Genomic DNA, 57,671 nt, shown 5'->3' on the forward strand with positions numbered 1-57,671 from the left:
AGGTTCCTGCCAGAGCGAATACAAATGCCACAAGCATTTTGATAAGCGGTCCGCTTGTCGTGAAGACAAGCATGGCTACCAATATCCCCAGTCTGGCAGAGTCCATCGTACCTGCCGTGGTGGGCGATACGAACTTATTGCGGCTGAGCTGCTGCATGATCAATCCGCAGATGCTCATGCTGACACCCGCCAATATGAGACTGACAAGCCTAGGAATCCGGCTGACAAGCATAATATGCTGTTGTTGTTCTGTCATCGAGAACAATTGCAGTGGCGAGATATCCTTAACTCCAATAAATAATGAGATTATCGAGAGTACCACAACGGCTGCAAATAAGTATCTAATCTTCATGGCTCTTCCTTCTATGCGTATGTCTCTAAATACCCGGGATCATGCAATTTCCGTCACCATTCTCATTGAGATTGATTATCAATCGCGTTCTGATATGCATTATATCATCCTCATTCTGGCTCGACAAGTATAATTGAGAATCAAAATCAATTAAATTGTTCATACAAGTATATTTTGTTCATGAATTGTTCATAATATGAAGTTAGGTGGAGACATAGCTTTTATCCTCAGGACAGAATCACACTTTGGTTAAGTCTCCCTTTAATGCAGCTTCTGCAATAATGAGACTTCTCTAAAAACGACTGTTTCAATTCTTATTAAATGGATAAGAAAAATTATATAAATTCGTTGACAATTCCTCTAAGTTATATTAATATCCTAACAGAATTATTATTTCTAACTAAACGTAAGTTAATGTGGAATAATAATTGGTTTTATGGCTAATAACGAAAAATGCATATTTGCTTGTAGTAAGGGACATCTTCTAATCAGGCGTATGCAAATTCGATTACACCAGGAGGTTTTTTTCAATGTCTAAAGATTTTTCAGCTGCACTCAAAAATCGCCGTTCTTATTACGGGATTAGCAAAGAATCCGTTATCTCGGACGAGCGTATTCAGGAGATCGTAAACGAAGCGGTTAAATATACTCCGTCTTCTTTCAACTCCCAAAGTGCACGCGTCGTTGTATTGCTTGGCGAACAGCACGATAAACTGTGGAACATCACGGAAGGCATCCTGAAGGAAGTTGTTGGCGATGAAGAAGCATTCAAATCCACTGCCGACAAAATGGCTTCATTCCGCGCTGGTTACGGTACGGTACTGTTCTTCGAGGACAATAACGTCATTGCCGGGCTGCAACAAAGCTTTGCCGCTTATGCCGACAATTTCCCGGTTTGGTCCAACCAATCCAACGGCATGCTGCAATTTGTAGTATGGACATCCCTTGAAGCAGAAGGTCTGGGCGCATCCCTGCAGCACTACAACCCGCTGATCGACGAAAAAGTAAAAGCCGAATGGAACGTCCCGGAAAGCTGGAAGCTGATTGCTCAAATGCCTTTCGGTAAGCCGGTTGCTGAACCAGGCGAAAAAGAATTTGCACCGCTTGAAGATCGCGTGAAAGTATATAACTAATCAAACAGATGAAAAAAGCCGCCTCCCTAAGTTCCTGCAAATGGGACAGGCGGTTTTTTTTATAATGGGCAAAGATTGAAAAACCGATGGCAAAACGATACAATTACACAGGTAAGAACCCTCGAACTTCTACGATAACATGAAGCTCCGGGGCAAATCTTGCGGTAACCAACTACATAAGATGTTGGCTGTACTAGGGGTGCCATGTGCTGAGAGACGGCGGGCTGCCGTTAACCCTTATCACCCGATCTAGGTCATACTAGCGTGGGGAAGTGTAGCATTTATGTTTATTTCTTTTCGTAGGCATAACTGCACCTTCTTCATGGGGTGCGGTTTTTTTGCGTGGACTTATATAATGGGGAGGAAATGAAAATGAATGAGCTTGTTTGCGGAACCAGCCGGATCGTCGGATGCCGGTTCTCGGTATTTCCCATGACAGACCGGTTTGTGGAGGTCATCCTGGGCGCGCTGCAATCTGTGGATGCGGGAAAGGTGTGGATTCAGACAGACGATGTGAGCACTTGTATTCGTGGACGTGCAGAGCATGTCTTTGATGTTACAAGAGCGATATTCGCCCATGCTGCGGCGAGTGGCGTGCACACTGTTTTTAATGGCACTTATTCCATTGGCTGCCCCGGAGATACGGACGCCGATGTATATATGACTGAGGATTCAACCCGCTTGAACAACGACATCGGAGAACATGCCGATATGGAGACTGCCTGCCAATTCGCTCTTTACCCCATGGGTACGGACAACTACATGGATGTCATCTACGGTGAAGTAAATCGTGCGAAGGCAGCCGGTACGTTCGCCGGAAGCGTTCATTACGCCAGCCGGTTGGACGGTTCCTTATCCCGGGTGTTCGGGTCTCTTGAAGAGGCGTTTTTGCATGCGATCCAATCCGACAGCAGCCATCTGGTCATGACTGCAGTGGTGTCCGCTCACAGCCCCTCGGTTAAAGCCGCATCGAATTGAGTTCGATTGAGGCAGACAAAAGCCCGGCATGCGCCGGGCTTTTCTGTCACTACTGCCAAGAATCTTGACGGTTTAAACCCAAGCACTCAAGATGATTACGAGCAGGATAAAGAGAACCAAAATAATTCCTACTGAATTGCCATATTCACCGCCGCCATATACTCCGCTCATGAAGATCCCCTCCTGGATTTAAAGTATGCCGTGATGTAATCACACTATTATAGTATTTACCGCGCCTTGCTAGCGTCACGGCTAATGTACCTCTCTTTATCTATTGGCATCGATATTTTATTCCTCATAACCGATGAGAAGTTTCCCTCCGTACGGACGGAGCATTTCCTCGGTAAATGCCATTAGAACAGAAGGATCATCTTGGCGATACATCGCCGCGAGCGCTGTTTCCAATCGCTCTCCTAAAATTGTGTCAAAGCGGTTAAACAGGCGGAACAGCGTTTTCCCTTCACCCGTCCACTCCCGGTTCACCCTAAGTACAAAATCACAGAGAATCGCGGCTATTTTGTGCACCGTAAACCATTTTTCACCATCGCTTCGGGGACTCTTCAAGTCCAGCATGTACTCGGTTAGCACATAACGGTAGTCGTTAATATCGGTTATCGTCAAGGGCAGAGGTCCGTAATCCAAATCGCTTTGGGCTTCCGTCCGCACCTCTTCCCCCTCGGGCATAAGGCGCAGCACCGTCCCTTCTGCGATCATCCGCTGAAATGACGGATTCGCCGCGATCACTCCCTCGTCAAAATATTCGCGATAGGAGGATAAAGACAATATAAAGATTTCCGCGATCCATCCATGCGCCTCTATCGTCCTCCTGCTGAAATCATGACCCTCTCGTTCAAGGACCATAATGTCCAAATCGGATTGTTCATTATATTCGCCTCTGCTCGCGCTGCCGCCAAGCACGGCAAGCAAACAGTCGGGATAATCGTGTTGAATGACGCGTTCCGCTGCCTCTACCGGTTCCATCCTCATGACGTTTCCTCCATTATGACTCTGATCCTCCCGAAAAAAGGGCTCAAAATATCTAATTCAGCTAAAACCCTAAACGTACCTGAATCATATGGTAAATAAACGATTACCCTCATGTTGATGACAAGGGAAGAAGGGATAGATGAGATGAACTACATTCATATGCTCTCTAAATTAGGCATGGGCAGTGCCCACCCGGGAGGATTCGAGGCAACCCTCAGAATGCTGAAGAATTATCCCATTCAACCGGGCAGCCGCATTCTGGAGGTGGGGTGCGGAACTGGCAGAACCGCATGCCATCTTTCAGAGATGGGGTATCAAGTGACAGCTATTGATCTGAACGAAAATATGATCAAAAAAGCACGAGCACGAGCCGAAGCGATGGAAATCGACGTGCAGTTCCATCAAGCCGATGTATGCGCATTGCCTTTCGAGGACAATCAATTTGATCTGATCATGGCCGAGTCTGTTACCGTATTTACGGATACTTCGAAGTCGCTGCCCCAATATTACCGCGTTCTGGATCGCGGAGGCGTCCTGCTGGACAGAGAATTACTGCTAGATAAGCCCATGCCGGAAGCAAAGCTTCAGGAACTGCTCGAATTCTTCGGAATACCTAATCTGATGATGAGAGAAGAATGGGAGGAATCCCTCTTGGCTTGCGGGTTTAAACAGGAAGAAATTCTGGAGTACAATCACTTCAATGAGCAGTTAAAGGAAGAGCAGACACGTCATCTGGATACATTTGAACAGCGCGATAAAGGACTCCTGTTCGATGTTGCGCTCTGGGAAACGCTGTTCAAGCATGATCGCATGATTCTGGATAATACCGATTATCTCGCTTCCGCCTTATTCCGGGCAGTAAAATAGAACCTTTTCACATCTATGCATCAAGTGGGGATTCGCATATTTGCTACGTATCCCCTCTCTTTCCTCATTTTCAGTTCTTTCGACCTAATCCAACACTTTTTGTCAATTCGTTCTATCTAGTTTTGCCCGTCGATGCTATAATCATGGTAAATATATCCTATGTTGTTGAGGAGGACTCATTCTTATGGCATGGTTCAACAGACTCCCTATTTCACGAAAAATTACTGCAGCCTGTTTTCTCATTGCCACTTTGTTTGCGGTTCCAATGCTGCTTGCGTTTATTCTAATGGGTAAAGCAATCATTGGCGTGGTCATCGTGGTGGTACTAACAGGTCTTACTTTTCCTCTTTCTCGTCTTATTGAGAAAACGCTTACTAACTCCTTTGCGGAAATCTCCAGCGTTTCTGCCAAAATCGCTAAAGGCGACTTCACCTTCCAGGTAGAAGAGGTTGGGGGCATGAACGATCTAAGCAGAACATTCAACAGCATGGTGGACAAGCTTCGTAAAATACTGCAGGAAACCTCGGATATTACGCGTCAGGTCATGACCTCAAGCTCCAATATCTCGATTAAAAACCAGGAGCTCATTCAAGTGATGAATCAAGTCTCCTTATCTTCCAATGAGCTGGCCATCGGGGCTAACGAAATTTCGGAAGACGTAGCCGAAATGACACATTCCATTGGCGAGATCGAGGAGAAGGTCAGCAACTATACGCATTCAACCCAGGAAATGAATACCCGTTCGATCGAAACGCTGGGACTGGTAGAGCAAGGAAGGGACTCCGTCGCCAAGCAGTCCGCAGGAATGCAGCGTAATATTGACGCAACGGCCAAAGTCGCGGAGTCCATTGATGCACTGGCCCGGAGTGCCAGAGGAATTACCCAGATCACGGAGACGATCTCGGAACTTGCCGATCAGACCAACTTGTTATCCTTGAACGCATCCATTGAAGCGGCAAGAGCAGGCGAGCACGGCGCCGGCTTTGCCGTTGTCGCCCAAGAGGTGCGTAAATTGGCCGAAGAATCCACGTCATCAACACGGGAAGTATTCAATCTCGTACGGAGCATCGAATCGGACGTGAAACATGCCACCCAGAACATTAAAATTAATGAAGAGGTCGTCAGGCAGCAAACCGAAATGATCCGTGAAGCTGAGCTGGTGTTCATGGAGATTGTAAACAGTGTGCAGTATATTTCGGAACAGATCGCCGCTTTCTCCAAGGAGAGCGAATCCATGCTCGAAAGTGCGAAGAGCATTTCTTCCGCGATTCAGAATATATCGGCAATCACGCAGCAATCCGCCGCGGGAACGGAGCAGGTGTCGGCATCCATGAATGAAGGCATCTCATCGATCCAGAAGATGGCCGAGGAAGCGGAAGCAATGAATAATGCCGTTTTCCGGCTGCAAAAAACGATCAACATTTTCAAATTTTAAGTAAGGTACACGCTACATAATGTATACGCGCTTTCGAAGCGGCAACGAGCCGAAATGCAAAAAATGGCTGTGCTAGGATAACATCCTGAGCACAGCCATTCTTCATTGGACACATTTTCGAGTATGACGAACCGTCCGTCAAGTGAGCAAACCGTCGTAGGGGGCAGCCCCCTTTTATATCATGCAGCGTACTCCAGCCCTATGGCTCGTTCCATAACCGCCCGATATTCACGAGCCGCCCTTCCTCAAACTCGGCTCGGTAAATATCCGGCAGCGTCGTACCTAGCCAGAAATGATAATCGAATCGTTGATCATAATGCTGCAGCATGAGTGTCATAATGTCGCCGTGGGTGCCAATCACGACAGACTTTCCGATATGTTTATTCAGGATTTCCTTTAGCACCTGGACTGCTCGGCTTTGCGCGCTTTTGCTGGATTCCCCTCCGGGGAAGGAGATAGTTGGATCCTGAAAAAGAATCTTCTTGGCATCGAGGAAGGAATGCCCCTGAAAATCCCCGACCTTCCGTTCCCTTAAGTCCTCTTGCTCCGTAATCGGCAATCCCAAAGCGTCCGCCAATGGTTGAACCGTATCCTTGGCTCGCTTGTAAGGGCTTGATATGATAGCGTCAATCCCTTCTCCCAGGAGCACATCCTTGACTCGAACCGCAGCGAGGGAGCCCTCGGTGGATAATCCCCGCGACCTTTCCTTCCCCTCGAGAAATGGAGAGTCCGCATGCCGCACAAAATAGAATGTCGTCATCCTTCAACCTCTGCTTCTTTCGAAGTCTCACCCTTTAATACAGGCTCCATCATCATCTCTACAAACGGTGTTAACGGTAACAAGCCCAATGACTCCAGGGGAATCCATTTTGCTCCTAATGAGTCTTGACCGTCTCCGTCCGTTTTGATTACGGCTTTATCATTCAGCAGCTCGACATCATACATGATACCGATGTGATGCAGCTCTTCTATCTGATTCGCTTCATACTGGTATACGATCGTATAGGAGATAGCCGTCCGTATACTGCCCTTTATTGGAGAAAGCCCGGTTTCCTCTATAAATTCGCGCTGCAGCGTATGCTCCGGCTCTTCTCCGAACTCAATGGAGCCGCCCGGTAAATCCCACTTCCCCTTGTGCGGCCCTCTCGCTTTCTGGATCAACAGGATATGATCATGCTGAATTAATACTCCATAAACGCCGAGATGCGTATGTTTCACCACAGTTAACACACTCCTTTTCTTGCAGTGAAGGTGATCCATTGACTTCGAAAAAGTACGTCTCTCCCACCCTTCACTTCTTGAATATCCTGCTGCACCTGACGCCTCGTTAAGATCTCCCAATCCGAATACAGCTCATCGAGGATGGAAAAGGCTCTGTCCGCGGACAGATTCAGCTCGATTAAACCTTCCTCCTCCAGGCCCGTTTCCTGATCGATTTCCTTCACCTCTGTGCTCATCATGATGCAGTGTATGCCCTGGTGCACGGTTCCTGCCTGCATCTGTTCGATCTTGGACACGAAGGCATCCTCGGAGCTCATATGCTCCAGGCATGAGCATGCAATGACGTAATGATAAATATCCATGGCAATGTCATAGTGCTCTACGTCTGCCACAATGGCCTCAAGGTTTGAGCTTACGCCATGTAGTACCGCATACTGCCGCAGCTTCTCGACTGCCGATGGCAGCAGATCTACGCAGACGACCTGCCCGTTCGCCGCTTGGATCCGCTGCGCAACCGGGATACTGTTACGCCCGACGCCACAGGCCAGATCCAATACCCGCGTCTCATGAAACGACAATAATTCCAGATGATCCAGGACCGTCTGCACGGGCTTGGCTAACCAGCTCCCAGGCTGAAACAATACGGTTTCTTCGTACAGAGTCTCGTGATACAATATTTCCTTTTGACGTGCGCGGTTGAATATGTCCATTCGATAGCCCCTTGTTCCGGCCGTTATAAGGCCTACCTATAATTTCAACACGGACAGCCGATTTCCTTGCTCACCGCAGCTCCTGCTAGGATATAGGGTATCCTTATCTAATCATCGCTTATCGTTAGCTGCGGCCACTGATCCTTCCATTGCTTCTTCGCCACCCGATCCAAATAATAGCTCCGCTTATGAAAGTTAGGACTTCTGCGAACCCGAAGCGCAAATAAATCCTCCAATCCGTAAGGACAGCAGAGCTCAAGCGCTCCTTCGATGTTCAACCTTGCTCCGACCGCGGTCGCCGTCTCCGGCCAATAGGTTAACGCTGCATGGGTCGAGTTATAAGGCTCATCTCCATTCTTCACATGCATTCTGGCTTGATTCTTGACTGACCATTTCGGGTTCGCCGTTGTTGTTCTAAGAAGCTCTTCCAATCGAATATCCCGCGCTTCAGACACATCTTCCGGATCGAAATACACCACATCAATATCCGTATGTCGATCCGTCCCTTCTAACCCATGAAGCAGGTCCCACACATAATTTCGAATGTAGCCCGCTGCAATATAGCATTGCGGCAGTCCTAAGTCGCGAACGCTGCCCAAATCCGTCATCAATTGCTTATGCCGGCTTATGTATTCCTTTAACCGCTCCTCTAACATCCATCCACCTCCAGTAACCTGATGTTATTCGCCGCCCACTTGTCATTCATTTTCCATAGGTTGTTACATTGGCTAGCCGCAACTTGAATATGAGCGTAACCCTATAATCCTGTATCCGTGAAAAAAAGCATAGACCGCTTCACGAGGAATACGGTCTATGCACGCTCTTTGGTAAAACTATTATATTCCACATAATCCCTGAACGGCAAGACAGGCAGGGATTATAGCCGCAGCGGGTGCCACCCGAGCTGCATGCCGGGCAGAAACCTGAGCATGCACACTAACAGCTGCCACTTGAGCCGGTTTGATTGCGGTATGTTCCTGTAAGGGAGCTTAAGAAACCGTATTTCGAGTTATGCGCGAGATTTACAAGATTATCCCATCGTTCGTGCAATCAAGGCCGCTGTTGTGACAACTACACAGCCGCGTCAACCCGCTCCTGCGAAGCGCCGTCACAGCGCTTGCACACTTTCAGGGCAGTCCCGTCCGATTTGGTCCGGGGATACAACAGTTTAGTCCGGGTACTCTTGCACACCGGGCATGTACCGCGGGCGCGAGTTGGTAGGTTCCACAAGGATTTGCCTCTTTTTTGTTTTGCCATGAAGATACCCCATTTCATAGATTCATTATCATCACTCTTACATATATGAAAGGGTTCGGCAGAACATGTCGGGCAGCTCCATTTAGATCTCACATGACATGGTTCACAATCACCGCAGCCTCATCAGGTCCGGAATGAATGGCGGATCGTCGTCATCGTACGCCTATCGCGCATATTTGAAATGCGAGGGGGAATATAACAAAAGCGAGAAGGCAACCAAGACGCCCTCTCGCTTTTTGCAACGAATTATTTATTTATAAAAGCCATAATCTCTTCCTTGGACGGTATAGAGGCTTGTGCGCCTGGCCGGGTTACCGTCAGTGCAGCCGCTGCAGTTGCAAACTGAAGGGCCTCTTCCGTCTCCTGTCCCTCCGTGCAAGCCGCCGCATAAGCACCGATGAAGGTATCTCCTGCCGCCGTGGTATCCACGGGTGTGACACGGAAAGCCGGAACGGTGAAACGCTCACCTTTGGCATTCCCATAGAAGCAGCCCTGCTCACCAAGGGTGATAATCACGTTGGAGGTGCCTCTGCCGATGATCGACGCTGCCGCTGCATCCGCTGTAGCAGCGTCCTCCACCTTCAGGCCGCTCACCACTTCCGCTTCGTTCTCGTTCACAATTAATGTATCGATCAGCGGCAGCACGTCATGAGGGACCTCTCGCGCAGGCGCCGGATTCAGCCAGACGCGAACGCCTGCCTTGTTGGCCGATTGGATAACGTACTGCGTCGTCTGCCACGGAATTTCATTCTGCAGCAGCACGGCATATACTCCATCCCATTTCACCACTGCCGCTACGTCTTCTTCAGTCAACTGCCCATTTGCTCCTTCCGACAGCACAATATAATTCTCGCCTTCCTCGTTGACCGTGATGATCGCCATCCCCGAGGTGCCTGTCTTGGAGAGGACGGAAGTAACGCCAACGCCTCGTTCCTCCAAAGAAGCAACCAGGGTCTTCCCAAATGGATCAAGACCAACCGCGCCGACCATGGCACAATCCGCACCTGCCGAGGCTGCCGCCACCGCCTGATTCGCCCCTTTCCCCCCAGGAAAAAAAGAGGTGCCTCTGCTATGAATCGTTTCCCCGGGCCGGGGGAACTGCCCTACAGTACTCACAACATCCATATTAATGCTGCCAATGACAACCAGCTTGCGCAAAGATAATCCGCTCCCTTCTCTCTTATACCGACTTCGGCTCTGATGTACGAACACGAACATCCTTGATCTCATTCTCGCCGTCATCCAAGCAGCCAAAGCCGAACATGCCATGTCCATAAGCGGTTTCCTTGCATTCCAGCACATTCTCTCCATTAATATACAAGATGAACCGATCCTTCTCGGACACCAGCTTCAGGCGGTATTCTTGACCCAATGCCCAATCGTATCTTGCAGTAATCAGACGCTTGATCCCGAAATCCTGTTTGATAAACGATACGGAATTGGGCCCGTCGAACCCGGCCAGATAATGACGCATGACGCCCTGCGCTCTTGTAATCAGACAATGGCTGGTGCCGGATATCGGTTTGATGGTCGCTTCAATCTCCATATCTTCAGCATAGTAATTGCCGGAATAGGACGAGGTATCTCCTTGCGATGTACAATGCATCGTTCCATCACGCAGCTCCCATGTTCCTCGATGATGCGAGAATGGCGTGATCGAAGCGAATTCTTTGGCTTGCTTGGCAAAATCGATCGTATAATCCGCAGCTCCCGTGATGCGGAATTGCCCGACGAACAAACTTCCGATGGCACGATTCAATAGCGGCGACGTGCTCTCGAGTATCCAGCCGATCTCATCAATCATGGCACCTTCCGTATCCGGAATGACGAATTGAACAGCGTTCCACTCTCCGCACACGGGAGTAAACGCAGCCATACGCACGTCCTCCTGCGTATAGGTATTGCGTACATACGGAGTCAAGGTAATTGGTTCGCCTTCCCACTGATCCACATAAATGTGGGCGGATACGGTCTGCCCGCTGTAGGCCAGAGGGGCAAAGGTCGGCTTATATTTCTCATCGTTAAACTCCGCCCGGCGATAGAACGGTTTATAGTAGATCTTGCTGCTGTCCCCTTCCACCAGTCTGTCAAAAACCACTTCCAGCGATCCTCTGCTATCATAAACATGTTTCGTCGAATGGCGAACGACCGGCGTTTTGAAGGCATGGCTCGTCCGGAATCCATGCGTAGACCCCGGCAGGTCGAAATCGAAATACACCTCGCCCTGCCTCACCCGACGTGCCAGCTCTTCAGGTGCTTTCTCTCCGTTGAGGCGATAGCCAAGCAGTGCAAGCTCTTTGGCGAATGTCGGAAAATCCACCAAATTCAAATAGCCAGACACGCTGGAAGCCACGATGAAGTCATTGATCGGCTTGCGGTAATGTTCGGGAATACCCGCCAGACCTCTGTAAACACCGAGGATCGTTCCCACATTGCCTGCATTGCAATCGGTGTCCCAGCCGCACATCGACGCGATCTCAACCGTGCGCGCATAATCTCCCTCGCCATACAGAAGGGCAAGCACGCACACACCCGCATTCGGGATAATATGGCATACGCCCGTATATTTATCGTATCCCCAATGGTCCTCCAAGTACTGGCGGCAAGCGCGGAAATCCGAGGGCTGCTCCAGGTGGAAGTCCATGACGGTGTGGACCACGCGCGCATAGGTGGAATCATCCGGAATCATGCGCAGGCCTTCCGCAATAATCTCATCCATGGACGAAGCATCAAAGGCTTTGGCGATGCAAGCAGCCATGAAGCGGGCACCATACAGCCCGTTGCCGTCGTGGGAGACGCTGGCCGCTTTTTCCGCGTAATCCGCTGCTTTCTCCGCCTGACCCGGGAAAAGCAGGCCCCAGGAATCGATGAAGATCTGGCCGCCGATCTGCTCCGCCATCTCCGTGCCGTTGACCTCGATCGAGCCTGAACGAGGAGCCGGAATGCCTTTGCGCAAATTCACATAGGCGCGGTGCTCGGTGCTGATATCCTCACCGCCCCACCAGAACATGCCGATCCCTTCCCTTGCGTAATTAAGCCATGCTTTGCCCACATCCTCCGGCTCAAGCTCACGATCTGTCGCATCGTCATAGAGCGCGCGGATAAAGAAAACCGGACCGTTGGCGTCATCGTCGGCGGCAAAGGTTGTATACGGCTTCACGTAATCCCGTATATCGCCGTAGACGTCCCGAATGCGTTCATACGTCCAAGCCACCGGTTCGATGGGAGCACCGAGCCTTATGCCAATGTTCATACCGATGAATCCCGCATATACCGTCTCTACATAATGTCTAGGTATCATTTGCTCTCCCTCCTATTTTAAGCATTTTCTCTATCCGTTGTGGTTCTTATTGCTGTTAAAGCTAACGACTCACTATGGCCTTCCGAGACTCATTGATGCGAATATCCTCCTCAATGATCTTCAAGGCTATGCCGCTGAACCGGTCGGCGATAGCGCACAGGTCCAAGCGGTTCACCTTATTCAACTGCTTAATATCTTCCTTGCGGATAACCTCGCTGCCATACATGGCGCCCAGGATCACCCCAGCCATGACGCCGATCGAGTCGGTGTCACGTCCGGAGTTAACCCCGTCCAGAATCGAACGATAGTAATCACCGTCATTGAGAACGATAAACGCCAGTGCCATCGGCAGCTCTTCAATTGACCATAGGCGGCTGGGCGTATAATGGTTGCTCGGGATGCCAACCTTGTCGATGTGGCGGCTCACGTCATCGCCCATCGGCGAATATTTAAGCATGATCGCTTGAAACACTTCGATCACTTTGTCCATGTCATCCCGCTGATGCCGCATTTCGCGGGCAGCTTGCGTCATTTCCACAATGGCGGCTTTCGTGCCGTCTTTCGCCAGGCTGATGGCAGTGCGGACAATATCGTCCACACTCACCCCCGGCTCAAACGCCTTCGCCACGCAAGCGGCCAGAACGCCCGCGGCTTCCAGGCCGTAACTGCTCTGGTGACCCATCGCAAACAGGATGGCTTCATCATAAGCCGCCTTTGGATTGCCCGCATTGACGATCCCGATCGGGGCGATGTACATCGCCGCCCCGCAGTTCACCATATTCCCGATGCCGCCTTCTCTCGGATCGCAGTTGGCCAGCACATGGCGCATGAAGATATATTTTTCCGGATAGAACAACCGGTCAATGATCAACGTTTCCTCATTCAGCTCAGGGACAAACGTCTTGCGGAACGCGATCTCCTTCACGAATTCATTGCCCATATCATAGGCATCCAGATGCCTGCCCTCGGTAAGATACACGTTCATGAGCGCAATGGTCATCAGCGTATCGTCCGTGACAATGCCATCGCCTCTTACACGGCCAAGCCGAGCGTCGGGGGGCAGATCCATCTTATGCCATCTTGTCATGAGGGATTCCACGCGTCCGTACTTGGACATGATCTCCCCGTACGTCAATTTCTCGATTGGAGCTCCCATTGCGTCTCCGAGCGCGGTGGATATCACCACGCCCCTCACCCGGTCACGAAATGAAGTCATAGTTATAGGCTCCTTACTTGATGTTTTCGTTGGCGTATTTCGTTATCTCTGCCCCGCCTGCAGCATTCCAGGCTTCAACGAATTGGTCGAATTGGGACAAGTCCTTCTTGCCTGTAATAAAATCCGTCGAATATTCCTTGTACAGATTGTTCATCGCGTCCCAGTTCGAAATGAATTGCTCAGGGATGATGAAATTATTGTCTTCCGTGTAGAATTCGCCAGCCATTTTCAACGATTCGGTTCCAGGCTCACCCAATAGCGGCGTTTTCAAAGGCGTTTCGGATTGGATCTCGGTCGGTTCCCAGAAACGCGCATACCATTCGCTGTAGTATTTCTCGTTCAGCTCGATTTCGCCGTCAACCACCTTGTAATGCTCCTCTTCGAAACCGAGGCGGTCCAGCATTTGCCCCTTCGGACTTGCAAGGTAATCGAATACCTTGAACGCTACGTCTTTATGCGGAGATTGCGAGGAGATCGCAAGTCCTCTGGATTCCTTCGTAACATCGGTGGCCCCGAAGCCTTGAGCCTCGCCTTTAGCAGGCGGGAGCACGATCAGATTGGCGTCATCTCCGCCGAGTTCCTGCATTCTTCCGTCATACAAATCGATGATTTTGCCGGCTGTGCCCGTAATAATGGCAGCCTCACCTTTATAGAAGGCGTCTTCCTTCGTATCCCACTGCTTCGTAATGAATTGCGGGTCCAGCAGCCCTTCCTTGTAGAGCTTGTTGTAGAACGTCAGCTTTTCTTTCTCCTTCTGGGAAACCTTGGAGTACTCATACGTTCCGTCTTCCTTCTTAAGCCAAGTCGTATCTAAACCGAAAGCCGTATTGAAAATAAAGTTAATCTCAGCAATATCGCCTGCTGCCGTCAGCGCATAACTCGGCTTGCCTTCACCCGGCTTCTTCTCCACCAGTTCCTTGAAGAAGGCATAATAATTGTCGACGGTCGGGTTCTCCATCAGGGCCTTGGAGCTATCCATGGCATTAAACCAGTCGGCCCGGATGACCGGGGTCTTCGGGGCGAGCGGTTTGATCCACAGCAGATACGGATAGCTTGCCATCCGCGTTTGGTTATGCGGCTCGATGATATCTTTAATGTAAGTGGATTTTTCAATGTAAGGCGTCAGATCCTCCAGCAGGCCTTGTTCGGCAATTTGCTGGTCGCCGCCCTGGAAGTAGATGATATCCGGAATGGTTCCGCCTAACAACAGCAGATTCAGGTTCTCGGCATAACTGCCCTGTGCCAGATCAACAAGTTCGAATTTCACGTTCAATCCTTCGTCTTCGGCCAGGGATTTCTCCAAGGTCTCGAAGAATTTAACCGAAACAGGGTTCGCCGTTCCTTCATCCTTATACACGATCTTCAATGTAACGGGATCACCGCTCCCATCCGGCTGGGTAGTCCCGGGTTCAGTTTGGCTCGCTCCCGGCGTGTTTGATTTCGATGTGCATGCCGACATGACCATAACCAGCATGGCAACGACGAGTAAAAGGCTTAATTTTTTCATGTTCATCTTTCTCCCCTTTTTATGAATTTGAACATTTATGCCTTATAAATAAGCTGACTTCGCCTTCCCGCTTAATCCTTCACTCCGCCCTCCAGTTCGCCTTTGGCGTAATATTTCAAAATGAACGGATATAGGAATAACAGCGGCACAATCGCAATCATGATCGTACCTGCCTGCAGGGAAGCAAAATCAAAGTTGATCGAGCTGTCGAACATGTTCTGGTTGCCGATCAGGGACGTATTGTCCTTGCGGACAACGAATTGTCTAAGCACGACCTGCAGCGGCCATTTGGTCGGGTCCGAAATGTAGAGCGTCGCTCTGAAATATTCATTCCAATGGTACACTCCGTAAAACAAGCCCAAGGTCGCCAGCCCCGGTTTGGACAGCGGCAGTATGATTCGGCTGTATAAGCGGAAATGACCTGCGCCATCGATTCGGGATGCCTCCAGAATCTCCTCCGGTATGTCCTGGATGAACCGCATGAGAATAAAGAGATAGTACACGTTGATCGCTTTGTACAGGATCAGTGATGTTAGCGTATTCATCAGTCCGAGGTCCTTTACCAGCAGGTATTCTGGGATCATGCCCGGCTCAAACACCATAATGACGATCAGAAAAAACAACACGACCTTTTTACCGATAAATTCGGTTCTGGCCAGCACGTACGCCGCCATGGAGGTTAGCAGCAGATTCAGGAATGTGCCTGCTACGGTAATCCATACGGAATTCAGAATACTGCCTGTAATCAAGGGATTGGACATTAACAGTTGGTAATTGATTGTTGAGAATCCCTTCGGAAAGATGTCCAGTCCACCCATTAGATGGGCTTTGCCGGGATCGGTTAAGGACAGCGCCAGCAGATTCAGGAGAGGAACCAATACCATGAGCGTAAACACGAACAACATGAGATAAATGACGATTTTGGATATTTCCAGCCGTCTCACCTTTAAATCCCTCCTTTACCAGACGCCCTTGCCCGAGAAGCGCTTCGATATGAAATGCGTGCCCAGGATGAGGATGATACCGATCACGCCCTTGAACAGACTCGCTGCAGTTGCGTAGGCAAACTGTCCGTTCCCGATACCGATTCGGTACACATATGTGTCCAGAATATCCACCACACTGATGATGGAATCGTTCATAAAGTTAAACACCTGATCAAAACCAGCATTCATGAAGAAGCCCAGATTCAGAATGAAGACGGTTACAACTGTACTGTATAAATGAGGAAGCGTAATGAACCTCATCTGCTGCAGCCGGGTCGCCCCGTCCATCTTGGCTGCTTCATACAATCCTGGGCTGATCTTCATGATGGCTGCCAGATAAATGATCGAATCCCAGCCGGCGCTTCTCCAAATTTCGGAGAATACGAGCACCCAACGGATATGCTCCTTGCTGGTCATATAATCCACGGATGGCAGTTGAAAGAAATTCGCTATCAGATTGACTCCGCCTTCGGCAGGGTTCAAGAGACTGATCCAGATTCCGGCAATGACGACCCAGGACAGGAAATGTGGCAGATAGACCACGGATTGCACATATTTGCGGTATTTCGTGCTCCGAACTTCATTAATCAGAAGCGACAGCATGATCGGAATCGGGAACACGAATACGATTTTCATCAAGCTGATGATAATGGTATTCTGCAGCACGCTTGTGAAGGCGGGCGAGCTGAACAGCGTTTTGAAGTGCTTCCACCCGACCCAGACATGATCCCCGAGAATCCGGTAATCCTGAAAGGCGAGTTTCATGCCGTACAGCGGAATGATGTGAAAGATAAAAAAGTAGAGCAGAGGCAGCGACAGCATCGCGTACAGTACCCAATCCTGCCTTAATCGCCTTAATACCTTCATGGCTTACCCCTCCTCCAGATGTTCAATGGATAGTTTCATGAGGGGAGCATGCTGCTGGGCACCGTACACGTCGCGATCGCCGACACTGCCCGACGATATGTCCCGCGACATCGTGATTTTGAAACCCAGCGCCTGGTCGAAAAATACCAAATGATGAATCTGCTCCTCCCGTATCTGATACAGCTCGCATATCGTCCGTTTCGTAATGACGCCGGACTGTTTCACTCTGTCATACTGCTCCTTGGAATCAAACAACACGTCTAATGTAATTTCGAAGGGTCCCGAGTTTTTGCTTCGCAGCACTTTCGCTAAATCGCCGAGTTCTGTCATGGTTTGATCCTCCTTATCGATGCTCTATACGAAAAGCATTATTTTTCATTTCCATCAGGTGATAGACGGAGAACTCATACACAGGACCGAACTCGATATCGCTTGGCGCGAATGGAAATGCCAGATTGCCTGCTGTTGATTTCCGGCCTTCATAGCCATAATGCAGGAAGGTGGAGCGCACCGTCGCGCAGATGCTGTTCGCCAATTCCTGCGTCTTGGCCACCACTTCGAACATGACGCCGACCTCATGTCCGGCAAAAGACTCAGGCTCCTTGCTTCCGAGAACACCATTCTTGCCGTAGTTGTAAAATTGGATCCGATAATCCGATTCCGGAATTTCCCGGTAATATTCGCGCGCCTGGTTGCGCACATATTCCTCAACCTCTTCCAGCTTCCCGATCAAGAGCGGATCCCGGATCCCGGCCACCACGAAGGTCCGATACGCTACGCGTCTTGCTCCTTCCAGCTTGATGAAATATTTCTCCGCCGGAAGGAAACGGCTGCCCGTCACGCGAACGATGCCTTTCTCCACTTCCTCGAAGCGGCAGTTCTCCAAATCGAGGGTAAAGCCGGGGCCGTGCAGAATAAACGGATGTTCCTTCTCATAAAAGGTATGGGCCGCAACACTGGTCGGGCTGCACGTCCGGCTCGGGTTAAGCGATTGAACGGTAAACGAATGGTCGCTGATCGTGCCAAGAATGCTGTCTTTGGTGGTTCCCGGTTCCGCGCACAATGCGCCGCATTCCAATATTTTGCCCAGATGATAGGACAGCCCCGGGTCCTTGCCGTGATAGATCCCGATCGCCGCGAAAGGCGAAGGATCATACGCCCGGCCGCAGACGATGATGTCCACACCTTGTTGAAGCGCTTCCACAATAGGCTCGTGTCCCATCTGGGCAACGATGCTGTTGGTGGAGTCAATCAACTCACTGGTGAGCGGCGGAATATTCGGACTTAGTGCCTTAATCCGCCCTTCTTCCTTCGCCTGATGGATTTCCTCCCGGGTGAAGTCGGCCCATATGACGGACACCTTGGCCTGAAGCCCCCGCTCATCCAAAATCTCATCAATGATATCCAGCGTCCAGTTCACATGGGTCCGTGCCCCCGAGCCCCCGGCCGAGCCGATGATGATCGGAATTTTCCGGGGCAAACCGTTTGTGAGCATAATGTCCAGATCCTTCTTGACCGCCCGCTTGCTGACGATCGATACGCCGGCGCCCAGCTTGTGCGGTCCCCCATCCGTGGAGCCCGCATCAACGACGATGCCGTGCAGCTCGAACTCCAGTCCGTTCCGAAAGGATTGTTCAGGAAATCCATATCCCAGCATGCCGCAGGGTGATAGAATTCGAATGTCTGTATTCATCTGCAGTCCCTCTCTACCAACATATTCACCCATGACCATTGGATAATTGGATTATCCAATTTGTGCTAAAAGGGGTGCCTTTCTCCCCTCTTAAACATGAATGTAGTTTTTCTGTATGTTTTCTTTAACCCTTCTGAGATGGTTCAGCAAAGCCAGCTTCGCTTTTACCGGGTCACGTTCCTTAATGGCTTGCAAAATAAGTAAATGTTCTTCGTAGACCTCGCTCTTGCGACCCGGAATCTGAGCGGTTTTGCTCAGTGTCCGCTGCAGCAAATCCATATGCAATTCAATCATATTGACGAGGACAACGTTATGCGTGGCTTTCGCAATCGACAAGTGGAATGCTTGATCCGGCTTCGATCGATCCTCCGCGTTCTGATCGATCTCCCCCCAAGTCGCGAAGGCTGCCTCAATCTCGGCGATATCCTCATCGGTTGCGCGCTTTGCCGCCAGCTCCACAATTCCGGTCTCAAACAATTCGCGCGCCTCTAACAACTCAATGATGGTTGCGCGTTCGATATTATCCAGAATACGGCTGCGATCCTCGGCAACATCCAGTGCCTTGCTCAGGAAACGCCCGCCTCCGGGTCTGGCTTCTATCAGTCCTTCGCGCTCCAGAATGCGGAAAGCTTCCCGCAACGTCCCGCGGCTAATGCCAAACGATTGGGCCAGCTCCCGCTCTGTCGGAAGAACGTCACCCGGGGTCAGATTTCCTTCCAGAATCAAATTCTTGATCTGTTCGATGACATCCTCGTACACCCGATGATATTTAATCTTCTTAATGGTCATTTGACTACCCTCTCTATCCCTACTTGCGCAAACGATAATTGGGTGACCCAATTAACCGCATGTTTAGCATAAACGCATCCGAAAAGGCTGTCAAGCATAAAAACAGCGCTTACATAGCCGTTTTAAGGGTCTGTCAGCATCTAATATACAGATACACCGGATAATTGGGTGACCCAATCAACTTCTTCTTGTTCTCTTTCTCCACACCTTTTATTATGGATTACTTCCGATATGCGTAAGGTCTATAATCCAACATCGACTATATAGTTCAAAACAAATAACCCTGGCTTGGATAGGAATCCATGACAGGGTTTATGCTCACCTAGAAAATCCAACGTTAGGATTGCGGTCTTCGTTTTGCCAACATCCATCTAACACTTCCATATAAGCAACCTAATCCAATAAAGCCTCCAATTGCGGATATGATAAACCATTCGCTAGTCCGCTCGATTACTCCAAAAGCTACCTGAGTCTGGAGGGATTCCGATTGTTCATATTGCCTGGTCAAATCCAGATCCCGCACATATCTCTGTGTTAGCACCATGCCTTGCAGCACCATAAATACAAAATAGCCGATATATATCGCTGCAGCAAACATCACGGATTCCATCACTACACGTTTACGCGTCATAACGATTCTTCCTCTCTCCTTCTGGTGTTCATGCAACAATCACAGTCCTTATATCCACTTCACAATCTCGCTGATTACATAAGCGGCTGGAATGATCACGAGCTGTGCCAGCATGGTCCCAAAAAACCTTGAAACCATCAGCATCGTATATACTTTGCCAAGCTGATCCCTCGCTTCCTCGTTCCGAGTCGCCTTATCGGTAATCAAACCAAGCTGGGGATCAATAAATATCGTTAAAATAATGGTCGCGATTCCGTTGATTAACCCGGATGCCTGAGATGCTGTGGTGCTGTACTGAGGAATGAGGTGAGCTGCATACAGGGATGACAGGACACCTACGGTGTAAAAAGCCGTAACCACAATATTCAGGATAATAAACCGTTTAGGTACTCCTAAGTAACGAAACTGACTCCATTTCAAGTTGGGTTTTCTTATGTAATGCCTTGTGTTCTTAAGCTGTCCAATGGTCACACTGGATACCAGCTTCGGAATCGATCCGGCGACCTCCAGCTTGCTGATGACTCTGCTGAACAGATTGACAAAGGTGGGAAACAATGCGATTGCAACAATGGTTCCGATCGAGGCGGCTAACAGAATCGCCCTGAAATAAGAGAGCACATCAAATGAAGGATCCAACTTGGCATAATCAACAAACTTGGCTGTCAGCGGAGCTTGAACTAAGTTGGACGTTCGGGAAACCAGCACAATAATCCCCGTCAACGATAATGCAACAGCGATCTTGTTTAGCTTCACTCCGGCATACCTTGCGGAGTACGACAAGGTTTCGGCCGTATGAATAATCATCGTCAGCACAAACACAACGATCAAGCTCTGTAGCATAGAGGGTTCCTCCCCACCTGATGTTCAGGTCAAACACCGTACCCAATATTGTGGCAATGGGTCTGCAAGCTCTCTGCCCACTCTTTATATCTATCCGATTTACTACCGGATTAGTACGTGCCCTCCCTGCTCTTCCAGCATCAAAGCCGTCCGGCTATAAATCTGGTGCAGCTGCTGGCGGGTTATGAGACTGGCTTTATGTTCAAACGTTACATGAAACTGTGAATTGCGATCTGCAAGATACCGCATATAAGCGTGGGCATCTCCGTAATTCACATCATGATCATGCTCCGGCAGGACAGGCAGGTGATGCGTGAACTTGTCCTCATCATAAAATACGTTGCTGTAATGGACCAAATATACCCGGGATGCCATCCGATCCAGAAAATGATACGGGTCAAACCCGCGAAAGGCCCTGCGGGTAATATCAAGTCTGGCTGTATCCAGCACAAACCCGATGTCAGGATAATCGTGAAAGCTATCTACAAACACATCCTCGTAATCACCAAAAAAATCATGCTCCAGTACAATGCGCTGCCCGTAGCGGAGCTGCAGCTCACAAAGAAACTCAAATAACCGCTTGGAAATGTCCCGGAATTTTGTTTTGCTCAATTGGTTGTAACTATAACGATGTGCGGAATCGGGAAGTCTCGGATACGGAGTAAAGGGCTTTACCTTCCTATTACCCATTTCGAATCATGGATCCATAATCAACGCTGACTCGGCTGTGTGTAACGGACGAAAGACGAATCGCATCCAGAACAGCTTGTACCTTGTGGCCATCCTCAAAATTCGGCATATTCAGCAATAATCGGTTTGCAGTTATGCTCTGATATATGCCGTCTATCATCTGATAGAAACCGTTATAATAGAGCACTGCCGGGGCTTCCAGGTTAGCCGGCGGGTCAAACGGATCCATCGGGATAGATTCATACGCCCCGCCGAAGCTGCATTCGAGGGTATGATCATTTCGCATCACCAGCGTCCCCTTCGTCCCGTAGATCTCTAACGTCCAGCCCGCTCCGCGGATTCCCGGAAAAAATACATCCGCAAGGAAAGAAGCTCCGCCCTTAAAACACCCTGTGAAGGTAAAGGCATCCTCAGCATCCCTAAGCTCAAGCCCTGCATCTCCGTTATAGGCCGGAACCTGGGTTCTCAGGTCGCCGTACACTTCCGTAATTTCTTCGTCCATCCACCACAAGAGGGAATCTACCATATGCGAACCGATCGCAAACAGGAATCCACCACCATCCTCGCTGCGCGCTTCCCATCCCCGGTAAGAATTAGACAGTACGGAGTGGCCGGAAAAGCTCCCTGTATATTTGATATGCTGTATGTCTCCGAGTTCTTTACCTTGCAGCATGTGCTTGATTCGTTGCCGAATCGGTGTCCATCTCCATTGAAAATTAACGAAAGCTTGTCGATCCACCTGTTCTGACGCTCTCCACATCTGTAACGTTTGCTCCGTATTCATGCCCAGAGGCTTCTCCGTCAGGACATGATAGCCGGACTGGAGGGCGAGCATCGTCATTTCATAATGATGGACGGGCGCCGATACAATCGATACCAGATCTAACGGTTCACTCTCCAGCATGTCACGCCAGTTCCTGTAATACGGAATTCCATTCCACGAGCGGTCCTCCGTGCGCTGTCGATGCACACTGGCAATGGATTTCACCTCCATCCCCGGGTGCAGTTGAAGAATGGGAGCATGAACAGTACCGCCAAATCCGGTCCCTATGATCCCTACCGACAATGTCTTCATCTTATGGTAACCTCCCAACGTACATCGAGCTACCTGCCTGATGCTATTTTAACATTATTTCCCTCCCGCGTATCCAGTGTCTTTGGTCAAGCCAATCTTTCCAATAATCCTTAGTTCGACTCCTGCGTAGTCGTCGAGTATTAAGTTTAAACGGTTGTTGCTTAGATAATAATGGCATTATAGAGACTTACGCTTAAATGGCGCTAATGCTGTCATAACAGGGGGATTAACATGTGGAGAATGGTGCTTTCCTACCTTCCGGATTGGAAGGTCTTTATGCAGGGTTTTATCGCATTTATGGTTCCATATATAATCTCAAGGTTTTTTAAATGGGTTCATAACTCAAAGGAAGACTGAAGAAATGGCGGGGTTCAACCATGAAACAACATGACCATGACAACAACAAAACATTGGATCCTGCTGAAACCTCAACAAACCGTTTTTCGGGGAACTTCGCCTTGGATCTTGAACTGGTAAGAACTAAGATCGGCCATAACTCGGATGTGCAATTTAGGGAGTTTTACATTGGAGGCACAGGCATTGGTGCGGCCATCATTTACGTAGACGGACTGTCGGATAAAGAGCTCATCGACCAGCACATTATGAAATCGCTTATGGTGAGCTTCTCCGAAAAAAACAATCAGGATCCATCTCTTGTGCAAGGGGTCCTCTCTAAAGAGTTGATTAAAAATCAAGTTCTTACCATTAGTGAAGTAACAGAAACACAACATGTTAATGACTTAACGTCCAAGATATTGACAGGTTCGACTGCACTGTTAGTGGATGGATTGCAGCATGTGCTCATTCTTGGTACGACCAAAGGGAAATCGCGCAGTATTGAAGAACCGTCTTCTGAACCATTGGTTAGAGGCCCACGGGTAGGTTTCACAGAATCGTTACGTGATAATACCGCTCTTTTACGACAGCATGGTGACAACAACAACTTATCCATCATTAAGTTTCAAGTAGGGCAAAGTTCAAAAAAAGAACTTGTCATCGCTTATATCACAGATATGGCTGATCCTGCTTTGGTGGAAGAGGTCCAGAAAAGAATCCAAAAAATAAATATAGATGATGTACCGGAATCAGGCTATGTAGAACAGCTGATCGAGGATAATTACCTTAGTCCTTTTACCCAAGTACAGAATACGGAGCGTCCCGACCGCGTTTACAGTGCCTTGATGGAAGGACGAGTAGCGATCTTGTTAGATGGGACGCCTTTCGCTTTGATCGTTCCAATTTCATTTAGTATGATGCTGCACTCACCAGAGGATTATTATGATCGTTGGTTACCTACATTTCTCATCCGCCTGTTGCGTTATTTTGCGGCTTTTATATCGCTATTTGGACCCTCATTGTATATTTCGTTTGTATCATTTCACCAAGGATTGATCCCAACCAAACTGGCCTTGTCGATCATGGGCACGAGGGAAGGCGTACCGTTTCCCGCACTCATCGAAGCACTGATCATGGAAGTAGCAATCGAAATTTTGCGGGAAGGTGGGCTGCGATTACCTAAACCCATTGGTCCGGCCATGGGGATCGTTGGTGGTCTGGTGATAGGAGAAGCAGCCGTACAAGCGGGAATTGTGAGTCCAATTATGGTGATCGTGGTGGCGTTAACCGCCATTTCTTCCTTTGCCATCCCTCAATACAGCGCTGGAATTACGTTTCGTATGCTTCGTTTTATAGCCATGTTTTTCGCTGCAGTGTTTGGATTATACGGGGTCGTTCTGTTTTTCCTTTTCTTTTGCAGCCATTTAGTAAGGTTGGAGAGTTTTGGTGTTCCCTTTGTCACCCCTATCGTTCCATATCGAGTAAGTGATTGGAAAGACTTTATGATTCGTATGCCACTCGTGAAGATGAAACGCCGTCGGGAGGCGATACACCGGAAAGACTCCATCCGTAAAGGCTAGCTCTCTAAGAAAGGAAATAACCCAACATGATAGGTAGTTCAAAAGAACAAATTACGAATTCGCAAGCAGCGGTGATCCTCGTCAACTATATTCTTGCTGCCGGGATTCTAACCCTACCGCGAACATCTGTGGAGAAAGTGAAAACACCGGATGTTTGGATTACTGTGATTTTGGGCGGGATGATCGCGATGATCGTAGCGTTGATCATCGTGAAATTAAACCAGCGATTCCCCGGAAAAACCTTTTATCAATATAACCAGGAAATTGTAGGTAAATGGATGGGCGGGTTCCTCAGTTTACTTGTTATCGGCTACTTTTTTACCATTTCTGCCTATGAAGTCAGAACAATGGCAGAAGTAACCGGCCTTTTTTTGCTGGAAGGCACCCCCACCTGGGCCATCATTCTGCCTTTCATGTGGATAGGTCTCTATCTGATCATTGGCGGAATCAATACGCTCGCCCGTCTGTTTGAAATCATATTCCCTATTACGATCGTCATTTTTCTACTGGTTGCCTTTTTGAGCTTAGGCATATTTGAGATCGATAATCTCCGTCCTGTATTAGGATTGGGAATTGGCCCCATGCTAAAAGGAATAAAGACAACCGTTCTCGCATTTTTAGGTTCTGAAGTTATGCTGCTTCTTGTTGCGTTTATGCAAAAGCCGGACAAAGCCGTAAAAGTTGTTCTAATCGGTGTTTCCATCCCTCTGCTCTTTTACGTCATCACCGTTGTCATGGTTATCGGAGCCCTGTCGATCGATGGGGTGGTCACGAGTACATGGCCTACCCTTGAGCTTATGCGAAGTTTTGAAATCCCCGGATTGATCTTTGAACGATTTGAATCTTTGCTGCTTGTGATATGGATTATGCAAATATTCACCACATTCACCATTACCTACTATGCAGCTGCTTTAGGAATGGCGCAGCTCTTCAAAAAGAAGATTCATCCCTTTATTTATGGCTTGATTCCGATTATTTACATCATTGCGATGATTCCAAAAAATATCAATGACCTCTTTAAACTTGGGGATATCATCGGCAATATCGCATTAATATTATTTGCTGTACTGCCATTAATCTTACTTGTAGTATCAAGACTGAGAGGTGGAAAAGCTTGAAGCACATCACGATACGGATCCTCTTGAGTGCACTGTTGGTTTTTATACTCCTGCCCCTTACAGGATGTTGGAGCAATAAAGAAATTGAAGATTTAGCCCTCATTGTAGGCACTTCAATGGATTTGGAAAAACAGGAAGGTGCTCAGGAAGAGTCAGCGGGACAACCAGGCGGTCAGCCTCACCGGAATCGAATTACGATAACCAATCAATTTGTTACCTCAGAGACTACAGGAAAAGGAACAAAAACAGGATCATCACCACAAAAAGCTTACAATAACGTTTCTGAAACAGGAGATGCGATCCTGCCGACTTTGCGTAATATGGTATTAAGAATCGACAAGCGCGCCTTTGCCGAGCATTCAAAAGTGATTATCATTGGAGAGGATCTTGCACGTACCCTGGATATGCAAAAGATTTTGGATTTTTATATTAGGGAACAGGAGATGAGACCAAGCGGACTCCTTCTTATCGCTCAAAACCGTGCGAGTCAAACGCTAGAATCGAACAAGCCAATGGATATTCCAGCGTTTCAACTCGTTGAAATGACACACGGTCACGGAAGAACAACCAAAATTCTGCCTCCTACTACAATTACCAAGATAGAGGGGAAGCTGCATGCGGGGGCCAGCTTTCTTTTGCAAAATATCGTGTCGACGAAAGGAGAAATAAAATTCGCCGGAGCTGCCGTCATTGAAGGGAAAACTAAAAAACTGCGCGGCTTTTTGAATGAAAAGGACTTGGAAGGCTTAACGTGGATATTCGGAAATGGGAAAGGCGGTTTGGTAAAAAGCGTTGATAGGAAGACGGGGCAGCCAATTATATACGAAGTGTTATCCTTGAAAAGTAAAATTAAACCTCATGTTAATGGGAATAACATCTCGTTTGATATAAAAATCGAGTCTGAAGGAAGAATCGCCGAGCATTGGGTGGTTTCAGAGAATTCCATTGAAACTGAATTTTTGAAAAGAACGGAAAAAGCTATTGAAGAAGAGGTGGAGCGTTTAGTTGACAACGTACTCAATAAACTTCAACATGAATACAAAACGGACGTTGCCGGCTTCGGAAACCAATTGAGAATTAAATATCCTCGTATATGGAAAACAACCAAAAAAGATTGGGATCAAATATTTAGTGAGGTTCCGATTAAGTCTGAGGTGAAAATAACGATCAAAGATTACGGAACGTCCGATGAATGAGTTCGCTGTATATCCTTCTTCATCCCAATGGTAAATCGCTGAAAACCCAGCTTCTCATAATATGGTTCCAGCCCTTCTTCACACATCAGTTGCGGGAAGACCCGGGACTTCTCGCAATGTTCAACCAATCGATGGAGGATCTGTCGGCCTATCCCCTTGGACTGATAATCCGGATGTACGCCTAGTCCGCATATAACGCCGGTGATCACCCCATCGGAAATCACCCGCCCCATACCCACCAGTGTTTGTCCTTCATATGCATAGTTGGCATACCAGCTCTGCAAACACATGGTTTTCAATTCGGTGACGGATAGACGAATAGAGTTCCAGTCAAGCGAAGCATACAATGCTTCCAGTTGACGAAAATCCTCAGGCGGCTCTGAGGTATATATGATATCCCCTACCATTCAATCACCTTCCTTAGGATCGGGTTACCGGATACGCCATGACACTCATCAACGCATTCTCGGGCTGAGTCGAATCGAGACGGCTGTATTGAACAAATACGGGTGCACTGCTCGTAACTTCCATGGCATAAGGAATACCTGAAGGAATACCTTCCCCGCCGTCCGTTTGAAGCGTGCTCGTTCGTATATGTTTGGTTCTTCTAGCTGGTACGATGGTTTCCATTCCCAGCAACGGATCACGATCCTCGAAGTAAGCATGAATCGTAACCACAACGTCCTGCTCGGATAAGTTCAAGACACAGACGGATTCATGACTGGTTAGTTCTCCGCTGCTTTCAGGAGGGATATACCCATCCGGAATAATCCAATGTTTTTCACCTTTTGACATGTGTTTCACTCCTCACAACTCATAATTTAAGAAATTTGAATAGATACTAGATTCGCGATCAACGCAGAAAGTTCCTTTAATCCACGTTCCGACTCATCATGCTAGCGTAGAAACAGTGACAACGGCTGGAGTCCAAGTGCCTTCAAGCCGTCAACCACCATACCGGCCAATCGGGCCGCACCGCGCTCTTGAAAATGAGTGTTGTCCTTAACGCCCTGTGGAAACAGAAGAAATTCCCCTGGCCTCCCCCACATAAACACGGATTTGGTCCCTTCGGGACCCAGCTGGTTAAAATACTCCAAACTCAGCGCCGCCAAATCGACCAAGGGAATATGCTCCTCCTGCGCCAGTTCGCGCACCGCCGTGATATAATCGCCATGCGTGTCCTCCAATAGCCCCTTACTATCAAAATAGCGACGATGAACGGGCGTTACCAGGATCGGCGTCGCCAGTTTCTCCCGGCAAACATCCACGTATTTCTTTAAAAATTCCTTGTATGTCGAAAAAGGCTCCGTATGCCTCTCCTCATCCCGCTTTTGGTCGTTATGGCCAAACTGAATCAGCATATAATCATGAGGCTTCATCTTCTCACGTATTTGCTCCAATAATCCCTCCGTAATAAAGCTCTTGGAGCTTCGGCCGGAACGAGCATAATTGCTCACAACCGCATCCGCTTTAATATAAGCGGGCAGCATTTGCCCCCACCCAGCATAGGGATAACCGTCCGCAGGCTGGTTCGTTACGGTTGAATCCCCTGCCAAAAACAAGTTGCAAGCATGTGGCGCAGGTGCCACTTCCATTGCATTAATCCGGGGAGCCCGGCCCGAGAAGGTCAGTACGATTTTACCTTGGACGGCCGGCACCGTGATGCTAAATCGTTCAAAGTGGCCTGCCGGTATACGTTTCCCGTCCAGCAGCCTCTGACCTTCCGTTCCATGAATCGAGGTTTCGGTATCAAACCAGGCATCACCGATCAGCAGATGCAGGGTGTACAGACCATCGATCACATCGACTTGAAACGCAGCATTCAGCGGTATGATAAAATCTCCCGTTAATGCCTCTTCCCCCGCCCGCTTCAAGGCAGAGACGTTGGATAAGGAAAGGAATCCGTAGCCAATGTCAGGATTATATAAGGTTTCAGCGTTTATTTTGATATGTTCTTGGCCCGGCGTTCCCGTGCCAAAATCGAATTTATACATCCATTGCAACGTACTTCACCTCTTCCGGTTGAATTTCATCTAAATCCATTATGAATTGCGAGCCTCCGAACATAAATTCAAATAACCGTTCTCCTTGTTCAAATAACCGACTACATAAGCAAAGCCTCTTTAATTATTCCAGGCGCTGGAATAACAGCGCTTGTATTGACAGCGTTTACAGCCCGGTACATAATGTGTACACAACATTTTGGGACCAGCGCAAGGAGACGTTGCCGTGCAAAAATGGATAACGATTTATAAAAATATGAAAATCAAAAATAAGCTTTCCCTTCTTATCAGCTTAATTGTTGCAATGGCATTCACGTTCGCCGTCATCGTCCAGCAGTATGCCTTCTCCATCTACGACGAGCAGCTGTACCTCAAATCATCCCAGGTCCTTCACCTGTCTTCCTCCGCGATTGAGGCAGAGCTCGAGCGGATCGAACAGTTATCTTTTAATATCATTACCGATACCCAGATCCAGAATATATTACGTTCCATCGCCGGAAGCGAATCCGACTATGACAGGCTCATCCTCCGGCAGCATTTGGTGGACCGCCTCCTGAATTACGTAGGCTCCGAGCCCATGCTCTACTCCATTCACCTGATCGATTCGTATGATCAGCAGCAGGACGTCGGCAGCGTTGTCCCGATTGATCCTACTAAAAGGGAGTTGATTCTTCAGCTTGCCGGGGACGCGGATGGGGGAGAGCGCTGGATATACCCTGACGATACGGATTCTGCCCTTCTACTTTCCCGGGAAATAAGATCCTATTCCGGCACTTTGTTCGATCTTAACTATTTGGGTACCATCATCATTCGCATCAACATGGACAAAATCGTCCGGAAGTCCGCCGGCGGGGAAAGCGACCTGATCGTAACTTCCGGTACCGATGTCATATATCCCGCAACGCCGCACTTCGATCCGGTCGTCATTCAATCCTCCCTGTCGTCCGGGAACGGGTACCTAACTCGGGAAATCGATGGCCACACCTACTTTATCGCACATAATCGATCTGGCAACACGGGCTGGACGTATATGAATGTTACACCCTTTAACCAAACCTTCAAGCAAATCATTTTCATTAAAGAGCTTGTCATCATCGTGTTCACCGTTATTTTCGCGGTTGCGATTCTGCTCGGCATCCGGTTCAGCCGGGGTCTGACACGTCCTATCGAAAGTCTCATCACCCGGATGAAGCTCGCGGAAAAAGGAAACTTTGCGGAAGCCAACGTGCTCCCGCAGGACGCAGCCCCTGTCGCCATGAACGAGCTGGGCCTGCTGCATCGCACATTCCGTCTCATGATCGAAAGAATCAATGCCCTCATCACCGAGAATTATTCAAACCGGTTGTTGATCAAAGAGACCGAGTTCAAAGCGCTGCAAGCGCAAATCAACCCCCACTTTTTGTATAACACGCTGGAATCCGTGAACTGGCTGGCAAAGATGAACAAGCAAACCCAAATCTCGGACATGGTGCAAGCGTTAGCCTTCCTTCTCCGTAACTCCGTCAGTCTGAAGGAGCCTATTCTGACACTGGGTGAAGAACTGGAGATTGTCCGAAACTATGTCCTCATACAGAAGTTCCGATTTGAAGACCGACTAGAGTTTACGCTGGATGTTAAAGAGCAGGATCTGCACCGCAAAATCCCCAAGCTGTCTCTCCAGCCTCTGCTCGAAAATGCAATTCATTATGCGCTGGAGCCGTCCGTTGACCCTTGCCGAATTTCGTTGTTCTGCAAGGAGACACCTTCCGCGTTCTGCGTCATCGTGGAGGATGACGGTCCCGGCATGGCACCAGATACCTTGACGCAATTGCGAAATGGCGATTTGGCCACCAGCGGTAACGGGATCGGACTGTTAAATATCGATGAACGAATCAAGCTGGCTTTTGGCGACCACTACGGTTTGTCCATTGACAGCGGATCGGGTCTAGGGACCCGTGTAATTCTGTATTTACCCAAATAACGGAGGGATTCGGATGTACAAAGTTCTGCTTGTGGACGATGAACGGATTATACTGGATGGCATATCTCAGATGGTGGACTGGCGATCATACCGAACCGAGCTGGCGGGTACGGCCCAGAACGGAATTCAAGCATATGAAAAAATCGTCAGGGAGAGCCCGGATATCGTCGTTTGCGACATTCGCATGCCCGGGCTCGACGGTCTGGAGCTCGTTGCCAAGACCCACGCCTCCCATCCTCATATCAAATTCGTGCTGCTGTCCGGCTTCGGCGAATTCGAGTATGCCAATCGCGCCATGCAATACGGCGTGAAGCATTATCTGCTGAAGCCGACCGACGAGGTCAAGATCGGAGGAGCGCTGAAAGAGGTCATCAACGAGTTGACCCAGGACCGGAACAAGGAAACGTTTGTCCAGGAGATGAAGAACCGGCTCCGGAAGGTACTGCCCCATGTCAAAGAACAGGTGCTCAAAGAGTTTGTCACCAACAAGACCTATGGGCGCCATGATCTGGAGGAGTACCGAAGCCTGTTCGAATACGATTTCGATCAGCCCGTACGGCTGCTATTGTTCCAGCTGGAGGGCACCGTCGAATACGAGCATCAATTTGCCGTGAAGAACATTGCGGAGGATCTGTTGGACACAACGCTGCTGAGTACGACGATCGGACAGCATGTACTGGTGCTAATCGAGAACCAACATGATCAGCAGCGGCTCCATGAGCAGCTGCAGGATATCCGGTGTACTTTTAAACAGTATTACAAGATGGACGTCACAATCGCGATCAGCGATCCCGGACCTGTTATCCTGGCGCGGAAGCTGTACCGGGATACGCTGCAATGCTTGAACTACCGTTTCTATCTGGATGAGAGCGGGATGATCACGACGGAAGATACGCTGCACGCCGGCGGCCTGGAAGGAACGTTTGTCCTCGACGAGGAACGCCTGTGCATGCCGGTCCGATCCGGCCACCGCAACGAAGCGGAGCTTGCCTTGGCCGAATGTGTTCAGGAGCTGAAGCATGCGCAGCTTAGTATCGACATGACCAAATCCTATGTCATTCAGCAATATGTATCCCTCATCCGTCTAACCGGCCCGGATCGGATGCAAGAACACTATGCACGGATTCCGGAAATCGCCGAGATGAGTACGCTTCAAGCCATTCAATCTTTCTTGGAGAAAACGGTACGGGAAATCACGCTGCGAAACTTCGAGCAGAACAAAGTCAAATATAATGCCATCGTCCGCAAGGTGGTTGAGATTATCGAGGAGCAGCTGGGGAACTCGGAGCTTACCCTCAATCTGGTGGCAAACGACATGCTGTATATGAACGCCGACTATCTCGGCAAGCTGTTCAAGAAGGAGACCGGCGAGAAGTTCTCCAATTACGTGATGAAGCTTCGGATGAAGCGCGCAACCGAAATGATGGCAAGCGATCCCGATATCAAAATTTTTGAAATGGCGGAACGGCTCGGTTTCGGCGATAATCCTCAATATTTTAGCCAAGTGTTCAAGAAACAGATTGGCTGTACACCCTCTGAATATATGAAAAAGAGTGATTAACTTGTACGTACATCTCTGCTTTTTAAACAAATTGCACGGTTTTTTTCCTTACTCTTTCCCCGCAAACACTAGATAATTGGGAATGTAAGCACTAACATTTGGAGCGACATGAAATGGTTGATTAACAAAGGGGAGGAAATGGAATGAAAAAAGTGTTAAACGCGGTTCTGATGTTTTCCCTGATCGGAAGTTTGATCGGCTGTTCGGGCGGCGGCGCCGCAGAACCACCGGCAAACGGCGGAACCGGAACGGAAACGCCGCCGGCGGCTGCAAGCGATAGCAAGGATCCGGTCAAGCTCCGCATTGCGTGGTGGGGCGGTCAGTCCCGGCATGATTATACCTTGAAGGTTATCGAGATGTATGAGTCCCAGAATCCGCATGTCACCATTGAGCCGGAGTATGCTCCATTCGATGACTATTGGAAGAAGCTTGCTCCCCAAGCGGTGGCCGGCGGACTTCCGGACATTATCCAGATGGACATCTCCTACCTGAATCAATATGCAGGCCGGAATCAACTGGCGGATTTGAAGCCGTTTACCGAGCGCGGCGAGCTTGATGTCGCCGATGTCAGCGAGAATGCGCTGAGCGGCGGTGAGGTCAGCGGCAAGCTGGTTGCCATGAACCTCGGCGTGAACGCACTCCAGACTACATTCGACGTGGAGACGATGAAGAAGAACGGCATCGATATTCCGTCCAAGGAATGGACCTGGGACGACATGGACAAGATGGGGGCACAAGCCAAAGAAAAAGGCCTGCAAATCGGAGGCTTTGCTTACCGGCATGACGTCTTCTTCCCTTACTACCTAAGAACCATCGGGCAGAAAATGTACAGCGCTGACGGCAAAACCATCGGATACAGCGACGACCAGCCTTTTATCGATTACTTCACCCGCTACCAGAAATGGTACGACAACGGATATATCCTGTCCCTGGACAAGGAAGCCCAGAAGAAAGGCGTAGCCGAAGAGGATGAAATTGTCCTGGGCAACTCTATATCAGGCACCGGCTGGTCCAACCAATTCCTCGCCGTGGCCAATCTGGTAACCGATCGTCCATTGGAGCTGAATCCGATGCCGGGACCCGGAACAAAAGAAGGACTCTTCCTGAAACCATCGATGTATTTCTCGGTCACCGAAACCTCCAAGCATAAAGAAGAAGCCGCCAAATTCATCAGCTTCTTCATCAACGACATTGAGGCCAACAAGCTGATCAAGGGCGAACGCGGCGTTCCCGTATCCGCCAAGGTGAAGGAAGCGCTCAAGCCGCTCCTCTCCGAGAACGAAGCCAAGATTTTCGACTATGTTACTTGGGCTGAGGCCAACAGCACGCCAGGCGATCCGCCTAACCCGATCGGCGCGGTAGAGATCGAGAAGCTGCTGCGAGATCTCAGCGAACGCATCCTGTTCAAGAAAATCTCGATCGAAGATGCCGCGGCCGAGTTCCGCAAGGAAGCGAATGCCATCTTGGCCAGATCTCAGCAATAACCAGGACACGGCTAGACAAGGCATCTCCGGCACGTCTTTCCCGTGCAAGAGATGCCTTTTTACATCAGTGACCCCTGCACGGGGCGCAACCAAATCTGAATCGTAGGGGTTGAAATCTATGAAGAGGCTCCGTGAGAACGAGCACATCACCGGTTACGTGTTTTCAGCGCCGTTCGTTCTTGGTTTTCTCATCTTTACCTTATATCCAATTCTGTCGTCCCTGTATTATTCGTTCACCAATTACAATCTGATGGAAGCGCCAAGATGGCTGGGCTTGGGGAATTATGAACGGTTGTTCCTGGAGGACGACAAGATCGGCAAATCGTTCCAGGTCACGTTCACCTATGTATTTGCCAGTGTCCCCCTCCGCCTTATCTTCGCCCTCTTTGTTGCCATGATCCTGAATACCGCAACCAAGGCGGTGGGGCTGTACCGCTCTGCCTTCTACCTGCCCTCTCTCATTGGCGGAAGCGTGGCCGTGGCTATCATGTGGCAGCAGATCTTTGGCGACAAGGGACTCGTGAACTCTGCCCTTTCCCTCTTCGGGATCCATTCCACGACCTCTTGGATCGGAAATCCGAGCACGGCGCTATGGACACTAATCGCCTTGTCTATCTGGCAGTTCGGCTCCTCGATGATCATTTTTCTGGCTGGTTTGAAAAATATCCCGAAGGATTACTATGAGGCTGCCAGCGTGGACGGTGCCAATGCGGTCCATCGCTTTTTCAAGATTACGCTGCCTATGCTCAGCCCCATTATTTTGTTTAATTTGACGCTCCAGACGATTTCGGCGTTCCTGACCTTCACTCCGGCCTACATTATTTCGCGCGGAGAAGGCGGGCCCCTGGACCAGACGCTGCTCTATTCGCTCTATTTGTACCGCAAGGCGTTCTCGCATTTTGAGATGGGATACGCGTCGGCGCTTGCCTGGATCATGCTCATTATCGTTGGTGTCCTGACCCTGCTCATCTTCAGATCATCTACCCGCTGGGTTCATTACGAGTCGAAAGGAGATTGACGGTTATGACCAAATCCAGACGTGTTCTCTACCATACCCTGGTCGGATTGTTCGCCCTCTGCATGACTTATCCGATTCTGTGGCTGGTCGCCAGCTCGCTGAAGCCCAATCATGAAATATTCACGACGGCTTACAGCCTGATTCCGAGTCGGCTGGAATTCTCGAATTATGCTACAGGCTGGAAGGGTTTTGCCGGGACTACCTTCGGTACCTTCTTTAAAAATTCTTTTATCATTGTCATCATATCCACCATCGGTGCCGTCGCTTCCTCTGCGCTTGTCGCCTTCGGCCTGGCTCGGACCAAGTTCTTCGGTCAGCAATTCTGGTTCGCCTGCATGATGATTACGATGATGCTGCCTCATGATGTCGTGATCGTTCCGCAGTATGTGATGTTCGCCAAATTCGGCTGGCTGTCTTCCTTCAAACCATTAATTGTTCCCCAATTCTTCGGCATTCCGTTCTTCATCTTCCTGATCATGCAATTTATCCGCACCATTCCGAAGGAACTGGATGAAGCCGCCAAGATTGACGGATGCAGCAAATACGGGATATTTTTCCGGATCGTTGTGCCATTGATCGTACCCGCTCTCATTACGTGTTCCATATTCTCCTTCTACTGGAGATGGGATGATTTCATCAATCCGCTCATTTACTTGAACAATCCGGAGAAATACCCGGTGTCACTTGCCTTGAAGCTCTTCCTTGACGGGGAGTCGCTTAATAACTGGGGCGGCATGTTTGCTATGGCTACCTTATCGCTGCTGCCGGTCGTCATCGTCTTCTTTATCTTCCAGAAATATATCGTGGAAGGAATCAGCACGACGGGATTGAAAGGGTAATTCATACAGATAGAAGCAAATAGAATATGAAGGGAGTTTCTCATCATGCCTGCACTTGTATTTGATGATCAACAGATTGAGTTTGTCATAGACCGCGTGGTCGACCGGACCTTTCGCATGGATTTCAGCTGGGACTGGCCGGGCGGGGTCGCCTTTTACGGAGTATGCGAAGCCTATAAGGCCACCGGCAAACAGGAGTATCTGGAACAGCTGAAAGCCTGGGTCGATGAAAATATGGAGGATGGGCTGCCCAAGCTGTCCGTCAACGGCGTCTCCATCGGTCATTCCCTGCTGACCTTATACGAGGTTTATGAAGATGAGCGGTATATTGAAACGGCCAAGGAAATGGCCGAGTTTCTCACGCATGATGCGCTGCGTTTCGGCAACGGCATCTTTCAGCATACGGTGAACTCCGAAACGTATAACTTTCCGGAGCAGGCGTGGGTTGATACGATGTTCATGGCAGGCTACTTCCTGCTTCGGATCGGCGTGATGCTGGACCGGGAGGATTACTTCGAGGATGGCCTGAAGCAGTATCATGGCCATGAAGATTGCCTGCAGGACCCTGTTACGAATCTCTATTACCACGGCTGGGACAATATTGCCGGCAACCATATGTCGGGCGTGTTCTGGTGCCGGGGCAATGCCTGGGCCGCCATCACGATGGCTCGTGCACTGGAGCTCGTGCCGGTTACGCATCCTTCCTTCATGATCATCGAAGGATCGCTGCGCGACCAGCTCAGCGCCCTGGTCCGGCTGCAGCATGAATCCGGCCTGTGGCATACGATTACAAGCGATCCGCAATCCCCGCTGGAAACGTCCGGCTCGGCCGGCATCGCCGCCGCCCTGCTGACCAAGGGACGCATCTATAATAAATACACGCAGAAATCGATTGACGGTATTTTGTCCAAGATTACTGAGGATGGCACCGTAACCGGCGTATCCGCGGGAACGGCCGTCATGAAAGACGCCGCAGGTTACAGAGGCGTGCCCGATAAGCGAATCCAGGGCTGGGGTCAAGGCTTGGCTCTGACCTTTCTCGCGGAAGTGCTGAAGAACAAGGACAATCCTTATTGATGAAATGAGTTACAAAAAAAGGCAGGATTGGAGAGGATCAAGTGCGCCTCTACAACCTGCCTATTGTTATATGCGTTTCCACAAGCGATATTTTAATGAAAAATAACCGGTTAACAGGACAGTTATAACAAGGATAATTACATTCAAAATCATTGCTTTATCGCCCCTTTTCCCATCGCTAATCTTCACGATTCTACGTCTACGCTGTTTATTCATTGTCCCCTGTCTCGTCTTGAGTGCTGTCCTTCTGCTCATCTGTCTTCTTCGGATGCGGTGTTCCATCAAGTCCATAGACTTCGTCATAAGCATCGAATATTTTCCTCGCAATCGGCGCAGCGCTTTGCGAGCCGAAGCCGCCCTCCGGCACAACCACGGCAACTGCCAGCTTCGGATTATCTCGCGGAGCAAAGGCGATGAAGACGCCGTTATCAATCTTTTGCCATCTTCCATTCACCTTAGCTTCCTGCTCGGAGGTTCCCGTTTTGCGGGCAAAATCATATTTAAAATCATCGAATGCTGCCAACCCCTGGGTATTCATCCCCCGCTTAATGGTCTGCCAATACGCTTTGGGGAACTCGACCTCGTTCAGAACCTCGCGACCGAATTCCTTGACCACCTTGCCATCCTGATCCGTGATTTTGCTAACCAGCTGCGGCTTGACCCGCTTGCCTTCATTCGCCAGCATGACGGTGTATTGGGCAAGCTGCAGCGGGGTGTATTTTCCCATCTGTCCGAAAGAAGCATAGGCTAACGCAGCGAGATTACTTCCGGCTGCCTCCGTATTGGTATACTCCCCACGACCCTTAAATTCTCCAGGCAAGCCACTTCCCGTTGTAACGCCAAGACCAAACTGCATCATATACTTTTCCCAGACGGTAACACCCTTCTCCCCACCATACTTATTGACAAGCCTTTTGCCAATCATATCAATCATAAAGGCGTTCGATGATTGCTGGATTGCTTGCTGTGGCTTTATGGGCCCATTTCGATGTCCGCCCGAGTTGGAGATAGACTTTTCATATCCTTCCCGGCCAATTAAAGCGTACCCTTTATCGGGATATGTTTCGTTCAAGCCAAATAACCCCTCATTCAGCCCAATCAACACGGTCAGCGGTTTAATGACGGAACCGAGATAGATCGTGGATTCAAAGCCGTTTCCCGAGCGACCTGATCCATAGATCGTAATCGTGCCGTTTCCCGACGAATCCACGATATCCGGCGTAATCTTGCCACCATTTACCCGCACATTCGAGTCGTAATCCGGCATGCTCGCCATCGCGACTACATTACCGGTATCCACCTCCATGGCGACCGCGTATCCAGTTAAGGCTTCCTTATGAAGCTTTCCCGATACCGGATGGGTATGAAGATATTGAAGCTGATCCATAATGGCCTGCTCCGTGGCAAGCTGAATGTCTTTATGAATCGTGGTGTGGATATTGTGACCTTTTTCGGGAGCGACCATCGTCGGAACGCCATCTACCATATTCTGGGGATTAATCGGGATGTTTAAATATCCGCTCTTGCCGCGCAGTTCTTCCTGAAACATCTGCTCCAATCCGTCATAGCCAATCCACTCTTCTTCCGTGTAGATCAAGCCGGGATTTTTCTGATCCTTGTTGCTCTGATCAATAGCCTCATAAACCTTAAGGTCTTTGGAGCCTCTGAACTTCTTTAAGTACCCGATCGTTTGAACGGCCACCGTATCCGGGTCATAGTGTCTAACATTCTCCTCCACAATCTGGATGCCGGGGAACTTGGCACGATTCTCCATAAAATAAGCGATCTCTTCCTTCGTCAAATCCGTCTTGATGCGTCTGGGTTCATAACCATGCTGCTTGTTATATTCCAAATCCAGGTCGTCCATCACTTTCTTCACTGTAATCGGTTCTGCCTCGGGGTCCCCATACTTGTTAAACGCTTGGACAATTCGTTTTGCCATTTCCTCCGCTTCCGGCCTGTTCGCTTTGCCCTTGTCCGTCTTTTTGCTGTAATCCTTCATGAGCGTAATATATAAAGAGTTTGAAGCCGTGGAATAAGCAAGCTTGGTGCCGGATGCATCGATGATGGACCCCCGGATCGGCTGCAGCGGGAAATGCTTCTGCTCTCCTCCGGTTTCCTGACTCGCAAGCTCAGGTCCCTCAACGAACTGCAAAATGGCCATTCGAACGATAATGACGCAAAAGATTAAAAATGCGCTGAAAAAGAAAATGTTGATCCGCCCATGAAATCTACGCCTGATTTCTGATTCATCCGGTACGTCTTTATAAGGTTTAAAGCCTATCACATTGTCTACGCTCCTTTGTTATATGTTTTAATCCAGCCAAGTCGGCAAATGCGGGTTGTTCTCGAATTCGAATATTCTCTTCAGCTGTTCCTTGGTATTCCGTTCTTCGGACAACGGCGGCAGTTCGTCCTGAGGGAAAAAACCGACCGCGGACGTTTCGGTCCCCACACCTGCAGCTCCGCCCGTAATGTCGCACTGAATAAACATTTTGTACACGTGGAAGGCCGAAGGCGGATGGTTATGAAATTTCTTGTCCAATACGGCCAGCAGCCTCCCTGCACGCACGTCGTAACCGGCCTCTTCCTTCACTTCCTTCACCACGACCTCCGCAGGGGATAAGCCGATGTCCGCCCATCCTCCCGGCAGCGCCCAGGCCCCGTCGGCCTTTTCCTTCACCAGCAGCAGCTTTCCGTCTTGAAAAATAACGCCGCGGACATCCACCTTCGGCGTTTGGTATCCGGTTTCACTCGCAAACAGCGTACGGATCTTCTCTTCGCCCGCCTCGGTATACTCCTGCATGATCTGGATGCTGAGCTCCCTCAGCTGCTCAAACCGTTCCTTGTCATAAACGTCCCTCGTATACTCCAGTCCGGCCTGGCTGATGGCCTGCATCTCCTTGGCCCACGCTAACCATTTTATTGTCATAGGTTTCATCCTCTTCAAAGAATCTCATAATATATAACGCCTGCTATCCGTGATTGGTTTATAATGGAAGTGCTGATTTCAAAATTATAACATATTTTCTAGCAAGTTATGAGACAAAGGATATAAAAGGGGGGACAGCTGGACATGAAAAAAATGCGGCCGGTGTTATACAGTGTTCTTCTAATCATGGTGTTCGGTACCGGGTACTACATCGGATCCAGGTCTGAGAACGTAACGCCGATCTCGAAGGAAAATGCCCGCAAAGCCGTTCAGACCCTGTGGGTGAAAGCCGCCGAACCTCCGCTGCCCAAGGTAAGCATTGACGGCACCGAGATCAAGCTGCAACGTGGCGGTTATTCGTGGTGCAACGGGGATAACTGCGCGACGACGGATGCGGCCCGTCCCAGGCTTGAGGATATGACGCCGGTTGCGGTCCAAGCCGGTGCCGACATTCAATCGAAGCCACCCGAAGGAATACAAGGCTTCACCATTCTCAACTTGACGGATTCAGGTAACGATGGATATACCGTACCAGCGAAAGCCGGCTCGTACCTGTACGAAATTCACTGCACATGGCCCCTGGATCAAGGAGAAGCCAGCTTTTATTTCGCGGTGACAGTTGAATAGACCTGCTGTGGATTGATTTACCAAGCATCTCGCATCCGTCTTTCCATAAGAAAAGAAACAGCCCCGGCGCCAGGGCTGTTTCTTCGTTTTCATTATGAATTCGTTGTTTACTTCTCATCCCTTTGATTCGTTCGGATTAAGGCATACGCCAATTGTCCGGCCATCCCCAGGAATAAACCCGTTCCGACGACAATATAGACCATCGTGAATGTTTTACCAAGCGGCGTCTGCGGCACGAATTCCGGATGCCCTACCGTGCTCAAGGTAACCACGCAGAAATAAAGTGCATCCAGCACCGGCAAGCCTTCTTGTCTGGTATAAAACATCGTGCCCGATAACAGCATGATGACGATAAGCACAAACAGCGCTACAAAATACCGCTGCTTAAACGCTCGAAACAGACCGCTGAAAAGACGTTTTAACGTTAGTAAAAAAGATATCATCCCGGAAACCGTCCTATTCTATAACTGGAGTATACGTTACATCAATCTTATACAGCTATTATATCAGCGTTTATGTTCTGCGCCCATCAGCTAAGGATGAACGGAGAGAATATTCCCTTCGGAATCGATACTTCGAAATATAAAACCTCCGATTTGATCGGAAGGCAGCTGTTCATAATGAACGGCATATCCTTGTTCGACATCCATTTCAATGTAGACCCCGGACAAGGCTTTGATCTGATCCAGATCATCGATCGGCTCATCATCCCATGGCTCATTAGTCACGATGATCTTCCTGCTCTCGTTCTCTGAAGTCTCGACCGCCAGTAAGGTATCATACATATCCTCCCCGCGACGGCTAGCAGACCAGATCCGAGTAAAGGGCTCATCTTCGGATCCCCGTTCCAGAACGACCGAGTTCGAAGCACGGTGCAGCAGTCCCCATTTACTTTCCATAAGGGTGACCATCTTCACGTTGCCATCATGCCAGACGATCAGCTTGTGATGATCCCCTATTCTCTCGTATAACTTATCCCCGGTATACGCAGGATGCAAGCGCTGCAAGGCCTGCTCTTCATTGTATACATATCCACCCAGGAAAAGCGGCATGTAACTGATGACGACCAACACGGCTGCCAGTATGAGAAACATTGTTTTTTTCAAAACAACAACTCCTTGTCATCTTTTGCACTCGAGCGCCATCCATACCCATGAGTTTAGCTCTGAAGGGACAACAGCTCCCGGATCTCCGCCTCGGTCCAGCTTGGAAGCGACTCTTCTCCCGGCTGAACCAGTTCCTCGATCAGATCCTTCTTCTTCTGCTGCAGAGCAGCCATTTTATCCTCGATGGTATCCTGAGCCACCAGCCGTATCACCTGCACAACCTTCTTCTGTCCGATGCGATGGGCCCGGTCCATCGCCTGCTGCTCCACAGCCGGATTCCACCACAGGTCATACAAGATCACCGTATCGGCCCCGGTCAGGTTCAGCCCCGTTCCGCCTGCCTTCAGCGAGATGAGGAACACTTCCCGTTCTCCCTCGTTGAAGCGTTCGCACAGCTCCACCCGCTTCGATGCCGGAGTCTGTCCATCCAGATAGAAAAACGGGATCCCCCGATATCCGAGCTCCCCGGCAATCAGATTCAGCATCCCCGTAAACTGGGAGAATACCAGCATCCTTCTGCCTGCAAGACGACATTCCTCAATGGTTTCCAGGAGCTGCTCAAACTTGGCCGAACTGCCCTCATAGCCTTCCACGAATAGGGCCGGGTGACAGCAGATCTGGCGCAGACGGGTAATGCCCGCCAGGATGCGAATCCGGCTTTTCTGAAATCCATCCTGCGCCAAATGCTTGAGCGTCTCCTGTCTTAACTTCGCAAGATAGGCTGTATAGAGCTTCTTCTGTTCGATCAGCAGGCTTGATGCCTGAACCGTCTCGATCTTCTCCGGCAGCTCCTTGAGCACATCCGATTTCAGCCTGCGAAGCAGGAAGGGACGCACCCGCCTCAACACGGTTTCTTTCGGCAATTCCTGAAACGCTTTTCGATCTCCAAAGAGTGCCGGGAAAACGGCGTCATATATGGACCACAGCTCCTCCAGCCGGTTCTCGACCGGGGTGCCTGTCAGTGCAAACCGATAACGGGCATGAAGCGTTTTGACAACCTGAGCCGTTTGCGTTGTATAATTTTTGAAGAATTGGGCTTCATCCAGAATTAACGTTAAGAACGGCAGCTTCGCATACCGCTCAACGTCCCTGCGGAGCAGCGGGTACGAAGTAATGATAACATCTGCGTTCCCCGCATTCTGTATAATCTTAGTCCGCTCGGTCTGCGTGCCATCGGCAATGACGGCCTTGATCTCGGGCGCAAACTTCTGGAGCTCGTTAAACCAGTTATAGAGCAGTGAGGCAGGCGCCACGATAAGTGCAGGTTCGCTGCGCTCTCTGATCTCCGGGAGCACCGACAGAATGAAAGCAATGCTCTGAATGGTTTTACCGAGGCCCATGTCATCGGCCAAGATGCCGCCGAAGCGGTAATGGGCCATCGTCTTCATCCATTGGAAACCAAACTTCTGATAATCCCGGAGGACCGTTTCGAGGCTCGGCGGCACGGCAAAATCCAAATGATCCGGATTCTTCACGTGCTGCAGCATTCGGCGCAAGGATCGGCCAAGCTGGACCGCTGATCCCGTTTCCTCCCAATCCAGCAGCTGAAGTCCTTGGACTGCCGGCATTTTGAATTCTGTGCCCTCCCCTTCGTATAACCAAGGCCCTACCCGGTTCATTAAGGCAACCATGGCCTGGAACTCGGCGCTCTCCAGCGGAAGCAGCGCTCCGTTTCGCAACCGGTGATATTTTCGTTTTTCTTCAAGCGATTTGACGATTTCCCGGATTTCGGCTTCCCGAATCCCCTCCATGTCAAACTTCAATTCAAGCCAATCCGTCCGTTCGTCGACCTCCACCCGCACCTTGGCTCCCATCGGTTCAGTCAGCACCCGTTCCTTCACGGCTGTCGTTGCATAAACAACCAGCAGCTTCTCCAACTGCGGGATCGTATGATACAGGAAATCGTATTCGGCATCCTCATCGTTCATGAAGAAGCCGCCATCCGTTTTGGCAAAGGAGGCGTTTTCCATAAGCTCTAGAATCCGCTGCTCCTGCTCTCCGTCGCGAACGAGGATTGAGCTGCTGCTGCGTGTTGCACGATGTCCCTCCAACGGATTAATGGTGATTTCTCCGTATTGAAATTCGAGTCCGGCCAAAAGCCGGCCACGCACCCTGTCCAGATAGAGCTTCGCTTTTAAAGGCGTTTTGACAATGCGGTCCGATACGGTCTGTGCCACGTGGACACTTCCAAGCTTCATCAGTCCCGGAACCACCCGTTCCATAATGGACTCCATCATCTCAGGTTGAATCCGGATATGCGGTTTATTCGAATTCTCAAGCAGCTCCTTCATCTCGGAGAGTCTTCTGCAAGCATCCAATTCAAGCTGAATGAGCTTACCGTCCACAATGACGAGGCCGTATCCCTCCAGAACGATCATTCGCTCCAGTCCCTCGATCTTCATCAGGTAGTGATCATCCCCTGCTTCATCAAACTCGAATTGAAGGGGGATCGGATCTTGAACGAATTCCAGCTTATCCGTGAGGATCCCGTCCAAAGACAGCAGGGAATGGTTCGAATGGGATATTCGTTCCCTAACCTCAGGCCAAAAAGTGGGAGGAATAATCAGCATTCGGTCGCCGCCTCCCTTTTTGCCATGCGGAGCATACATGTCCAGTGACTGTTTAAACATGCTTTCATGCTCGTATATACGAATCAGCTCATGGAGAATATCATCATCCTCCTTTTTAAAGCTGTGTTGCTCCGGATCGTACGTGAAATTCTTCGTGAACATGCAGGTCTCTCCGAGTTTTACACACGCCAGAAACTCTCGGATCCGCTGCACAATGTACAAGCGTTTCTTACCGATTCGCAGTTCAACGCCAAACAGATATTTCCGATTTCCGTAAGGATATAACTTGAAAATGAACTCCATCTCCAGAACTTCCCGGGTGTCAAACCTGGATGCTGCCGTAGCCCTCCGGCCTGCAGAATAAGAGAACAATCCGAGCAGCTGGCTGCTGAGCCGCGCATCCTGCTCCCCTTCGTCCGAGCTTCTCTCATGCTCCGTAGAGTACCGAGGTGTTAATTGCCCGTCTCCATTATTTCCGCCGTCAGAAGGATGTAATAACGATGGATAGGGGCGCATGGGTGCTTCCACCGTTTGCTCAATATCACGGATATTCAAGAGCAGAGCCGCAATATGTCTGCATCGCTTCCGGGAGAATCCATAATCGATACAGCTGCATTCCGTGAATACATCCCCATTCGAGTCAATCTCGGCATAGGCGATACCCGGCTCCTGATCCGTCACTTCAGCCTCGTATTTCCGAGTGTCCGTATCTTGTTTCAACATCGTAACATGTCCATCTCTATATAAAACCCCGCCGCGATCGTAGGAGGTCTTTCCGCATAATAACTTGATCACCCGTTCGGTCAGCTGGTAACCCATAACCACAATCCCTTCTCTAATTGCTGCTAAAAAACAGTATACCATGTTGGGCGAAAAGGCTAGTAATGCCGACGGCCGATAGTAGAAAACGTCTATCGACGTCCATTCCAGAAGCAAAAAAGAACTCGCCGCTACGGCAAGTTCTTCTTCCGCTGTTTCTCATAAGACCGGGTCAATTTGTCATAACGGGTGTTTTTACCTCTCCATGCTCCGCTAGAAATAAGGAAGCCGACAATCATATAGATCAAAAAATAATAATAATACCGTGTTATAAAAAAATCAGGATCAAACCGGTCCTTGTCAAAAAACCAGGTAGCTGCAGCCCACACAACATATAGAAATAAGCCGTGAGCCAGTCCTCGGGATAGTACGAATTTGCCTCTCCCCTTCGCCCGGATCTGAGTCCATTTGCGATAGAATCGCTCATCTCGATCCATCCAACCCCTCCGTTTCGTGGCTTAGATACGTTTGTAATACAGCACCGTCCCGTCCAGTTCGCCGTTAGAGGATATGGCATAATCGGGTATAATCCCAGCTTGGATGTAACCCAGAGACTGATACAGCTTGTTGGAGGGGTCCCCCTCCCGGGTATCTAATACCAACAACGTTCTACCCTCTGCCTTGGCTTTCGGCTCCAGATGAAGCATCAACGTTCTGCCGATACCTCCGCGGCGAGATACAGGATCCACCATCAGTTTTGCTACCTCGGCCCGGTGTCTGCCATTTGCCTTCATGGCGCATTGCAGCTGAACCGTGCCAATCGCCTGCCCATCCTGTACGGCAACCCACAGGGTAACCCCTGGGCCAAGCACATCCTCCCAGTAAGCGAAAGCTTCATCGTAAGACAGCGGCCGTAAGAATCCTACCGATGCCCCATCTTCTACTACCCGAATCAATAGTTCCGTTAATTGATGATGCGTCTCGCTTTCTAATTGGTCGACCTCCATAATCGTAAACGCAGAATTCATTACAGTACACTCCCTCTCTCATCTAATAAATTCATTCTATCCGTTCCGTTTCCATATGCAATCATTTTTACAATGCGTAATCCACCAAGGCGTTAAAATCCACTTATCGCTTCAAGAAGTCAGCCAGTGCTTTATTCAGCGTATCATATGTACAATGAAATCCTGCCTTGCAGAGTCTGTCCGGAATGACCCATCGGCTCTTCAGCACGAGTTCCGTTTCGGTTTGAATCAGCCGGGCTCCCAGTTCAAGCAGCCATTTGGGTGATGGCAATCCCATTCTGCGATTCAATGCAAGCCGAAGCTGCTCCATTAGTTCCTTGTTCGTAACCGGATGAGGGGAGGCACAATTAAATATCCCGCTCAGCTCTGCTCTTTCTTGTAAAAACAGGATCATACGATACAAATCCTCTACATGAATCCAGCTGAACTTTTGCTTGCCTGTCCCTTGAACGCCACCGAGTCCGTATTTTACCAAGTTAACATAAGGTGTCATGACGCCGCCCCCCGGTCCCAGCACGATGGCAATGCGTAAAGCGATTTGTTTTGTTTGAGGCAGTGAGAACGAGAAAAAAGCGCGCTCCCATGCCTTGGCAACCTCAACCGAGAAACCTGTCCCGATTTCACCCTGTTCCTCCGTCATCGGCTTATCTTCAGCGTGGCGATAAATCGTGGCCGTACTAGAATTAAACCATGTACGAGGAGGAGTACGGCATGCCTCGATAGCCGTGCCGAGTATATTCGTTGTATCTATTCTTGATTTCAGAATCAGCTTCTTATTTTCCTCATCGTAACGGCAATTGACCGATTTACCTGCAAGATTAATCAGCATATCCGCCCCCTCCAGAGCAGCGACGATCGCTTCTTGATCGTTCCATGGGATATGGCCATTCCGTCGGGATATCATAAGTACTTGTGCTTGCTGCTCTTTCGTGAATTTTTTCGCAAGATAAGTTCCGATAAAACCTGTTCCACCAGCCAGAACGATCTTTTTCATAGAATAGAATCAGCTCATTTCTCTATGTTTTATCCCCATTATAAATTCCCATTTTATCTATTTGTTTCTTACAATATATCATTTTTCAGTAAAGAATAAAAAGAAAACACCTTCCTTATAGAAGATGTTCCATTCATATAGCGCTGCCGGATTTGTATGATGATTTCAGAAAAACACCAAATTCTCTTTTCTTCCCGGTCCCTTCGGTATCCCCCAATTTCTCATATCTGTCAAATTGTGTTCCACTAAACAAAATAGCCTTTTCCTTCTCCGGCTCGGCCCCTGATTCCCAAAATAGAACTCCTGTAACACTCTGGTCCAATTTCCTCAGAAATGCTTCCCGCGCCGGCAGATCGTCCATCACATGATAGAATACGGTTAGTAGCAACCCGATATCATATGTTTCCGTAAGACTTGAGCGTTCAAACCGCTCCTCCTTGAGATCAAAATGAACTCGTTCGAGAACGTTCAGCTGCCTTGCCAGCTCGTAATGCTCAGCCATTGGCTCATAACCTGTGACGATAGCCCCCTGACGCGTAAAGTGTCTGGCATAAAATCCGATGTTGCAGCCGATATCGATTACCCTTTTTCCTCGAACGGATGAGGAACCCAGATACTCCATAATCAGATCCATACGGGTCGGATAGACATCATCCCGTTCACTCTTCAAATGCATGAAGTGAGGATTCAAAATCGGTGTATAAATCAGGGTTCGAAGATGGCGGGAAAAGACCTCGGTCACCTGGTTCACAGCATCCGTATGCTTCCACTCCTCATAATCGCGAACGGTCATTCGGGCCGGGACCTGCCTAACTCCGCTGCAGTATTGAAAGATGGCTCGATGGTGGCCGTCTTTCACGTGAAAATAACCGCCTTTCCTGTTATATTGGACCAGAATCGGATCTTCGTTGAAATGCTCTTTATCATTGGCGAACAAGGCAGCCATCGTGACATATTGTATGCGCCGCTGCTCCAATAAATCGTTATCCGAAATAGGCACCTTCATATCACGGGTGATATATATGGAGGAATGCCAATCCAGATACAACTTCGGATCCCCCCCTTGATTCATAAGGTGACGGTACAATTGCAAATGGGGTGACAACCGAATAATTGGAAGATCGGCATATCTTGTATGAACTTCATACCAGGCTTCCGTGTAGTTTGGAATTTCGGCTTTATGTTCCTCTTCTATGAAATCCGTAAACAACAATTCCAGCGGTACTTTCGTAACCATGGTCTGCAGATGTGCTTCAGGTGACATCGCGTAAACCTCCCTTCTCTTTTACTTGCCTGGCATCGAAAACAAATACGTGGAGAAATCACGGTTAATGTAATCCCTAAAATGCCTTTTGTCGACTACGGGAAGCAGATCCAGCTCCTCCGTTGTCCATGTGCTCAAATGGGTTTCGAAATCATTACCGTACACTGCTCCCTGCGGCCAGTCTGTTCCAATCGGGATATTTAGCAGGACAAAGCGGGATTTTTCAATACAGGTCTGCAGCAGCACAAGCGCCCGCTCTTTTGTAAAGTGCTCCAGAACGTCACCCAGAATGATCAGATCGAATTGTCCTGGCTGAACCTCCGTTTGTATATGATCGAATGCATCCGCAACATGGATGATATTGTAGAAACAGGAATGATATGAATCAATATTGACCGGATAAATTTCAATCCCTTCGATTCGCGTATCCCAATATGTGCGGAATACGCGCCCTTCCCAAACATCTAAATATTCGCGGCAGATCATTCCCCAACGGCCAAATCCAACGCCGACATCCAGTACGGACTTCGGAGAGACATACCGGATCAGATCCACACAAAAAGATAAATTCTGCCAGTTAGATGTTCCCATTCCCATACCTCCATTCGATCATTCTATTTCATATTCATCATCATATTAATAATCCGGTAATCCGGTATGAAATAATCCTTAGGAAGCCGGCTTACTGTTTGCTCCCACACCATTTGATTCACCATGAATGACGAAGGGAATTGATTGACCAGAAACAAATGACTGTACTGGTCTCCGGGTACCTCTATCAAATGCATGGTCCTTCCTCCCTTTCCTAGGTTACTGGGCCTTGCTTATCTCTTTTTGATAAACCTCCAATATTCGCTTCACCATGGAATCCAGACCACGATGAGCCAATGCCCATTTCCGCGCTTGTTTACCTAGAAGCCTACGGTACGCTTCATCTTCCAGCAACATATTCAGACGTGCAGTAAGCATATCGTCATTCCCGGTCTGAAAGAGAAGGCCGTTCACCTCATGCTGTACTGCTTCCTTAAGACCGCCCGCATCCGAAGAAACGATCGGCAATTCGGCAATCTGCGCCTCCATCACAGAATAGGAGAGGGTCTCCATCAGACTTGGCATAACAAAAATATCTGCCAGCCCTAACAACGCAGGAACATCGTCACGCGAGCCCCAAAAACGGACTGCCCCCGTCATACCCAACTGACCAACGCGATATTCGTACAATGCACGCTGATCTCCGTCTCCAACAAGCCAGCACTCCCAGTCCTGACGAAAAGCATGGAGTTTGCCCAAGGCTTCCAACAACACGTGAATGCCCTTTTCATGACTGAGTCTGGAGGTGCAGATGATCACTTTCTTGTCCACGGGTCGAGTCAGTTCGTGCTCTTTCTTCAACCTGTCTTCGAAGCTTGGAATATCCATCGCATAGGGAATCAATGAGATCCGGGATACCGGCAGACCAAAGTACGATACCACGACATCCCTCAGCCATTCGGAAGCCAGAAGCACCTGATCGCTGGATGAGCCCCCGATATTCTCAATCGATTTATAATAATTCCAGACAAGTAATGGGCTGGAAGGTTTAATCCCTTGATCATTTTGGACCATATTCAAAATAGTAAGTGCCACGGAAGCATGAATGCTGGTTACCAAGGGTATGCCCGCAGGTTTCACCCGACTGACGGCTGCCGCAGCCAGCACATCCTGTGCATGAATGACATCGTATTGCTCCAAGTCCAAATAAGAAAGCGTTAGCTCCAAACATAACCGCTCAGATTCAGCATGCCTGACCCAATTATCCGAGAATATAGGGGATGCTGCTGGGAGATTCGCCTCCAACATCGGTTTATAATGACTCTTGAACACCTTCCGGTTATCATCTCCATACACATAAAAGCAATCAATTCTGTCACCGACCATGTCGACCTCATGCCCCAATGCCTCAAGCCCCTGCTTGATCTGCAGCATATACTTCCATAGTCCACCGACATGAGGAATCAGGAATATCGTCACGAGCAATATCTTCAAGCACCCCACCCTTTCCGAAAAAACCTCGTCATAAACAGCTTCTAATACTGCGAAATTATTTACAGGATCGGCTCCCCTATTCGGCACTTGTGGAACTCCTCACTAGTTAAATGAACAATCTCTTCAACTCTCCACCGATAGAAAGCAAAGATGGCGGGTCCTCCGATTTTCCGCAGCATATGCCGCTCCCCATAGTAGATCGACCCATTCGGAGCGCTGTATACTCTGCCGTTAATAAGAAAAGACGTGAGCAAGGATGCATCATGAATCATATCCCCTTGAGGGAGTATAGCGATTAGTTCGTCCGGCAAGATGACAACGCTGGAATAATTAAAATGGAGCCTATGATACATTTCGTGGGAAATAATCGGATGAAGACGCCGATCGCTCCACAGATAGATTTCCGATCCGCTGTTTTTTACTAGAAGGGTTGAAGGACTGTTCATGATGAAATCCCCGGATATATTCACGGGTGACCCGGTCTCCATTTCTTCGAGTACCGACTCATTCAATTCCACCATGCTTTTCGCGGTAAATCCGTACGAATGGAAAGTCGCCATATCGCTAATGGGCCGTTTCTTGCCATGCTCAACCAAATAAACAGCAGAATACAAGCCCCTAATTAGAGTGCCATCCGGTACACGGCTCCTTACCCGATCGGTATGCTGCATGACGTTCCCACCCTTCAACTAAACCTAGTCCATTATATTCTTGGCCAATGATTCTGGACTCGTCAGTTATCTATTCCGTTTCACACATTTCTCTCATAAAAAAAGATCCCCGTAGGGATCTATCGATTTAATAGAGATATAATTTTGTCTTTCATATACTGATAGCTGTGGGGATCATCCTTCTTCGCATAAAAACGGAGTCCGTCCAGCGCTTTGAACAGTTGATAGCCTAACAGTCTCTCCTCAAAATATGGAATACTTACGCCTTGCTGCTCCAGGGCTTGCTGCAGCCTACTTGGAAACTCCAGCATCGGGTACCACATATGAAGAACGGAAACATCCAGCATGAAGTCGCCGAACATGGCCATCTCCCAATCCACGATCCCCGTAACGTTCTCGTTCTCTCCCAGCATATTACCCAAATGGAAATCTCCATGTACAAGATATCGCTCCGGAGGCGAATAGCGAACCCGTTCGATCATCGTTAGGTAGATTTCTTCAAAAAACTCTTTTTCCAGAAAGCTGTTCTCATACAGATTGTGCCATCCATGGTAGAAGCCTTCTTGCTCCTCATCGAAAACAGACGTGATGTAATCCAGCCATGAACGATGGACAGCCTTGCCTTCCGGAGTAATCCAGCCGTAACCCTCATGGGAATCCGCGACATGTACCTGACGGATCCGCATGAATTGATGGACAATGTCGGGGATGAGCGCTCGAATTTGCGTCGGTTCAAGAGCACTTATCGGCGTTCCGGATACTCTGTCCGAGATGGAGAAATGAATATTCTCCATTCTCCCTACCTTGTGGATACGGGGAATGGGCAAGGATTGTTCACCGTACATATCGTAGATTTTGAACACTTTATGAAGGCTATCCTCATTATCCTTAAAATGAATGACATAATCGGCATCGCCCTTGCGGTAACTGAACACCTTGCTCAGTTCGCCCATCTCGATGGGGGTGACATTCATTACCGATTCCCCTTCAATATGCTTCAGATGGCTTACCGCCATATCCAAAGTCATTTCCGGCTTAAATGTTCTCATAACATGTTCTCCTCCTTCAGCATCTGATCCGGGTTCGATTTGGACGCATTCCATCTTCGATACAACAAAGGGAACAGTTCGTATATATTAGCGGAGATACTCGATGCAGAAATATGAATCGTAGAGCCCGTCATGCCTTTATTCATACGCATGAGCTTCCGCTTCCAGGCAGGGTGCCGGGACATCAGATGGTCAGGATCATAAACTTCAATTCCTATGAATTTCTCATTCTTGATCTGATAGATATGAATATTTTTAATTTCGTCCCACGCGACGGCTCCTGCGCTCACATAAGAGGATTTATCGACGAACCCCTCCCTATGGATCAAGAGTGCCGGAGCCGATTGGAACAGCTTGGTAACGGCAAACACCAGCCCCGCGCCAAAAAACAACGCACAGATGATTCCGACAATGGCGATAACCATGTTGTCCGACGTCACCCCGCCGTATACCAATCCACTACCTAGCAGCACAAACGCCAAAGAGCCCACTAGCATTTTGGTTACCTTAGGATAAATCTTTATTTCTTCTTGTTCCTGCATGAGTCGCACTCCTTGTATGAATTAACTTATGTCGATGGCTCTATCATTCGATGGTCATCCATCAATAGCTAACCTGGAATTCTTTTACAAACACCGCCGTACCGGAAATATAGACATCCATGGTCTCTTTACGACGGTTCACATGAACATGCACTCTACCGTCTTTCCCCATTTCCTGGCCTTGTTCAATACTAAATCGAGCGGAGGATAACTCAGGGTTCAGATACGTCAAATAATAAGCTCCCATTACCCCCGATGCAGTTCCAGTTACCGGGTCTTCAATGGTGCCAGAATACGGCGATGAGAAGTGTCTCGCGTGCATGAACGAAGACGCATCCATCGTTTCCAGGCAAAAAGGATGCAGTGAGGCCTTGGGGTTATCGGTTAAAATGTCCGGAAACACTGCGTTATCAGGCACCATCCGGTCAAAATGGTCTAATCCTTTTATCGGAACCAACAATGTCCAAATCCCCGTGCTTCCATAAACGATAGGCATACTTAAGTCCAAATCGTCACGTTTCAGACCTATCGATGATGCTAGACGGTCTACATCACCCTCGTAGGATATGAATTGAGGGTGATCCTGCTTCATCTTCATGGTTAACAGGCCCTCGGCATTTTGATATTCTATAGGCAAACTGCCTACCTTGGTCTCAATCCACACGGTTTCTTTTTCCGGCAGCAGTCCCCTGGTTTTTAAAGCATACATGGATGCCATGGTGGCATGGCCGCATAAATTCATTTCATGGCCCGGAGTAAAATACCTCAATCTGATATCTGCTTGCTCTGATTGTAAGATAAAGGTGGTTTCATTGAATCCAACGCTGCGAGCGATGGATTGCATCTCCTCCTCCGTCAGATCATCTGCATTCAGAACCACCCCAGCAGGATTCCCCTTGTTAGGCTGCACGGAGAATGCATCGTAATGAAGCACGTTTATAGATTTCATGTTCCTCTACCCCTTCTTTCTGCACCGTCTATGATTTGCTATCCAAATTAGTGAAGATTTTACCATTAGGGGATATGTTAAATCCAGACCAAATTTCAAACAGCTTCCTGTATAAGGTTCATTTCGTAAGCTCACTTGAATATATATCTGGCATATTGTTATGAATCAAAACCATACATGGGGGTAATTTCATTGAACACTATCAGCCTGTGCATGATCGTAAAAAACGAGGAACTCGTGTTAAACCGCTGTTTATCCTGTGTTGCCGACATCGTGGATGAGATCATCATTGTCGATACAGGATCTACCGATCGTACAAAAGAAATCGCTCAATCCTTTACAGAGCTCATCTTTGATTTTGAGTGGATTGACGATTTCTCGGCTGCGCGTAATTTCGCTTTTAGTAAGGCTACCCAGGACTATATCCTGTGGCTCGATGCTGACGACATACTGCTGGAAGAAGACCAGCTCAAGTTAAAAACGCTTAAAGAAAACCTTACATCCGGCATCGATTCCGTAACCATGCTCTACCATTTAAGTTCGGACGAATTTGGCAATGTCACCTTCAGTCTCCGGCGCAACCGTCTTGTGAAGCGAAACAGAGGCTTCCGATGGATCGGACCCGTCCATGAGTATCTAGAGGTCTACGGCAATATTATCAATAGCGATATCGCGGTTACCCATCTCAGCTCGAAGCATGACCCCGATACCGGCCGGAATCTTAGAATCTACGAGAAGCGTGAGACGGCTGGCGAATCGTTCACGCCACGAGATTTATTCTATTATGCGAATGAATTGAAGGATCACGGCCAATTCGAGAAAGCTATTGATTATTACGAACAATTTTTACATACGGAACAGGGCTGGATTGAGGATATACTCACGGCCTGCAGCAGGCTATCCGATTGCCATCACGAGCTCGGAAATGGGCAAGCCTCTTTTGAATCCTCTATCAGATCCTTGCATTATGCGCCACCGCGGTCCGAATTCTGCTGCCGCATTGGTTACCATTTTTTCGTGAAAAACAACTACGATACGGCCATTTACTGGTATAAACTGGCGACCGAGCTTGAGCTGCCTCCGGGTTATATGGGATTTCACAACCCCTCCTTCTCCACCTGGCTGCCTCACCTGCAATTGGCCGTTTGTTACGACCGGATCGGAGCCCATGCTCTTGCCAATCAGCATAATGAGCAGGCGCTTGTCTATCGTCCAGGCGATGAAACGATACTGGCGAACCAGGAATATTTTCAAAACAAGCTGCAGGAGCTTCAAAATGACCAAGAACGGCCCAGTCCATAGAAAAGACAGCAGCCCGGCTTCTAAAAAGCCGGGCTGCTGCTAATCTGTTGTCCTATTTGACAGAGACGGTAATGGATACGGTCTTTGAATTGTACTGCCCTTTAATACGGGCGGTTCCCTTCGCGATCGCTTCAATACGTCCGTTCGTTACTTTGGCAACGTTGGAGTTGCTGGTTGTCCAAACGGCGGTGTCTCCTACATTTATTTTCGCGCCGGTATCGAATTCGGCCGTAACCGTAACGGTTTTGACGTCACCGGGCTTCAAGTTCAGTTTCTTCTCGCTGACAATCAATTTCTTCATTTTCGGAACCACGTTTACCTTAACGGTAACTTCTTTGCCTTGGTATGAACCCGTAATCGTTGCCTTACCCTCGGCAACCGCCTTAACGGAGGTTCTGGATACCGTCACAATCGCAGTGTCCGAAGAACTCCAATTCATCTTGGATGAGAGCGAAACCGTTTTGCCGTTGCTGTAATAGCCTGTAACTTTAATCGATTTGGATTTCTTGATGTTGAGATCGATATTCTCCGGCTCTACAACGATCTTCACAACTTCCTGTTCAACCACGACCGGAATCTTGACTTCTTTATTCAGGTAAGTGCCTTTCAGTGTCGTCGAGCCTTTCGTTAAGCCCTTGATCGTACCGTCTTTAATGACAGCCGCAGAGCCCGTCAATGACCATTCAACGGAAGAGGTTACATCGCTCTCCGTGCCATCTTCAAATACAGCATTTACTTTCGGCAGCGCAATGCTTCTTCCCATAACCAGCTGATACTCTTCTACATCCGGCAGAAGTACCAGCACTTTTTCATTGACGGTAACCGGCACCGTCGCTACTACTCTGGAGCCGATCTTACCGGTGATCGTTGCTGTACCGGCGTCGATGGCTTTGATTTTGCCGTCTTCGGTCGTTACCACTTTCTCATCGCTGGAAGTCCAGTTAACCGCGCTGCTGAAGTCCTCTTTCTCGTCGTCCAGAAGCGTTCCCGTCACTTTAGGGAAGGACTTGGATTCGCCTTTCAGCACATCCACTTCCGTATCAGCTGCCTCAAACTTGGTCACGGTCGGATATACTTTAACCGAGAATTCTTTACTGATTCCCAAGTAACTAACTTTAATGGTAGAGGTTCCCGAAGCTCTCGCTGTAATCACGCCACCATTAACGGAAACAGCCAGCGGGTTGGATGAGGTCCATTCCCCGGGCACGTCGATGGATTGCGAAGCCGCGTTGCGAACCTTGGCTTGTACCGTAATCGAATCATTCATGAACAGAACCGGATTCTTGATAAAATCCGTCTGATCCAGAATCAAAGCTTCATAAGGATTGCGCACATACACATCCAATTTGGCCGTTGAACCCAGATAGCTCACGCTGATCGTAGATTTACCCAACGCAAGCGGCTTTAGCTTGCCATCCTCAATTGTAGCTACGGAAGAATTGGACGATTTCAACTCTATTTTATCCGTCACGTCCATACCTGTATCGGTCTCCGACTGCTTAGCGAATACTTTCAGCTCAACAGGCGCATCGCCAACCAAGAGCTCCAGATCTTCACCCGGAACGATCGCAAGCTTTTGGTAAGGTGCAATGACTTTCACCGTGAAGGAAGCTTTGAGTCCTTTGTATTCCGCAGTCACGGTTGCGCTTCCCAGACCCACAAGGGTCAGTTCGCCTTTGCTTACTTTTACAACGCTGTCATCGGAAGTGGTCCACTTCGCTTCCGTGGTTACGTCGTTTGTTCCGTCAGCCAAGGCTTTAACGGTTAGACCTTCCGTTCCAAGCTTATGCTCCACTTTATTGGGCTGATCCAGTTTAAACTCGTCAATGGCAAATTTAACGTCGACGTCAATCGTCTTGATCGCGCCTTTGTATTTTGCCGTAACTCGGGCTGTACCTTTCTCCAGTGGAATGATAAGTCCACCGTCAACCTTTACAATTCTCGTGTTGGACGAAGTCCACGTCGACTCATTGGTTACATCCTTCTTCGTAGAAGAGCCTTCAATGTTAGCCAATACTCGAAGTTGTTCCGAGGTTTCATTAACGGTTAAGTAAATTTTGCTCTCGTTCGTATCAAATTCAATCGACGTTACGTCCCCGGAGGCGGCGAATACGCTGGTTGGAAAAACCATCGCCAACATCATCACAACGACAAGAAACATCTTCGTTGTCTTTCTGTTTAAGCTCATTTATTTCTCTCCTTTGTACCTTCTGTCTCTCAGGCTTTTTTTCAGTCTATCTCTATATCGACAGTCCCGGATGAAATCGTTACCTTCTGACGCCAAAATAGGCACAAAGTAGGATATTTTCCCAGCCCCGGATCTCGAAAAAAATCCGGCGTGATAAAATGGACAGCTGTCCCTATCAGTCAAGCCGGGGTAACGCTCATCCTGCTTACATCAGCTCAATTTTATGAGTTTATAATTGTTCAACAGATAATGGATGCCCGAATATATCGTCAAGGCGACTGCTGCAAGCATGAGAAATTCATCCACTTGAATCATAGTGACGAGCTGAAACGGATAATTATCCAGCAATACCGCTGCAATGGCTATCACCTGAAGCACCATTTTCAATTTGCCGAGACTGTCAGCGGACAATGCGATTCCCTGCTCGGATGCAACCATCCTAAGCCCTGTGATCACAAATTCCCGCGCAATGATGGCAACGGCTATCCACGTCGCAACCATCCCTGATTGAACCATCATGATTAAGGCAACCGATATAAGCAGTTTATCCGCGAGCGGATCCAGTAGTTTTCCGAGATTCGTGATTTGATTGTATTTCCTCGCGATGTAACCGTCCAGCTTGTCCGTAGCCGAAGCAAGAACGAACACGCCCAGCGCGATGTAGGTTCCATAAACATGAATAAATCCGAAGAAGCGGCTGTTCTCGGTCAGCCATAGCGGATACTCAGCAAAAAAAAGAATGAATAATGGAATCAGCATTATTCTGGCTATCGTTATTTTGTTGGCAAGGTTCATCGGTTCATCTCCTCGATCTGCAATTGGAATCGTTCGTTCCCCTAACTATTCGGCATCGTAAAAGGTCATATGCTCTTTATCCGCGCGGTAATAGTCCAGCCTGTCCTTCATGGAGCCCGTATGAAACTCGAACATATGCCCATCCGGGTCCAGGAAGTAGATC

58 protein-coding genes and 1 riboswitch (2 of these 59 cut by a window edge) are annotated in these 57,671 nt (G+C 48.9%); of the genes, 15 read left to right on the top strand and 43 right to left on the bottom strand.

Features of this window, described 5'->3' with window-relative positions; translation table 11 throughout:
* A protein-coding gene (locus MKY82_RS22790; protein ID WP_071219984.1) for an ABC transporter permease crosses the window boundary here: on the bottom strand, positions 1-352 show its 5' portion. 602 nt of this gene lie to the left of the window's left edge; the window shows 352 of its 954 coding nt (coding positions 1-352); it begins with the start codon at positions 350-352; its stop codon lies beyond the left edge, outside the window.
* A gap of 530 nt (positions 353-882) precedes the next feature.
* On the opposite strand from MKY82_RS22790, the gene MKY82_RS22795 reads away from it, so the two are divergent.
* Both MKY82_RS22795 and MKY82_RS22800 read left to right on the top strand, forming a co-directional pair.
* On the top strand, positions 883-1,485 hold the full coding sequence (locus MKY82_RS22795; RefSeq protein WP_194543645.1) for a nitroreductase family protein: 603 nt from the start codon (positions 883-885) through the stop codon (positions 1,483-1,485).
* 185 nt (positions 1,486-1,670) lie between these two features.
* Positions 1,671-1,773: riboswitch (TPP riboswitch) on the top strand.
* A gap of 84 nt (positions 1,774-1,857) precedes the next feature.
* A complete protein-coding gene (locus MKY82_RS22800) occupies positions 1,858-2,463 on the top strand; it encodes a YkoF family thiamine/hydroxymethylpyrimidine-binding protein (RefSeq protein WP_339294411.1) in 606 nt (201 codons plus the stop codon).
* Positions 2,464-2,535: 72 nt separating this feature from the next.
* On the opposite strand, the gene MKY82_RS22805 is transcribed toward MKY82_RS22800, so the two are convergent.
* Positions 2,536-2,634, bottom strand: coding sequence for a YjcZ family sporulation protein (locus MKY82_RS22805; RefSeq protein WP_194543647.1), 99 nt, complete (start codon positions 2,632-2,634; stop codon positions 2,536-2,538).
* A gap of 117 nt (positions 2,635-2,751) precedes the next feature.
* On the bottom strand, positions 2,752-3,450 hold the full coding sequence (locus MKY82_RS22810; RefSeq protein ID WP_194543648.1) for a nucleotidyltransferase domain-containing protein: 699 nt from the start codon (positions 3,448-3,450) through the stop codon (positions 2,752-2,754).
* 144 nt (positions 3,451-3,594) lie between these two features.
* On the opposite strand from MKY82_RS22810, the gene MKY82_RS22815 reads away from it, so the two are divergent.
* Both MKY82_RS22815 and MKY82_RS22820 read left to right on the top strand, forming a co-directional pair.
* Positions 3,595-4,317 carry a class I SAM-dependent methyltransferase gene (locus tag MKY82_RS22815; protein ID WP_339294412.1) on the top strand — a complete coding sequence of 241 codons (723 nt, stop codon included), beginning with the start codon at positions 3,595-3,597 and terminating at the stop codon, positions 4,315-4,317.
* Between the two features lie 184 nt (positions 4,318-4,501).
* A complete protein-coding gene (locus MKY82_RS22820; RefSeq protein WP_339218455.1) occupies positions 4,502-5,752 on the top strand; it encodes a methyl-accepting chemotaxis protein in 1,251 nt (416 codons plus the stop codon).
* Positions 5,753-5,951: 199 nt separating this feature from the next.
* On the opposite strand, the gene MKY82_RS22825 is transcribed toward MKY82_RS22820, so the two are convergent.
* From MKY82_RS22825 to MKY82_RS22910, 18 genes are all read right to left on the bottom strand, one after another.
* On the bottom strand, positions 5,952-6,512 hold the full coding sequence (locus MKY82_RS22825; protein WP_339294413.1) for a histidine phosphatase family protein: 561 nt from the start codon (positions 6,510-6,512) through the stop codon (positions 5,952-5,954).
* Positions 6,509-6,973 (bottom strand): NUDIX domain-containing protein, encoded by a 465-nt coding sequence (locus tag MKY82_RS22830; RefSeq protein WP_339294414.1) that lies wholly within the window; start codon positions 6,971-6,973, stop codon positions 6,509-6,511. The genes MKY82_RS22825 and MKY82_RS22830 overlap by 4 nt, the downstream gene beginning before the upstream one ends.
* 2 nt (positions 6,974-6,975) lie before the next feature.
* Positions 6,976-7,683, bottom strand: a complete 708-nt coding sequence (locus MKY82_RS22835; protein WP_339294415.1) for a methyltransferase domain-containing protein — start codon at positions 7,681-7,683, stop codon at positions 6,976-6,978.
* 107 nt (positions 7,684-7,790) lie between these two features.
* On the bottom strand, positions 7,791-8,339 hold the full coding sequence (locus tag MKY82_RS22840; protein WP_194543654.1) for a nucleotidyltransferase family protein: 549 nt from the start codon (positions 8,337-8,339) through the stop codon (positions 7,791-7,793).
* A 415-nt stretch (positions 8,340-8,754) separates the two neighbouring features.
* Complete coding sequence (locus MKY82_RS22845) at positions 8,755-8,940, bottom strand: hypothetical protein (protein ID WP_074961828.1); 186 nt, start codon at positions 8,938-8,940, stop codon at positions 8,755-8,757.
* A 246-nt stretch (positions 8,941-9,186) separates the two neighbouring features.
* Positions 9,187-10,098 (bottom strand): ribokinase, encoded by a 912-nt coding sequence (gene rbsK, locus MKY82_RS22850; protein ID WP_339294416.1) that lies wholly within the window; start codon positions 10,096-10,098, stop codon positions 9,187-9,189.
* Between the two features lie 22 nt (positions 10,099-10,120).
* Positions 10,121-12,241 (bottom strand): ADP-ribosylglycohydrolase family protein, encoded by a 2,121-nt coding sequence (locus MKY82_RS22855; protein WP_339294417.1) that lies wholly within the window; start codon positions 12,239-12,241, stop codon positions 10,121-10,123.
* 61 nt (positions 12,242-12,302) lie between these two features.
* On the bottom strand, positions 12,303-13,457 hold the full coding sequence (locus MKY82_RS22860; protein WP_339294418.1) for an ADP-ribosylglycohydrolase family protein: 1,155 nt from the start codon (positions 13,455-13,457) through the stop codon (positions 12,303-12,305).
* Between the two features lie 13 nt (positions 13,458-13,470).
* Complete coding sequence (locus MKY82_RS22865) at positions 13,471-14,964, bottom strand: extracellular solute-binding protein (protein ID WP_339218470.1); 1,494 nt, start codon at positions 14,962-14,964, stop codon at positions 13,471-13,473.
* Between the two features lie 71 nt (positions 14,965-15,035).
* Positions 15,036-15,908 (bottom strand): carbohydrate ABC transporter permease, encoded by an 873-nt coding sequence (locus MKY82_RS22870; protein ID WP_339218472.1) that lies wholly within the window; start codon positions 15,906-15,908, stop codon positions 15,036-15,038.
* A 15-nt stretch (positions 15,909-15,923) separates the two neighbouring features.
* Positions 15,924-16,817 (bottom strand): ABC transporter permease subunit, encoded by an 894-nt coding sequence (locus MKY82_RS22875; protein ID WP_071219970.1) that lies wholly within the window; start codon positions 16,815-16,817, stop codon positions 15,924-15,926.
* Between the two features lie 3 nt (positions 16,818-16,820).
* Positions 16,821-17,147 carry a DUF4387 domain-containing protein gene (locus MKY82_RS22880; RefSeq protein ID WP_194543659.1) on the bottom strand — a complete coding sequence of 109 codons (327 nt, stop codon included), beginning with the start codon at positions 17,145-17,147 and terminating at the stop codon, positions 16,821-16,823.
* Between the two features lie 13 nt (positions 17,148-17,160).
* Positions 17,161-18,510, bottom strand: coding sequence for an acyclic terpene utilization AtuA family protein (locus MKY82_RS22885; protein ID WP_339218475.1), 1,350 nt, complete (start codon positions 18,508-18,510; stop codon positions 17,161-17,163).
* Between the two features lie 90 nt (positions 18,511-18,600).
* Positions 18,601-19,299, bottom strand: a complete 699-nt coding sequence (locus MKY82_RS22890; protein WP_113057336.1) for a FadR/GntR family transcriptional regulator — start codon at positions 19,297-19,299, stop codon at positions 18,601-18,603.
* Between the two features lie 337 nt (positions 19,300-19,636).
* Positions 19,637-19,930: a hypothetical protein gene (locus tag MKY82_RS22895; protein WP_339218477.1), complete on the bottom strand. Its 294-nt coding sequence runs from the start codon at positions 19,928-19,930 to the stop codon at positions 19,637-19,639.
* 48 nt (positions 19,931-19,978) lie between these two features.
* The gene (locus MKY82_RS22900; protein ID WP_071219965.1) at positions 19,979-20,770 is read right to left on the bottom strand and encodes a lipid II flippase Amj family protein; all 792 of its coding nucleotides are present in this window, start codon (positions 20,768-20,770) and stop codon (positions 19,979-19,981) included.
* A 102-nt stretch (positions 20,771-20,872) separates the two neighbouring features.
* On the bottom strand, positions 20,873-21,460 hold the full coding sequence (locus MKY82_RS22905) for a hypothetical protein (protein WP_339294419.1): 588 nt from the start codon (positions 21,458-21,460) through the stop codon (positions 20,873-20,875).
* Positions 21,453-22,535 (bottom strand): Gfo/Idh/MocA family oxidoreductase, encoded by a 1,083-nt coding sequence (locus MKY82_RS22910; RefSeq protein ID WP_339294420.1) that lies wholly within the window; start codon positions 22,533-22,535, stop codon positions 21,453-21,455. Before MKY82_RS22910 ends, MKY82_RS22905 begins: the two co-directional genes overlap by 8 nt.
* 377 nt (positions 22,536-22,912) lie before the next feature.
* On the opposite strand from MKY82_RS22910, the gene MKY82_RS22915 reads away from it, so the two are divergent.
* From MKY82_RS22915 to MKY82_RS22925, 3 genes are read left to right on the top strand one after another with little or no spacing between them, the layout of a single operon-like run.
* Entirely contained in the window at positions 22,913-24,451 is a 1,539-nt protein-coding gene (locus MKY82_RS22915; protein ID WP_339294421.1) for a spore germination protein, read from the top strand.
* 26 nt (positions 24,452-24,477) lie between these two features.
* Positions 24,478-25,569, top strand: a complete 1,092-nt coding sequence (locus MKY82_RS22920) for a spore germination protein (protein WP_339294422.1) — start codon at positions 24,478-24,480, stop codon at positions 25,567-25,569.
* Positions 25,566-26,765, top strand: a complete 1,200-nt coding sequence (locus MKY82_RS22925) for a Ger(x)C family spore germination protein (RefSeq protein ID WP_194543666.1) — start codon at positions 25,566-25,568, stop codon at positions 26,763-26,765. Before MKY82_RS22920 ends, MKY82_RS22925 begins: the two co-directional genes overlap by 4 nt.
* On the opposite strand, the gene MKY82_RS22930 is transcribed toward MKY82_RS22925, so the two are convergent.
* From MKY82_RS22930 to MKY82_RS22940, 3 genes are all read right to left on the bottom strand, one after another.
* Positions 26,744-27,172 (bottom strand): GNAT family N-acetyltransferase, encoded by a 429-nt coding sequence (locus MKY82_RS22930; protein WP_339294423.1) that lies wholly within the window; start codon positions 27,170-27,172, stop codon positions 26,744-26,746. The two genes, MKY82_RS22925 and MKY82_RS22930, sit on opposite strands and share 22 nt — an antisense overlap.
* A 13-nt stretch (positions 27,173-27,185) precedes the next feature.
* The gene (locus tag MKY82_RS22935; RefSeq protein WP_194543668.1) at positions 27,186-27,560 is read right to left on the bottom strand and encodes a sensory rhodopsin transducer; all 375 of its coding nucleotides are present in this window, start codon (positions 27,558-27,560) and stop codon (positions 27,186-27,188) included.
* Between the two features lie 101 nt (positions 27,561-27,661).
* Entirely contained in the window at positions 27,662-28,759 is a 1,098-nt protein-coding gene (locus tag MKY82_RS22940) for a rhamnogalacturonan acetylesterase (RefSeq protein WP_339296704.1), read from the bottom strand.
* Positions 28,760-28,994: 235 nt separating this feature from the next.
* Here MKY82_RS22940 and MKY82_RS22945 point away from each other — a divergent pair, with 235 nt between their 5' ends.
* From MKY82_RS22945 to MKY82_RS22970, 6 genes are all read left to right on the top strand, one after another.
* Positions 28,995-30,728, top strand: coding sequence for a sensor histidine kinase (locus MKY82_RS22945; protein WP_339294424.1), 1,734 nt, complete (start codon positions 28,995-28,997; stop codon positions 30,726-30,728).
* A gap of 13 nt (positions 30,729-30,741) precedes the next feature.
* Positions 30,742-32,289, top strand: a complete 1,548-nt coding sequence (locus MKY82_RS22950; protein WP_339294425.1) for a response regulator — start codon at positions 30,742-30,744, stop codon at positions 32,287-32,289.
* Positions 32,290-32,432: 143 nt separating this feature from the next.
* The gene (locus MKY82_RS22955) at positions 32,433-33,773 is read left to right on the top strand and encodes an ABC transporter substrate-binding protein (protein WP_339294426.1); all 1,341 of its coding nucleotides are present in this window, start codon (positions 32,433-32,435) and stop codon (positions 33,771-33,773) included.
* 118 nt (positions 33,774-33,891) lie between these two features.
* Positions 33,892-34,791, top strand: a complete 900-nt coding sequence (locus tag MKY82_RS22960) for a sugar ABC transporter permease (RefSeq protein ID WP_009589786.1) — start codon at positions 33,892-33,894, stop codon at positions 34,789-34,791.
* A 5-nt stretch (positions 34,792-34,796) separates the two neighbouring features.
* Complete coding sequence (locus tag MKY82_RS22965) at positions 34,797-35,630, top strand: carbohydrate ABC transporter permease (protein WP_113057348.1); 834 nt, start codon at positions 34,797-34,799, stop codon at positions 35,628-35,630.
* A 45-nt stretch (positions 35,631-35,675) separates the two neighbouring features.
* Positions 35,676-36,707: a glycoside hydrolase family 88 protein gene (locus tag MKY82_RS22970; protein WP_339294427.1), complete on the top strand. Its 1,032-nt coding sequence runs from the start codon at positions 35,676-35,678 to the stop codon at positions 36,705-36,707.
* A gap of 208 nt (positions 36,708-36,915) precedes the next feature.
* On the opposite strand, the gene MKY82_RS22975 is transcribed toward MKY82_RS22970, so the two are convergent.
* Positions 36,916-38,994 carry a penicillin-binding transpeptidase domain-containing protein gene (locus MKY82_RS22975; RefSeq protein WP_339294428.1) on the bottom strand — a complete coding sequence of 693 codons (2,079 nt, stop codon included), beginning with the start codon at positions 38,992-38,994 and terminating at the stop codon, positions 36,916-36,918.
* A gap of 27 nt (positions 38,995-39,021) precedes the next feature.
* Complete coding sequence (locus MKY82_RS22980; protein ID WP_220684516.1) at positions 39,022-39,639, bottom strand: NUDIX hydrolase; 618 nt, start codon at positions 39,637-39,639, stop codon at positions 39,022-39,024.
* 144 nt (positions 39,640-39,783) lie between these two features.
* Here MKY82_RS22980 and MKY82_RS22985 point away from each other — a divergent pair, with 144 nt between their 5' ends.
* Positions 39,784-40,266 carry a hypothetical protein gene (locus MKY82_RS22985; RefSeq protein WP_339218501.1) on the top strand — a complete coding sequence of 161 codons (483 nt, stop codon included), beginning with the start codon at positions 39,784-39,786 and terminating at the stop codon, positions 40,264-40,266.
* Between the two features lie 107 nt (positions 40,267-40,373).
* Here the strand turns inward: MKY82_RS22985 and MKY82_RS22990 are convergent, their stop codons facing one another.
* The 14 genes from MKY82_RS22990 to MKY82_RS23055 all read right to left on the bottom strand — a co-directional run bounded on the left by MKY82_RS22990 (position 40,374) and on the right by MKY82_RS23055 (position 53,223).
* Complete coding sequence (locus MKY82_RS22990; RefSeq protein ID WP_339294429.1) at positions 40,374-40,709, bottom strand: potassium channel family protein; 336 nt, start codon at positions 40,707-40,709, stop codon at positions 40,374-40,376.
* A 90-nt stretch (positions 40,710-40,799) separates the two neighbouring features.
* Positions 40,800-41,372 (bottom strand): hypothetical protein, encoded by a 573-nt coding sequence (locus tag MKY82_RS22995; protein WP_194543677.1) that lies wholly within the window; start codon positions 41,370-41,372, stop codon positions 40,800-40,802.
* 53 nt (positions 41,373-41,425) lie between these two features.
* The gene (locus MKY82_RS23000; protein WP_339294430.1) at positions 41,426-44,761 is read right to left on the bottom strand and encodes an SNF2 helicase associated domain-containing protein; all 3,336 of its coding nucleotides are present in this window, start codon (positions 44,759-44,761) and stop codon (positions 41,426-41,428) included.
* Between the two features lie 131 nt (positions 44,762-44,892).
* Positions 44,893-45,198 (bottom strand): hypothetical protein, encoded by a 306-nt coding sequence (locus MKY82_RS23005; RefSeq protein WP_339218508.1) that lies wholly within the window; start codon positions 45,196-45,198, stop codon positions 44,893-44,895.
* 21 nt (positions 45,199-45,219) lie between these two features.
* Positions 45,220-45,729, bottom strand: coding sequence for a GNAT family N-acetyltransferase (locus MKY82_RS23010; protein WP_339294431.1), 510 nt, complete (start codon positions 45,727-45,729; stop codon positions 45,220-45,222).
* Positions 45,730-45,832: 103 nt separating this feature from the next.
* The gene (locus tag MKY82_RS23015) at positions 45,833-46,723 is read right to left on the bottom strand and encodes a TIGR01777 family oxidoreductase (protein ID WP_339294432.1); all 891 of its coding nucleotides are present in this window, start codon (positions 46,721-46,723) and stop codon (positions 45,833-45,835) included.
* Between the two features lie 133 nt (positions 46,724-46,856).
* Positions 46,857-47,987 carry a methyltransferase domain-containing protein gene (locus tag MKY82_RS23020; protein WP_339294433.1) on the bottom strand — a complete coding sequence of 377 codons (1,131 nt, stop codon included), beginning with the start codon at positions 47,985-47,987 and terminating at the stop codon, positions 46,857-46,859.
* A 21-nt stretch (positions 47,988-48,008) separates the two neighbouring features.
* Entirely contained in the window at positions 48,009-48,578 is a 570-nt protein-coding gene (locus MKY82_RS23025) for a methyltransferase domain-containing protein (protein WP_194543682.1), read from the bottom strand.
* A gap of 23 nt (positions 48,579-48,601) precedes the next feature.
* The gene (locus tag MKY82_RS23030) at positions 48,602-48,775 is read right to left on the bottom strand and encodes a hypothetical protein (protein ID WP_194543683.1); all 174 of its coding nucleotides are present in this window, start codon (positions 48,773-48,775) and stop codon (positions 48,602-48,604) included.
* Positions 48,776-48,797: 22 nt separating this feature from the next.
* Complete coding sequence (locus tag MKY82_RS23035; RefSeq protein WP_339294434.1) at positions 48,798-50,012, bottom strand: glycosyltransferase family 4 protein; 1,215 nt, start codon at positions 50,010-50,012, stop codon at positions 48,798-48,800.
* A gap of 59 nt (positions 50,013-50,071) precedes the next feature.
* Positions 50,072-50,683: a hypothetical protein gene (locus MKY82_RS23040; protein WP_339218515.1), complete on the bottom strand. Its 612-nt coding sequence runs from the start codon at positions 50,681-50,683 to the stop codon at positions 50,072-50,074.
* A 119-nt stretch (positions 50,684-50,802) separates the two neighbouring features.
* A complete protein-coding gene (locus tag MKY82_RS23045; RefSeq protein WP_339218517.1) occupies positions 50,803-51,732 on the bottom strand; it encodes an aminoglycoside phosphotransferase family protein in 930 nt (309 codons plus the stop codon).
* Positions 51,729-52,274 (bottom strand): STM3941 family protein, encoded by a 546-nt coding sequence (locus MKY82_RS23050; protein WP_339218519.1) that lies wholly within the window; start codon positions 52,272-52,274, stop codon positions 51,729-51,731. The genes MKY82_RS23045 and MKY82_RS23050 overlap by 4 nt, the downstream gene beginning before the upstream one ends.
* A gap of 61 nt (positions 52,275-52,335) precedes the next feature.
* Complete coding sequence (locus tag MKY82_RS23055) at positions 52,336-53,223, bottom strand: PhzF family phenazine biosynthesis isomerase (RefSeq protein WP_339294435.1); 888 nt, start codon at positions 53,221-53,223, stop codon at positions 52,336-52,338.
* A 192-nt stretch (positions 53,224-53,415) separates the two neighbouring features.
* Here MKY82_RS23055 and MKY82_RS23060 point away from each other — a divergent pair, with 192 nt between their 5' ends.
* Positions 53,416-54,525 carry a glycosyltransferase family 2 protein gene (locus MKY82_RS23060; protein WP_194543689.1) on the top strand — a complete coding sequence of 370 codons (1,110 nt, stop codon included), beginning with the start codon at positions 53,416-53,418 and terminating at the stop codon, positions 54,523-54,525.
* A gap of 52 nt (positions 54,526-54,577) precedes the next feature.
* Here the strand turns inward: MKY82_RS23060 and MKY82_RS23065 are convergent, their stop codons facing one another.
* The 3 genes from MKY82_RS23065 to fosB form a co-directional block, all read right to left on the bottom strand.
* Complete coding sequence (locus MKY82_RS23065) at positions 54,578-56,713, bottom strand: Ig-like domain-containing protein (protein WP_220684508.1); 2,136 nt, start codon at positions 56,711-56,713, stop codon at positions 54,578-54,580.
* Positions 56,714-56,923: 210 nt separating this feature from the next.
* Positions 56,924-57,508, bottom strand: a complete 585-nt coding sequence (pgsA, locus tag MKY82_RS23070) for a CDP-diacylglycerol--glycerol-3-phosphate 3-phosphatidyltransferase (RefSeq protein WP_339294436.1) — start codon at positions 57,506-57,508, stop codon at positions 56,924-56,926.
* 45 nt (positions 57,509-57,553) lie between these two features.
* Positions 57,554-57,671: the final stretch of a metallothiol transferase FosB gene (fosB, locus tag MKY82_RS23075; protein WP_339294437.1), read on the bottom strand. Its footprint extends 308 nt past the window's final position; only the last 118 of its 426 coding nucleotides appear in the window; its start codon lies off the right edge, out of view — the gene reads right to left on this strand; it ends in the stop codon at positions 57,554-57,556.

This window comes from Paenibacillus sp. FSL W7-1279, assembly GCF_037969845.1.
GTDB lineage: Bacteria > Bacillota > Bacilli > Paenibacillales > Paenibacillaceae > Paenibacillus_AQ.

What these genes read in the sequence shown, in the direction of transcription:
- MKY82_RS23030 (WP_194543683.1), bottom strand. Translation starts at nt 48,775, where the DNA reads ATGCATTTGATAGAGGTACCCGGAGACCAGTACAGTCATTTGTTTCTG.
- MKY82_RS22980 (WP_220684516.1), bottom strand. Translation starts at nt 39,639, where the DNA reads ATGACAATAAAATGGTTAGCGTGGGCCAAGGAGATGCAGGCCATCAGC.
- MKY82_RS22970 (WP_339294427.1), top strand. Translation starts at nt 35,676, where the DNA reads ATGCCTGCACTTGTATTTGATGATCAACAGATTGAGTTTGTCATAGAC.
- MKY82_RS23000 (WP_339294430.1), bottom strand. Translation starts at nt 44,761, where the DNA reads ATGGGTTACCAGCTGACCGAACGGGTGATCAAGTTATTATGCGGAAAG.
- MKY82_RS22810 (WP_194543648.1), bottom strand. Translation starts at nt 3,450, where the DNA reads ATGAGGATGGAACCGGTAGAGGCAGCGGAACGCGTCATTCAACACGAT.
- MKY82_RS22905 (WP_339294419.1), bottom strand. Translation starts at nt 21,460, where the DNA reads ATGGGTAATAGGAAGGTAAAGCCCTTTACTCCGTATCCGAGACTTCCC.
- MKY82_RS23065 (WP_220684508.1), bottom strand. Translation starts at nt 56,713, where the DNA reads ATGAGCTTAAACAGAAAGACAACGAAGATGTTTCTTGTCGTTGTGATG.
- MKY82_RS22950 (WP_339294425.1), top strand. Translation starts at nt 30,742, where the DNA reads ATGTACAAAGTTCTGCTTGTGGACGATGAACGGATTATACTGGATGGC.
- MKY82_RS22930 (WP_339294423.1), bottom strand. Translation starts at nt 27,172, where the DNA reads ATGGTAGGGGATATCATATATACCTCAGAGCCGCCTGAGGATTTTCGT.
- MKY82_RS22890 (WP_113057336.1), bottom strand. Translation starts at nt 19,299, where the DNA reads ATGACCATTAAGAAGATTAAATATCATCGGGTGTACGAGGATGTCATC.
- MKY82_RS22835 (WP_339294415.1), bottom strand. Translation starts at nt 7,683, where the DNA reads ATGGACATATTCAACCGCGCACGTCAAAAGGAAATATTGTATCACGAG.
- MKY82_RS22935 (WP_194543668.1), bottom strand. Translation starts at nt 27,560, where the DNA reads ATGTCAAAAGGTGAAAAACATTGGATTATTCCGGATGGGTATATCCCT.
- MKY82_RS22960 (WP_009589786.1), top strand. Translation starts at nt 33,892, where the DNA reads ATGAAGAGGCTCCGTGAGAACGAGCACATCACCGGTTACGTGTTTTCA.
- MKY82_RS22990 (WP_339294429.1), bottom strand. Translation starts at nt 40,709, where the DNA reads ATGATATCTTTTTTACTAACGTTAAAACGTCTTTTCAGCGGTCTGTTT.
- MKY82_RS22820 (WP_339218455.1), top strand. Translation starts at nt 4,502, where the DNA reads ATGGCATGGTTCAACAGACTCCCTATTTCACGAAAAATTACTGCAGCC.
- MKY82_RS22795 (WP_194543645.1), top strand. Translation starts at nt 883, where the DNA reads ATGTCTAAAGATTTTTCAGCTGCACTCAAAAATCGCCGTTCTTATTAC.
- MKY82_RS22920 (WP_339294422.1), top strand. Translation starts at nt 24,478, where the DNA reads ATGATAGGTAGTTCAAAAGAACAAATTACGAATTCGCAAGCAGCGGTG.
- MKY82_RS22880 (WP_194543659.1), bottom strand. Translation starts at nt 17,147, where the DNA reads ATGACAGAACTCGGCGATTTAGCGAAAGTGCTGCGAAGCAAAAACTCG.
- MKY82_RS22825 (WP_339294413.1), bottom strand. Translation starts at nt 6,512, where the DNA reads ATGACGACATTCTATTTTGTGCGGCATGCGGACTCTCCATTTCTCGAG.
- MKY82_RS23020 (WP_339294433.1), bottom strand. Translation starts at nt 47,987, where the DNA reads ATGTCACCTGAAGCACATCTGCAGACCATGGTTACGAAAGTACCGCTG.
- MKY82_RS23050 (WP_339218519.1), bottom strand. Translation starts at nt 52,274, where the DNA reads ATGCAGGAACAAGAAGAAATAAAGATTTATCCTAAGGTAACCAAAATG.
- MKY82_RS22910 (WP_339294420.1), bottom strand. Translation starts at nt 22,535, where the DNA reads ATGAAGACATTGTCGGTAGGGATCATAGGGACCGGATTTGGCGGTACT.
- MKY82_RS23005 (WP_339218508.1), bottom strand. Translation starts at nt 45,198, where the DNA reads ATGGATCGAGATGAGCGATTCTATCGCAAATGGACTCAGATCCGGGCG.
- MKY82_RS22885 (WP_339218475.1), bottom strand. Translation starts at nt 18,510, where the DNA reads ATGAATACAGACATTCGAATTCTATCACCCTGCGGCATGCTGGGATAT.
- MKY82_RS22860 (WP_339294418.1), bottom strand. Translation starts at nt 13,457, where the DNA reads ATGACTTCATTTCGTGACCGGGTGAGGGGCGTGGTGATATCCACCGCG.
- MKY82_RS22915 (WP_339294421.1), top strand. Translation starts at nt 22,913, where the DNA reads ATGAAACAACATGACCATGACAACAACAAAACATTGGATCCTGCTGAA.
- MKY82_RS23040 (WP_339218515.1), bottom strand. Translation starts at nt 50,683, where the DNA reads ATGCAGCATACCGATCGGGTAAGGAGCCGTGTACCGGATGGCACTCTA.
- MKY82_RS22845 (WP_074961828.1), bottom strand. Translation starts at nt 8,940, where the DNA reads ATGGCAAAACAAAAAAGAGGCAAATCCTTGTGGAACCTACCAACTCGC.
- MKY82_RS23010 (WP_339294431.1), bottom strand. Translation starts at nt 45,729, where the DNA reads ATGAATTCTGCGTTTACGATTATGGAGGTCGACCAATTAGAAAGCGAG.
- MKY82_RS23015 (WP_339294432.1), bottom strand. Translation starts at nt 46,723, where the DNA reads ATGAAAAAGATCGTTCTGGCTGGTGGAACAGGTTTTATCGGAACTTAT.
- pgsA (WP_339294436.1), bottom strand. Translation starts at nt 57,508, where the DNA reads ATGAACCTTGCCAACAAAATAACGATAGCCAGAATAATGCTGATTCCA.
- MKY82_RS23055 (WP_339294435.1), bottom strand. Translation starts at nt 53,223, where the DNA reads ATGAAATCTATAAACGTGCTTCATTACGATGCATTCTCCGTGCAGCCT.
- MKY82_RS22965 (WP_113057348.1), top strand. Translation starts at nt 34,797, where the DNA reads ATGACCAAATCCAGACGTGTTCTCTACCATACCCTGGTCGGATTGTTC.
- MKY82_RS22985 (WP_339218501.1), top strand. Translation starts at nt 39,784, where the DNA reads ATGAAAAAAATGCGGCCGGTGTTATACAGTGTTCTTCTAATCATGGTG.
- MKY82_RS22900 (WP_071219965.1), bottom strand. Translation starts at nt 20,770, where the DNA reads ATGCTACAGAGCTTGATCGTTGTGTTTGTGCTGACGATGATTATTCAT.
- MKY82_RS23045 (WP_339218517.1), bottom strand. Translation starts at nt 51,732, where the DNA reads ATGAGAACATTTAAGCCGGAAATGACTTTGGATATGGCGGTAAGCCAT.
- MKY82_RS22940 (WP_339296704.1), bottom strand. Translation starts at nt 28,759, where the DNA reads ATGTATAAATTCGATTTTGGCACGGGAACGCCGGGCCAAGAACATATC.
- MKY82_RS22875 (WP_071219970.1), bottom strand. Translation starts at nt 16,817, where the DNA reads ATGAAGGTATTAAGGCGATTAAGGCAGGATTGGGTACTGTACGCGATG.
- MKY82_RS22855 (WP_339294417.1), bottom strand. Translation starts at nt 12,241, where the DNA reads ATGATACCTAGACATTATGTAGAGACGGTATATGCGGGATTCATCGGT.
- MKY82_RS22840 (WP_194543654.1), bottom strand. Translation starts at nt 8,339, where the DNA reads ATGTTAGAGGAGCGGTTAAAGGAATACATAAGCCGGCATAAGCAATTG.
- MKY82_RS22865 (WP_339218470.1), bottom strand. Translation starts at nt 14,964, where the DNA reads ATGAAAAAATTAAGCCTTTTACTCGTCGTTGCCATGCTGGTTATGGTC.
- MKY82_RS22800 (WP_339294411.1), top strand. Translation starts at nt 1,858, where the DNA reads ATGAATGAGCTTGTTTGCGGAACCAGCCGGATCGTCGGATGCCGGTTC.
- MKY82_RS22805 (WP_194543647.1), bottom strand. Translation starts at nt 2,634, where the DNA reads ATGAGCGGAGTATATGGCGGCGGTGAATATGGCAATTCAGTAGGAATT.
- MKY82_RS22895 (WP_339218477.1), bottom strand. Translation starts at nt 19,930, where the DNA reads ATGACGCGTAAACGTGTAGTGATGGAATCCGTGATGTTTGCTGCAGCG.
- MKY82_RS22955 (WP_339294426.1), top strand. Translation starts at nt 32,433, where the DNA reads ATGAAAAAAGTGTTAAACGCGGTTCTGATGTTTTCCCTGATCGGAAGT.
- MKY82_RS22815 (WP_339294412.1), top strand. Translation starts at nt 3,595, where the DNA reads ATGAACTACATTCATATGCTCTCTAAATTAGGCATGGGCAGTGCCCAC.
- MKY82_RS23025 (WP_194543682.1), bottom strand. Translation starts at nt 48,578, where the DNA reads ATGGGAACATCTAACTGGCAGAATTTATCTTTTTGTGTGGATCTGATC.